Source organism: Klebsiella terrigena (assembly GCF_006539725.1).
GTDB classification, from domain to species: Bacteria; Pseudomonadota; Gammaproteobacteria; order Enterobacterales; family Enterobacteriaceae; genus Klebsiella; species Klebsiella terrigena.
In genome coordinates, this window is record NZ_BJNO01000030.1 from 1 (window position 1) to 49,373 (window position 49,373).

Annotated in this window: 50 protein-coding genes; 33 read left to right on the forward strand and 17 right to left on the reverse strand. The window is 56.9% G+C overall.

Features of this window, described 5'->3' with window-relative positions:
- Nucleotides 1–230: 230 nt before the first annotated feature.
- The 5 genes from pckA to RTE01_RS23680 all read right to left on the reverse strand — a co-directional run bounded on the left by pckA (nt 231) and on the right by RTE01_RS23680 (nt 6,410).
- Nucleotides 231–1,853, reverse strand: a complete 1,623-nt coding sequence (gene pckA, locus RTE01_RS23660) for a phosphoenolpyruvate carboxykinase (ATP) (RefSeq protein ID WP_141335414.1) — start codon at nt 1,851–1,853, stop codon at nt 231–233.
- A 359-nt stretch (nt 1,854–2,212) separates the two neighbouring features.
- Nucleotides 2,213–3,091, reverse strand: coding sequence for an Hsp33 family molecular chaperone HslO (gene hslO / locus RTE01_RS23665; protein ID WP_041143012.1), 879 nt, complete (start codon nt 3,089–3,091; stop codon nt 2,213–2,215).
- A 44-nt stretch (nt 3,092–3,135) separates the two neighbouring features.
- Nucleotides 3,136–3,537 (reverse strand): ribosome-associated heat shock protein Hsp15, encoded by a 402-nt coding sequence (gene hslR, locus RTE01_RS23670; RefSeq protein ID WP_041143011.1) that lies wholly within the window; start codon nt 3,535–3,537, stop codon nt 3,136–3,138.
- Nucleotides 3,538–3,546: 9 nt separating this feature from the next.
- Entirely contained in the window at nt 3,547–4,218 is a 672-nt protein-coding gene (gene yrfG / locus RTE01_RS23675; RefSeq protein ID WP_134527994.1) for a GMP/IMP nucleotidase, read from the reverse strand.
- 59 nt (nt 4,219–4,277) lie between these two features.
- Entirely contained in the window at nt 4,278–6,410 is a 2,133-nt protein-coding gene (locus RTE01_RS23680) for an intracellular growth attenuator family protein (protein WP_134527991.1), read from the reverse strand.
- Nucleotides 6,411–6,886: 476 nt separating this feature from the next.
- Between RTE01_RS23680 and nudE the strand changes: the two genes are divergently transcribed.
- Nucleotides 6,887–7,447, forward strand: a complete 561-nt coding sequence (gene nudE / locus RTE01_RS23685) for an ADP compounds hydrolase NudE (RefSeq protein ID WP_041147478.1) — start codon at nt 6,887–6,889, stop codon at nt 7,445–7,447.
- Nucleotides 7,448–7,531: 84 nt separating this feature from the next.
- Here nudE and mrcA read toward each other — a convergent pair whose 3' ends face one another.
- Nucleotides 7,532–10,090, reverse strand: coding sequence for a peptidoglycan glycosyltransferase/peptidoglycan DD-transpeptidase MrcA (gene mrcA / locus RTE01_RS23690; protein WP_041143008.1), 2,559 nt, complete (start codon nt 10,088–10,090; stop codon nt 7,532–7,534).
- Between the two features lie 117 nt (nt 10,091–10,207).
- Here mrcA and RTE01_RS23695 point away from each other — a divergent pair, with 117 nt between their 5' ends.
- From RTE01_RS23695 to trpS, 12 genes are all read left to right on the forward strand, one after another.
- The gene (locus tag RTE01_RS23695; RefSeq protein WP_134527988.1) at nt 10,208–10,993 is read left to right on the forward strand and encodes a type IV pilus biogenesis protein PilM; all 786 of its coding nucleotides are present in this window, start codon (nt 10,208–10,210) and stop codon (nt 10,991–10,993) included.
- 2 nt (nt 10,994–10,995) lie between these two features.
- The gene (locus RTE01_RS23700; protein WP_134527985.1) at nt 10,996–11,535 is read left to right on the forward strand and encodes a PilN domain-containing protein; all 540 of its coding nucleotides are present in this window, start codon (nt 10,996–10,998) and stop codon (nt 11,533–11,535) included.
- Nucleotides 11,519–11,968: a HofO family protein gene (locus RTE01_RS23705; RefSeq protein ID WP_255313553.1), complete on the forward strand. Its 450-nt coding sequence runs from the start codon at nt 11,519–11,521 to the stop codon at nt 11,966–11,968. Before RTE01_RS23700 ends, RTE01_RS23705 begins: the two co-directional genes overlap by 17 nt.
- Complete coding sequence (locus RTE01_RS23710; protein ID WP_134527982.1) at nt 11,958–12,368, forward strand: HofP DNA utilization family protein; 411 nt, start codon at nt 11,958–11,960, stop codon at nt 12,366–12,368. The genes RTE01_RS23705 and RTE01_RS23710 overlap by 11 nt, the downstream gene beginning before the upstream one ends.
- A complete protein-coding gene (gene hofQ / locus RTE01_RS23715; RefSeq protein WP_134527979.1) occupies nt 12,283–13,518 on the forward strand; it encodes a DNA uptake porin HofQ in 1,236 nt (411 codons plus the stop codon). The genes RTE01_RS23710 and hofQ overlap by 86 nt, the downstream gene beginning before the upstream one ends.
- Nucleotides 13,519–13,910: 392 nt before the next feature.
- Nucleotides 13,911–14,432, forward strand: a complete 522-nt coding sequence (aroK, locus tag RTE01_RS23720) for a shikimate kinase AroK (protein ID WP_004868452.1) — start codon at nt 13,911–13,913, stop codon at nt 14,430–14,432.
- A gap of 54 nt (nt 14,433–14,486) precedes the next feature.
- Nucleotides 14,487–15,581 carry a 3-dehydroquinate synthase gene (aroB, locus tag RTE01_RS23725; protein WP_041143002.1) on the forward strand — a complete coding sequence of 365 codons (1,095 nt, stop codon included), beginning with the start codon at nt 14,487–14,489 and terminating at the stop codon, nt 15,579–15,581.
- Nucleotides 15,582–15,665: 84 nt separating this feature from the next.
- Nucleotides 15,666–16,955: a cell division protein DamX gene (gene damX, locus RTE01_RS23730; RefSeq protein WP_134527976.1), complete on the forward strand. Its 1,290-nt coding sequence runs from the start codon at nt 15,666–15,668 to the stop codon at nt 16,953–16,955.
- 77 nt (nt 16,956–17,032) lie between these two features.
- Complete coding sequence (gene dam / locus RTE01_RS23735; RefSeq protein WP_041143000.1) at nt 17,033–17,857, forward strand: adenine-specific DNA-methyltransferase; 825 nt, start codon at nt 17,033–17,035, stop codon at nt 17,855–17,857.
- Nucleotides 17,858–17,874: 17 nt separating this feature from the next.
- A complete protein-coding gene (rpe, locus tag RTE01_RS23740) occupies nt 17,875–18,552 on the forward strand; it encodes a ribulose-phosphate 3-epimerase (RefSeq protein ID WP_041142999.1) in 678 nt (225 codons plus the stop codon).
- Nucleotides 18,545–19,306 (forward strand): phosphoglycolate phosphatase, encoded by a 762-nt coding sequence (gene gph / locus RTE01_RS23745; RefSeq protein ID WP_123552450.1) that lies wholly within the window; start codon nt 18,545–18,547, stop codon nt 19,304–19,306. Before rpe ends, gph begins: the two co-directional genes overlap by 8 nt.
- Nucleotides 19,299–20,303, forward strand: coding sequence for a tryptophan--tRNA ligase (trpS, locus tag RTE01_RS23750; RefSeq protein ID WP_076946137.1), 1,005 nt, complete (start codon nt 19,299–19,301; stop codon nt 20,301–20,303). The genes gph and trpS overlap by 8 nt, the downstream gene beginning before the upstream one ends.
- A 124-nt stretch (nt 20,304–20,427) precedes the next feature.
- On the opposite strand, the gene cysG is transcribed toward trpS, so the two are convergent.
- The 3 genes from cysG to nirB all read right to left on the reverse strand — a co-directional run bounded on the left by cysG (nt 20,428) and on the right by nirB (nt 24,823).
- Entirely contained in the window at nt 20,428–21,801 is a 1,374-nt protein-coding gene (gene cysG / locus RTE01_RS23755; RefSeq protein ID WP_134527973.1) for a siroheme synthase CysG, read from the reverse strand.
- A gap of 155 nt (nt 21,802–21,956) precedes the next feature.
- Entirely contained in the window at nt 21,957–22,283 is a 327-nt protein-coding gene (gene nirD / locus RTE01_RS23760; protein ID WP_134527970.1) for a nitrite reductase small subunit NirD, read from the reverse strand.
- Nucleotides 22,280–24,823, reverse strand: coding sequence for a nitrite reductase large subunit NirB (gene nirB, locus RTE01_RS23765; RefSeq protein ID WP_134527967.1), 2,544 nt, complete (start codon nt 24,821–24,823; stop codon nt 22,280–22,282). The genes nirD and nirB overlap by 4 nt, the downstream gene beginning before the upstream one ends.
- A 240-nt stretch (nt 24,824–25,063) precedes the next feature.
- Between nirB and RTE01_RS23775 the strand changes: the two genes are divergently transcribed.
- Nucleotides 25,064–26,386, forward strand: a complete 1,323-nt coding sequence (locus RTE01_RS23775) for a cytosine deaminase (protein WP_041142993.1) — start codon at nt 25,064–25,066, stop codon at nt 26,384–26,386.
- Between the two features lie 6 nt (nt 26,387–26,392).
- Here the strand turns inward: RTE01_RS23775 and tsgA are convergent, their stop codons facing one another.
- A complete protein-coding gene (tsgA, locus tag RTE01_RS23780) occupies nt 26,393–27,577 on the reverse strand; it encodes an MFS transporter TsgA (RefSeq protein ID WP_076946134.1) in 1,185 nt (394 codons plus the stop codon).
- A gap of 277 nt (nt 27,578–27,854) precedes the next feature.
- On the opposite strand from tsgA, the gene ppiA reads away from it, so the two are divergent.
- The 5 genes from ppiA (at nt 27,855) to argD (ending at nt 31,199) form a co-directional block, all read left to right on the forward strand.
- Entirely contained in the window at nt 27,855–28,424 is a 570-nt protein-coding gene (ppiA, locus tag RTE01_RS23785) for a peptidylprolyl isomerase A (protein ID WP_045854052.1), read from the forward strand.
- 109 nt (nt 28,425–28,533) lie between these two features.
- A complete protein-coding gene (locus RTE01_RS23790) occupies nt 28,534–28,701 on the forward strand; it encodes a YhfG family protein (protein WP_115191756.1) in 168 nt (55 codons plus the stop codon).
- Nucleotides 28,691–29,281 (forward strand): putative adenosine monophosphate-protein transferase Fic, encoded by a 591-nt coding sequence (locus RTE01_RS23795; protein ID WP_041142990.1) that lies wholly within the window; start codon nt 28,691–28,693, stop codon nt 29,279–29,281. Before RTE01_RS23790 ends, RTE01_RS23795 begins: the two co-directional genes overlap by 11 nt.
- A gap of 44 nt (nt 29,282–29,325) precedes the next feature.
- Nucleotides 29,326–29,889, forward strand: coding sequence for an aminodeoxychorismate synthase component 2 (gene pabA, locus RTE01_RS23800; protein ID WP_123552445.1), 564 nt, complete (start codon nt 29,326–29,328; stop codon nt 29,887–29,889).
- An 89-nt stretch (nt 29,890–29,978) separates the two neighbouring features.
- Nucleotides 29,979–31,199 carry a bifunctional acetylornithine/succinyldiaminopimelate transaminase gene (argD, locus tag RTE01_RS23805; protein ID WP_134527961.1) on the forward strand — a complete coding sequence of 407 codons (1,221 nt, stop codon included), beginning with the start codon at nt 29,979–29,981 and terminating at the stop codon, nt 31,197–31,199.
- Here argD and RTE01_RS23810 read toward each other — a convergent pair.
- Both RTE01_RS23810 and crp read right to left on the reverse strand, forming a co-directional pair.
- A complete protein-coding gene (locus tag RTE01_RS23810; protein WP_115191759.1) occupies nt 31,189–33,267 on the reverse strand; it encodes a YccS/YhfK family putative transporter in 2,079 nt (692 codons plus the stop codon). The genes argD and RTE01_RS23810 overlap by 11 nt on opposite strands.
- Before the next feature lie 52 nt (nt 33,268–33,319).
- Nucleotides 33,320–33,952 (reverse strand): cAMP-activated global transcriptional regulator CRP, encoded by a 633-nt coding sequence (crp, locus tag RTE01_RS23815; protein WP_000242758.1) that lies wholly within the window; start codon nt 33,950–33,952, stop codon nt 33,320–33,322.
- Between the two features lie 306 nt (nt 33,953–34,258).
- Here crp and RTE01_RS23820 point away from each other — a divergent pair, with 306 nt between their 5' ends.
- Nucleotides 34,259–34,663, forward strand: coding sequence for an OsmC family protein (locus RTE01_RS23820; RefSeq protein WP_041142986.1), 405 nt, complete (start codon nt 34,259–34,261; stop codon nt 34,661–34,663).
- 57 nt (nt 34,664–34,720) lie between these two features.
- Here the strand turns inward: RTE01_RS23820 and RTE01_RS23825 are convergent, their stop codons facing one another.
- From RTE01_RS23825 to RTE01_RS23840, 4 genes are all read right to left on the reverse strand, one after another.
- Nucleotides 34,721–35,590, reverse strand: coding sequence for a phosphoribulokinase (locus RTE01_RS23825; RefSeq protein ID WP_041142985.1), 870 nt, complete (start codon nt 35,588–35,590; stop codon nt 34,721–34,723).
- 36 nt (nt 35,591–35,626) lie between these two features.
- Nucleotides 35,627–35,845: a YheU family protein gene (locus RTE01_RS23830; protein ID WP_041142984.1), complete on the reverse strand. Its 219-nt coding sequence runs from the start codon at nt 35,843–35,845 to the stop codon at nt 35,627–35,629.
- On the reverse strand, nt 35,842–36,864 hold the full coding sequence (locus RTE01_RS23835; protein ID WP_134527958.1) for a hydrolase: 1,023 nt from the start codon (nt 36,862–36,864) through the stop codon (nt 35,842–35,844). The genes RTE01_RS23830 and RTE01_RS23835 overlap by 4 nt, the downstream gene beginning before the upstream one ends.
- Nucleotides 36,865–37,063: 199 nt before the next feature.
- Nucleotides 37,064–38,968 carry an ABC transporter ATP-binding protein gene (locus RTE01_RS23840; RefSeq protein WP_076946130.1) on the reverse strand — a complete coding sequence of 635 codons (1,905 nt, stop codon included), beginning with the start codon at nt 38,966–38,968 and terminating at the stop codon, nt 37,064–37,066.
- A 172-nt stretch (nt 38,969–39,140) separates the two neighbouring features.
- On the opposite strand from RTE01_RS23840, the gene kefG reads away from it, so the two are divergent.
- The 4 genes from kefG (at nt 39,141) to slyD (ending at nt 42,407) form a co-directional block, all read left to right on the forward strand.
- Nucleotides 39,141–39,707: a glutathione-regulated potassium-efflux system ancillary protein KefG gene (gene kefG, locus RTE01_RS23845; protein ID WP_134527955.1), complete on the forward strand. Its 567-nt coding sequence runs from the start codon at nt 39,141–39,143 to the stop codon at nt 39,705–39,707.
- Nucleotides 39,694–41,499 carry a glutathione-regulated potassium-efflux system protein KefB gene (kefB, locus tag RTE01_RS23850; protein WP_076946129.1) on the forward strand — a complete coding sequence of 602 codons (1,806 nt, stop codon included), beginning with the start codon at nt 39,694–39,696 and terminating at the stop codon, nt 41,497–41,499. The genes kefG and kefB overlap by 14 nt, the downstream gene beginning before the upstream one ends.
- A gap of 13 nt (nt 41,500–41,512) precedes the next feature.
- Complete coding sequence (locus RTE01_RS23855; RefSeq protein ID WP_013364433.1) at nt 41,513–41,713, forward strand: YheV family putative zinc ribbon protein; 201 nt, start codon at nt 41,513–41,515, stop codon at nt 41,711–41,713.
- A gap of 94 nt (nt 41,714–41,807) precedes the next feature.
- Nucleotides 41,808–42,407: a peptidylprolyl isomerase gene (gene slyD / locus RTE01_RS23860; RefSeq protein WP_041142979.1), complete on the forward strand. Its 600-nt coding sequence runs from the start codon at nt 41,808–41,810 to the stop codon at nt 42,405–42,407.
- Nucleotides 42,408–42,489: 82 nt separating this feature from the next.
- Here slyD and RTE01_RS23865 read toward each other — a convergent pair whose 3' ends face one another.
- Complete coding sequence (locus RTE01_RS23865; RefSeq protein WP_041142978.1) at nt 42,490–42,708, reverse strand: protein SlyX; 219 nt, start codon at nt 42,706–42,708, stop codon at nt 42,490–42,492.
- A 222-nt stretch (nt 42,709–42,930) separates the two neighbouring features.
- Between RTE01_RS23865 and fkpA the strand changes: the two genes are divergently transcribed.
- From fkpA to RTE01_RS23910, 9 genes are all read left to right on the forward strand, one after another.
- A complete protein-coding gene (gene fkpA / locus RTE01_RS23870; RefSeq protein WP_041142977.1) occupies nt 42,931–43,761 on the forward strand; it encodes an FKBP-type peptidyl-prolyl cis-trans isomerase in 831 nt (276 codons plus the stop codon).
- Nucleotides 43,762–44,129: 368 nt separating this feature from the next.
- Nucleotides 44,130–44,852 (forward strand): helix-turn-helix transcriptional regulator, encoded by a 723-nt coding sequence (locus tag RTE01_RS23875; protein ID WP_004868391.1) that lies wholly within the window; start codon nt 44,130–44,132, stop codon nt 44,850–44,852.
- Nucleotides 44,852–45,238 carry a sulfurtransferase complex subunit TusD gene (gene tusD, locus RTE01_RS23880; RefSeq protein ID WP_134527952.1) on the forward strand — a complete coding sequence of 129 codons (387 nt, stop codon included), beginning with the start codon at nt 44,852–44,854 and terminating at the stop codon, nt 45,236–45,238. The genes RTE01_RS23875 and tusD overlap by 1 nt, the downstream gene beginning before the upstream one ends.
- Complete coding sequence (gene tusC / locus RTE01_RS23885; protein WP_076946126.1) at nt 45,238–45,597, forward strand: sulfurtransferase complex subunit TusC; 360 nt, start codon at nt 45,238–45,240, stop codon at nt 45,595–45,597. Before tusD ends, tusC begins: the two co-directional genes overlap by 1 nt.
- A 7-nt stretch (nt 45,598–45,604) precedes the next feature.
- Nucleotides 45,605–45,892, forward strand: coding sequence for a sulfurtransferase complex subunit TusB (gene tusB / locus RTE01_RS23890; protein ID WP_041142974.1), 288 nt, complete (start codon nt 45,605–45,607; stop codon nt 45,890–45,892).
- 124 nt (nt 45,893–46,016) lie between these two features.
- Nucleotides 46,017–46,391 carry a 30S ribosomal protein S12 gene (gene rpsL, locus RTE01_RS23895; protein ID WP_045854063.1) on the forward strand — a complete coding sequence of 125 codons (375 nt, stop codon included), beginning with the start codon at nt 46,017–46,019 and terminating at the stop codon, nt 46,389–46,391.
- A 96-nt stretch (nt 46,392–46,487) separates the two neighbouring features.
- Complete coding sequence (rpsG, locus tag RTE01_RS23900) at nt 46,488–46,958, forward strand: 30S ribosomal protein S7 (protein WP_004106370.1); 471 nt, start codon at nt 46,488–46,490, stop codon at nt 46,956–46,958.
- A gap of 96 nt (nt 46,959–47,054) precedes the next feature.
- Nucleotides 47,055–49,169, forward strand: a complete 2,115-nt coding sequence (gene fusA / locus RTE01_RS23905) for an elongation factor G (RefSeq protein ID WP_041142973.1) — start codon at nt 47,055–47,057, stop codon at nt 49,167–49,169.
- A 69-nt stretch (nt 49,170–49,238) separates the two neighbouring features.
- Nucleotides 49,239–49,373 (forward strand): GTP-binding protein (locus tag RTE01_RS23910; protein WP_009484166.1); only part of this gene is annotated, 135 nt, incomplete at its 3' end.

A 49,373-nucleotide genomic window follows, 5' to 3' on the forward strand; every position in this document is an offset into this window, starting at 1 on the left:
ACGCAGCGGGTGTGAGAAAAACGTCGGATTCACCGTGAACGGAACATTCCACTGCACGGGCTAAGAAAACAGCTTTCGCTCAAACTACCGTAAAAAAGAAATCCCCCTGAAACCTGACTGCACAGCATAAAAAAAATCCGTAATCTCTGTGAAATTACGGATTCCTGTACAATCACCGAAGCGTTTAACCGCCCGGCATTACCCGGCTTTTTCTTAACGCGCGTTCATGCTTAGCGCTTCGGCCCTGCGGCAACCAGCGCCGCGCCCGCCGGCGTATCGGTATACTTCTCGAAGTTTTCCACAAACAGCTTCGCCAGCTGCTCGGCCTTTTCCTGCCACTGCTCCGGAGAACCGTAGGTGTTGCGCGGATCGAGGATATGGGTATCCACGCCCGGCAGCTCGGTTGGGATCTGCAGGTCGAACATCGGCAGCGTAAAGGTTTCCGCGTCATCCAGCGAGCCGTTAAGGATCGCATCGATGATCGCGCGGGTATCTTTAATCGAAATACGCTTGCCGGTGCCGTTCCAGCCGGTGTTCACCAGATAAGCCTGCGCGCCGGATGCCTGCATACGCTTGACCAGCACCTCCGCGTACTGCGTCGGGTGCAGAGACAGGAAGGCAGCACCGAAGCAGGCGGAGAAGGTCGGCGTCGGCTCCGTCACGCCGCGCTCGGTGCCCGCGAGCTTGGCGGTAAAGCCGGAGAGGAAGTGGTACTGCGTCTGATCGGCGGTCAGGCGCGATACCGGCGGCAGTACGCCAAAGGCATCGGCCGTCAGGAAGATAACCTTGGTGGCATGGCCCGCTTTAGAGACCGGCTTAACAATATTTTCGATGTGATTGATCGGGTAGGAGACGCGGGTGTTCTCGGTCTTTGAGCCGTCATCGAAATCGATGGTGCCGTCCGGGCGAACGACGACGTTTTCCAGCAGCGCGTCGCGGCGAATGGCGTGGTAGATATCAGGCTCGGCGGCTTCGGAAAGCTTAATGGTCTTCGCGTAGCAACCGCCTTCGAAGTTAAACACCCCGTCGTCGTCCCAGCCGTGTTCGTCATCGCCAATCAGGCGACGCTTTGGATCGGTGGAAAGGGTGGTTTTACCGGTGCCGGAGAGGCCGAAGAAGACGGCGACATCGCCTTTCTCACCGACGTTAGCCGAGCAGTGCATTGACGCGATGCCCTGCAGCGGCAGCAGGTAGTTCATGATCGAGAACATCCCTTTTTTCATTTCGCCGCCGTACCAGGTCCCGCCAATCAGCTGGATCCGCTCGGTCAGGTTGAAGGCGACGAAGTTCTCTGAGTTCAGTCCCTGCTCCTGCCACTGCGGGTTGGTGCATTTCGCGCCGTTCATCACGATGAAATCCGGCTCAAATACCGCCAGCTCTTCATCCGTCGGGCGGATAAACATGTTTTTGACGAAGTGCGCCTGCCAGGCCACCTCGGTAATAAAGCGTACGCTTAGGCGGGTGTCGGCATTGGCGCCGCAGAAGGCATCAACGATAAACAGACGCTTGCCGGAGAGTTGATGGGTAACCAGTCCCTTCAGGTGCTGCCAGGTCTCCTGTGAGAGCGGCTTGTTGTCATTCTTGCCCTTACCCTTATCAGACCACCAGACGGTGTCACGGGTCGTATCGTCACGAACGATATATTTATCTTTCGGCGAACGGCCGGTGAAAATACCGGTATCGACAGCGATAGCACCAAGATTGGTTAATACGCCACGCTCATACCCTTCCAGATTGGGGTCGAGCTCCTCCTTATACAGTGTGTCGTAGTCGGGATTGTGGACGATATCCTGGACGTTGTTGATACCATAAGCCTTGAGATCCTGCGGGGTTAAACCATTATTAACGCGCATGTCACTGCTCCTTAGCCAATATATACTGCTTTAAATTGTAGGGGTTATTGAGGGGTATAGACCGCGACCAGGCTCATAGATTTACGTATCTCGACAAACGCCTTGCTGACGGAAAACACGGTGACTCCTGTCACGAAACGGGTGGATTATCTCAGGAAATTGGCTATTGGTGGGGATAGATGTTTCTTAATGGTTAAAAAGTAATTAAAAAAACTGCCGAACTGTGAATGTAATCGCTTTCCTGAAAGAAAATTACGTAACCCTTTCAGTGGGAATCGATTCATCTCGCGCGTAAAAAAATTGACGCCAGGAGCGGCGGGGGAGAAAACCCCCGGCGAAGCGCCTGGCGGAGGGGACGATTAGTGAACCTGGGGATCGGCCGGGGAAGCGTTATTGCGGATTTCAGCAATGTCCATGGCGTTGAAGAGATAGTGATTGCCGCAGTAATCGCAGTGCATATCAATTTCGCCTTCGTCGGCCAGGATGCTATCAATTTCTTCATCCGGCAGGGTCTTCAGCGCACCCGCACAGCGTTCGCGGGAGCAGGTACATTTGAACTCCACGTTCTGCGGATCGTAAACCGTGACCTCTTCTTCATGATACAGGCGCCACAGGACATCGTTGGCCGGAAGGGTGAAAAGCTCCTCGGCCTTAATGGTCTCCGTCAGGGTCGCCAGGTGCTCGAAATCAGCGGCCTGAGCGTCCTGCGCCGGCATCACCTGCAGCAGCATGCCGCCGGCCATTGGTTTTCCGTCATGTTCGCCGGTGCGGATGATCAGGCGGGTCGGCAGCTGCTCCGAGCGCTGGAAGTAATCTTCCAGGCAGGCGGCCAGGGTATCACCTTCCAGACCGACGACGCCCTGATAGCGCTCGCCCTCATCCGGAGAGATGGTAATGACCAGATAACCGTTACCCACCAGCGTTTTCAGATCGGCATCTTCCGGGATCTCGCCCTGGATGCGCGCAACGCCGCGCAGCTGCTGCTGGTTAGTGCCGTTAATCACCGCCAGAGAGAGGGGACCGTCACCCTGCAGCTGCACGGTAATATCGCCGGCAAACTTCAGCGTTGCGGTCAGCAGACTGGTAGCAACCAGCAGCTCCGCCAGCACGGTTTTGACCGGCTGCGGGTAGCTATGGTTAGCCAGAATTTGTTCCAGCGTTTCTGAAACGGTTACCAGCTCGCCGCGCACGGCATAGTTTTCAAACAGGTAACGATGTAATTGATCGTGTTGAGTCATAATAGTCTCTCTTGCTGGCAACAGCGCTGCCTGGGTTCAGGCCGTTATTCACTATCGCCGTGTTTAAATCTCATCAGGTCGCGGCGCTCTTTCTTGTCCGGACGTCTGTCGGGATGCGGCATGGTTAGCGCGTTCATTTTGCGCGCCAGCGCCATTTTTTCGCGTTTCTCGATGCTCTCTACCGTCTCTTCGTACAGCGCGACGGCTTCGCTGGCGGGCCGGCGCTGTTCAGTAATACCTTTTACGACGACGGTGCGTTCGTCGTTGCCCTGGCGTAGCGTCAGGGTGGCGTCCAGCTCGACGATTTTTCCAGGCTTGCTGCGCTGTCCGTTATAGTGCACCTTGCCGCCTTCAATCATCTCGCGCGCCAGCGCACGGGTTTTATAGATGCGGGCTGCCCAAAGCCATTTGTCCAGCCTGATGGCGACGACGGGCTTCTCTTTCATGGCCTCTCCTTATTGCGTCAGCGAGGGGATCAGGCGCCGGTAATCATTCATGCCGGGATGGCGGGCGTAGCGCTTTTCCGCCAGCCCGGAATCAGGATTGGTCACCCCAAGACAGTAGCGAATGCCGTACTGCGCTGCCGCATCGAGGATCGCCTCGTTGTCATCAACAAACAGCGTTTTATGCGCATCGAAGCCGGTTTCCTCAGCCACCGCACGCCACAGGCGCTGATCCTCTTTCGGATAACCAAATGTGTGGGTGGAAAGCAATAAATCAAGGTGTGCATCAAGGCCGGTGTGCTTGAGCTTGACCGCCAGGTTGTGGGGATGGGCGTTGGTCAGCAGGATCCGCCGCTTGCCGCTGGCTTTGAGAGCATCAAGGAACGGCACGGTATCTTCGCGCAGGGCGGCCTTCGGCCCCTGCTCGCAGGTCATCGCACGAATATCCAAATTCAGGCGCTCGCTCCAGTAGTCAAGACAGTACCAGTTTAGCGTATGCTGCACCGCGTGATACTCCTGGTGCATTGCTTCTCTGGCCTCCTGCAGGCTAAGGCCGCGGGCGGCTCCCCAGGTTTCCGGAACCAGCTTTTGCCAGAAATAGTTGTCGAAGGCGAGGTCGAGCAGGGTGCCATCCATATCCAGCAGAACGGTATCAACCTCCTGCCAGGCGATATCAAAGTGCATGGTGAGTCTCCAGCGAGGGGAAATGCGCGACAGGTTAACACACCCCGTCGCGCAAAGGATTACTCGTGATGTTCCGGTGGGGAGATGAGTACCGGGTTCAGGCAGCTTTCATAATACTTCTCAATTTCTTCCATCCGCTGGCGATGGCGCTGGTAGCGGCGGATCGCCAGCACGCCGTGCCACGACATGCAGCCGAGCATCGCCAGCAGCAGCAGCGTCGTGCCAAGATAGCGCCACAGCCCTGAGCGATCGGGAATGCGGTGCAGATTGATATGCTGCGTGCCGTTGGCATCGGTATAGAGATTGGTGACGATGCCCTCGGCGTGGAAAGGCGTATGCATCAGCATTGCGGCCAGCCGCTGCAGCTCGCCCCACTGCTCGTGGGCAGGGTAATCATACAGGCTGACGGTTGGCCACGGCTGATTGACCAGATCGCTGCCCTCATCGCTGGCGATTAAAAAACCGCCGGGAGCCGGGCTGTTCAGCGCCTGCGCCGCGCGCGACGTTTCGCGGATCACGAACGGCGCCGTGGAGGTGGTCACCAGGTTTTCCAGCGACTCGGCGCTGACCGGGCGTAGCAGCACGTTGATGCCGTCCAGTTTGCCCGAGCTGGCGCGTTTGGTCAGGGCATCCCAGCTGCGCGTATTGCCAAGGTTGACCAGCGCATTCTTCAGGCGCGTGCAGTCATCTTGTGCCGAGCACAGGCTATTGGTTTTGATAACGATATCGCCAAAATCATCCAGCAGCACCATTCCCGATTTCTGAATGGCCGAGCGCAGCGCCGGGCTAACGCGTGAATCGTCGTCCGGGTCAGGATGCAGCTGGCGCTGGACGGACTGCATCAGCGCGGTGGCTTTGCCGACGATGTCGGACTCCGGCAGCGGCAGGGGAGGGGCATCGTTCCAGACGATTTGCGAGCAGTCAAACGGCATAAACGGCGAGTTCTCTTTTTTTGCCGTCCAGGTATCCGGGGTGTGGATATTGCACATGCCGGTGCCCTTCAGCCGCAGGGTATCGCCGATGCGGACCTGCGACTTCTCTAGCTGAGCGACGGTCGTCGCTTCTATGGTCTGCGCGCCCTTGAGCCACGAAAGCGTGAATTTAAACGGCATATTCAGCGGCACGCTGGCCCACAGCATCACCACCACCAGCAGGGCGCCGGCGGCGATAATGGCGCTGCGTAGCCAGTACTGGAGCGGGAAGTGCCTGACCTCATCGTGTAGCGACAGGAAGCGTCCCTGGCGCGCGACGTGACGGCTGAGGTAGATATCGACATCCGTTTGCTGGCCGAGATCCTGGGCAATCCAGGGCTGCCAGTGGCGGGGATAGATAAGGTCGATGATCCCGAGGGAGATATTATTGATGTGCTCCTGATCGTTTTCACCAAAAAGACCCCAGCGTTTTGGCATTCCCCGCAGGCAGTGGATCTCCCGCAGCGCGTTTTTACGCGGCGGAGCATAGATTCCCCACAGGCCAGCGAGCAGCAGCAGGAGCCCGCCGCCGAGCAGCCAGGGCGTGAAAACGTAGGGGCTGATCAGGCTGAAGTAAAACAGCAGGAACGCGGCCACTATCAGTACCGCCTCGCGCAGACCATCGGGGCGGCTAAGCGCGTGCTCTTCGGCGGTCTCCTGGCGAATATTCAGCAGCTCTACCTGCTCACTCTCTTCACCGCGGATGGAGGCCTGGGTAGCCGACGCCCTTTCAAGCGCGTAGCCGCGGGCCTCCTGCGGGTAGTCGCTGAGCGCGTGGCCGTTGAGGGCAATAACCAGCGGCAGGCTGTCGGTTGGGATCAGATCGACGCTATTTTCGTCGTTGATGTGCTGCTCCCAAAAAGGCGGCAGGTGAACCTCCACCGAATCAAGGAAGTAGCGCCATTTGTTCGGATCGTCGGTGGTGATGCCATAGCGGGTGATGGCCCGGGTTACCGTAATAACGGTCTCGCTCTGTGCGTTCAGCGTCAGAGAGACCGGCGCAACGCTGGCACCGGTGGCCGGTATCTTCTGCGCCTGGCTGAGCCCTTCGAGGTACTTTTCTACCGCCCGGCGCTCCTCGGCGGAGAGCTTGCGCGTAGCGGCATCGCTGAAGGCGTGCAGTAAAGGGAGGCGACGACGCCTGGCATGCGCGCGATACCACCACCCGATCAGCAGTGCGCAGAGCAGCAGTGCCGTGAAGAAAATCAGAAAGGTGCCCATGCCCATCCCATCATAGTTATTCTTTTCTTAGCGGTATCGTTGGCTGCCATTAACACTCAAAAGCCATCCTTCAGGATTATGTTACCTGCGATTATGGGCCTGGGAAGAGCGAGAAATCCTCGGGTACGCTGGGTACGCTTCGGTTTCTGCGCGCTATCCGCTCAGACTGCCGGCGACACTTACGCCCGACGGGAGAGGCTCGTCGCGTGAGCCTGCTGTTTGCTACCGGCAGATATTGTGTAAGTAAGGGAAAATTTATTGTGCGTTACAGCAGCATACAAGCTTATCAAAAACCTTAAAATGCAGGAATCGGTAAATTCTCAAATACATTTCAACCTATTGACTTTTTTATCTTTATGATTCTCTCATTGAGCGCTAATACGTTGCAACTATGTAAATTAGTGGCGAATTGAATTGCCGAAAGCGTGCTCCATATCGCACAATGACCTCTGTAATCACAGCATAGACCGATGACGATGAGCAAATCATTACAAAAACCCACCATTCTCAATGTTGAAACGGTAGCGCGTTCGCGTCTTTTTAACGTTGAAAGCGTGGATCTGGAATTCAGCAACGGCGTGCGCCGCGTTTATGAACGCATGCGGCCTTCTACGCGTGAAGCCGTGATGATTGTGCCGATTGTCGATGACCATATTATTCTGATTCGCGAATATGCGGTAGGAACGGAGTCCTACGAGTTAGGTTTCTCGAAAGGGCTGATCGATCCGGGTGAAAGCGTGCTGGAAGCGGCCAACCGCGAGCTGAAAGAAGAGGTTGGCTTCGGCGCGCAGAAGCTGACGTTTCTGAAAAAGCTGAGCATGGCGCCGTCCTACTTTTCCAGCAAAATGAATATTCTGGTTGCCGAAGATCTCTATCCTGAGTCGCTGCCTGGCGATGAGCCGGAACCTTTACCGCAGGTGCGCTGGCCGCTTTCCGAGCTGATGACGCTGCTGGACGAAGAAGATTTTAACGAAGCGCGAAACGTCAGCGCGCTGTTCCTGCTGCGCGAATGGCTGCAGGCGCAGGGGCGACTGTAGTCCGAAGACGCCCCTCGAGGCGATTCTGGGCATCGCCCGTACGAATGGATGAAAAAGAAAAAGCGCCCGCAGGCGCTTTTTTTGTCAGAACAGCTCGTGGGTCTCTCCCCCACCGTCGGTGAGGGTCGTCCCCACTTCATGAACCGCCTGCCGGGTGGGCTGCGTGCCGTCAATAAAGTACTCCGCACGACTATTGCCGCCGCTGGCCAGCTGGCCGGTGCTGCGATCGATATTCACCGTGACGATGCCAGACGGCGGCGTTAGCGGCTCTTCCGGCACGCCTTCAAGCACTCTCTTCATAAAGTCATCCCAGGCCGGCTGGGCGCTTTTTGCCCCGCCTTCGTAACCGGAGATCTGCTCTTTAATGGCGCCGGAAGCGGTTGTACGGCCCAGATCGCGTCGGTGGTCGTCAAAGCCAATCCATACTGACGTCACGACGCCTGGGCCATAGCCTGAGAACCACGCATCTTTCGAGCTGTTGGTGGTCCCCGTTTTGCCGCCGATATCGTGGCGCTGTAGATCGCGGCCGGCGCGCCAGCCGGTTCCCATCCAGCCCGGTTCGCCGAAGATGTTGCTGTTCAGCGCGCTTTTGATCAGGAAGGCCAGCGGCGTATTAATCACGTGCGGCGCGTACTCCGGCGCTCCGCTCTGGGCCACCAGGGCCTGGTTCGCCTGCTCAAGCTGCGGCTGCGGCGGCACTGCCGGGTTTTGCGGATCTTCCGAGGTCGCGACCTCTTCGACGTCTTTATTCTCCAGAACGTTGGACTTCGGCGTATCGCCGTAAATCACCGGGGAGTTGCACTGCGGGCAGGCAACTTTCGGCCGCTCTTCGAAGATGACGCCGCCCTGATCGTTTTCTATCTTGCTGATAAAGAACGGTGTAATCAGGAAACCGCCGTTAGCCATCACCGAGTAGCCGCGGGCAACCTGCAGCGGCGTGAAGGAGGCAGAGCCCAGCGCCAGCGATTCGGTATGCACGATGTTCTGCGCCGGGAAGCCGAAGCGCTGCAGATATTCCGCTGCGTAATCAACGCCCATCGCGCGCATCGCGCGAACCATCACCACGTTTTTCGACTGTCCCAGTCCCTGACGCAGACGAATGGGGCCCGCGTACTGCGGCGGGGAGTTTTTCGGCTGCCAGTCAGAACCCGCGCCGGCATCCCAGCGGGAAATGGGCACATCGTTGAGCATGCTCGCCAGGGTTAGGCCTTTATCCATCGCCGCGGTGTAGAGGAACGGCTTAATGTTCGACCCCACCTGACGCAAAGCCTGAGTGGCGCGGTTAAACTTGCTCTGGTTAAAGTCGAAGCCGCCGACCAGCGCGATAATGGCGCCATTTTGCGGGTTAATGGAGACCAGCGCCGAGTTCACGTCCGGTACCTGCGACAGCCACCAGCTGCTGCCCACCTGGCGGACCCAGATCTGTTGTCCCGTCTGCACTGCATCGGTCACTTTGCGCGGCGTAGCGCCCTGCTGAGTATCGGAGATAAAGCGACGAGCCCAGCGAACGCCCTCCATATTCAGCATCACCGAGGTGCCGTCGCCGAGCAGCGCAACGGCTTCCTGCGGATTAGCCGACGTCACGACCGCCGGAGAGAGCGGCCCGGAGCCGGGCTGATTTTTTAAGGTCGCGATGATTTTCTTGTTGTCCCACGGGGTTTCACCCACTTTCCACAGCACGGCTGACGGCCCGCGGTAGCCGTGGCGCATATCGTAGTCCAGCACGTTATTACGTACCGCCTGCTGGGCGGACTGCTGGTTTTTACGGGTGATCGTGGTGTAGACGCGATAGCCGTCTTCATAGGCCTTTTCGCCGTAGCGGTTAACCATCTCCTGACGCACCATCTCGCTGAGGTACGGCGAGGAGAAGGCGATTTCCGGCGCATGGTATCGGGCATCGATCGCTTCCCCGCGCGCCTGGTCGTACTGAGGCTGCGTGATATAGCCTTCGCTCAGCATACGCGCCAGCACCACGTTGCGGCGGGCGGTCGCGCGGTCGAGCGAGTACAGCGGGTTAAAGGTCGACGGCGCCTTCGGCAGACCGGCGATGACGGCCATTTCGCTCAGGCTGAGCTGGTCGACCGATTTACCAAAATAGACCTGCGCCGCGGCGCCAACGCCGTAGGCGCGATAGCCGAGGTAGATTTTATTGACGTACAGCTCAAGGATTTCATCTTTGCTCAGCAGCTGCTCGATGCGGATCGCGAGGAAGGCCTCTTTGATCTTACGCATCAGCGTCTTCTCCGGGCTCAGGAAGAAGTTACGCGCCAGCTGCTGGGTGATGGTGCTGGCGCCCTGCGACGCATGGCCAGAGAACATGGCGACGCTGGCCGCACGGAAAATACCGACCGGGTCGACGCCATGATGCTCGTAAAAACGGCTGTCTTCGGTGGCAATAAACGCTTTGAGCAGCTCAGGCGGCATTTGTTGCAGGGTTACGGGAATACGGCGCTTCTCGCCATATTGCGCAATAAGCTCGCCATCCGCGCTGTAGACCTGCATCGGGATCTGCAGGCGCACATCCTTCAGGGTCGCGACGTCGGGGAGCTGTGGCTCAATATATTTATAAAGGCCAAAAATCGAGCCTGCACCCAGCAGAACGCAACAGACTGCAAGGATGAATAGATACTTTACGAACTTCACCGGAGATTTCCCATTTAGTTTTATTTGGGCAGTTTATAAACAAACGCGCGGTAGTATAAAGGCAAGCCTGGTGCATTGATAGAGCTCAACCGTAACGGCGGATAAGGAGATATCACCATGGCTTTCAGGAACTGGCGAATAGGGATGCACATCCAGCAGGATAAGATAGCGATCGTGGCGCTGCGGTTTGAGCGCTCCCGCTGGGCGCTGTGTCGCTGGTGGCATATCGCGCTGGCACCCGGCATCGTCCGGAATGGACAGGTGGCTGACGGCATAGCGCTGGCCGAGCGGCTGCGCGGCTGGCGACGAGAGCTGCCGTTACAGCATCAGGTGAGTATCGCGTTTCCGGCCAGCCGAACGCTGCAAAAAAGAGTCCCGTCTCCCCAGCTCTCTCTGCGTGAAAGCGAGCAGGCGATGTGGGCGGCCAGCGCCATGGCGCAGCAGCTGGAAATGCCCGTATCTTCGTTATGCGTCGATTATAGCGCATCCCCGGACGCCAGCGAGTGGCGGGTCACCGCCGCTCAGCGACTCGATATCGACGCGCTGCGCCAGCTTGCCGCCCGGCTAAAGCTCAGGGTGAGCGCCATTGTCCCCGATGCCAGCGCGCTGAGCGCCTTTTTCCCCTGGCTACCGGCGGAACTCTCAGGCCTGGCGTGGCACGATGAAATGCACTGGATATGGGCTTTGCCGGATAGCTGGGGCAGCTGCCCGCGGGCTGAAGTGGCCGCATTTGCTCAGCTCTCTGCGCGATTAAACGCCCGGCAGCTCGGGCTTTGTTCGACCCGGCCTGCCGACGAATGTCGCTTTGATCCGTGGAGCGTGATACATCGCCTGCAGCCTCCGCTCCCCGCCTGCGGCGACAGCTTCGCCGTGGCGCTGGGCCTCGCGCTGGGAGTGCACTGAGCGTGGCGCAGGCTATCAATCTTCTTCCCTGGCGAGCAGCCCGTCGGCGGCAGCGGCTGCGACTTTGGCTACTCTCCGCCGGCGGGCTGCTGCTGGGTCTGCTGCTGGCGCTGTCGGTTTCCCGGGCGTCGCGCGAGGCTGACGACAGGCTCACAGCGGTGAGATCAGCTGCCGAAAATCAGCTTTATGCGGCGCTCCAGCAGCGTCAACGCCTGATGCAGGAGCAGCTCCAGCAGCATGAAAAGCAGCGCTTGCGCCACCAGCAGCGGGAGCTGACCCGAGCCTGGCAGCCGCGGCTTCGCAGGATTGCGTCGCTGATGCCGGAACAGGCTTGGCTAACCCGACTGGAGTATCAGCAAAACACCCTGACCCTCAGCGGCCTGACTCTACGGCTGAACGCCTTATCGGCGCTGGAAACCGCGCTGAAGACGGTCGATGGATTTCGGCCGGCCAAAACCGGTGAAACCCGGCGTGATACCGGTGGCCGCTGGCTGTTTAGTTTTTCCCTTGCAGGAGAAAGCCATTATGCTGGCACTTATTGAGCGCGGGATGGCATCACTTTTCCGCCTGCGCGGCGGCTGGCTAACGCTGGCAGTCGCCTTGCCGCTCACCCTCGCCGCCGGTTTATGGCTGATATCTCCGCCGCCGGCGCAGGAAAGCGTTCGCTCGGATCGTCTGCGCCAGCAGTGGCTGAAGCTGCTCCCGCTGCGGGTAGCCCTTGGCCGGGAGGAGGTCGCCGGGCCCGCGGAGCGGGTTTTTTCCCCGCTTCATCTGCCGGTCGATGGGGCGGCGCTAATTGCCTGGAAGCCCGCAGGAAGAGGCGGGGAGATGGTGCTTGAGCTTCGCTGGCCGTCGGTACCGGCGCTGTTTTCCTGGCTGGCAGACTGCGGGATGCGGGTTGCCGCGTTTTCGCTACAGCCGCAGAAGCGGGTGCTGCGGCTGAGCCTGCAGCTGGAGGCCGAAGATGCGGAGTAAATGGTGGCGCCTGGCGCTGCTGCTGTCTGTGCCTCTGCCGCTGGCCGGCGAGGCGCGTGACCCCTTCCAGCCGGCGGAAGATCGCTGTCAGGTGGCGGCGTTGACGCAGTGGCGCTACGGCGGGGCGATAGGCTCCCCGCAGCTGTGGATCGGAATCCTGCAGGACAGCGCGGGAAAGTGGCGTCGGGTGAGGGTAAACGACACCCTCGTGGCCGGCTGGAAGATAAGCCTGCTGACGGCGGAAAAAATCGAAATAACGACAGGGCCGGGATGCGACCCTCTGCACTGGCGCTGGCTGCGTGAGGAAAAAAAAGATGCGATGGATAAGCCTGTTATTTCTGCTGCCGCTGGCGGCAGCAGCGGCCAGGAAAGAGCCGCCGATCTCTCTGGTGGTCGATGAGGCCCCGGTGGTTCAGGTGCTACAAACGCTGGCAGCGCTGCGGCAGCAGAATCTGGTGGTCGCTTCCGACGTGAGCGGGACGCTCTCGCTGCAGCTGCACAACGTTCCCTGGCAGCAGGCCCTGCGGTCAGTCGTCGATAGCGCCGGGCTGACGTTCAGCCAGCAGGGAACGATTCTGTACGTGCATACTTTGGCGTGGAAAAAAGCACAGCAGGCGCAGCTTGAATCCGATCGCGCAAAGCGAAAACAGAATCTCCCTCTGCAGCGGCATAGCATCGTGCTGCGCTATGCCGATGCGGGCGAGCTGGCGAAGGATGGCGACAGGCTGCTCAGCCTGCGCGGTAGCCTGACCGTCGATAAGCGCACCAACCGGCTGCTGATTCGGGATGACGCTGAGCATCTGACCGCGCTGAAGGCCTGGGCTCTGGAGATGGACCTGCCCGTCGGTCAGGTAGAGCTGGCGGCGCATATTGTCTCAATGAGTGAAACCAGCCTGCGCGAGCTGGGGGTAAAATGGAGCCTGGCTGAAGCCAGCAGCGTGCCGGGTTCAGGCAAGTTCACTGCGCTGGGCAGCCAGCTGGCGGTAGGCAATGCCAGTACGCGCACGGGCTTTAATATCGGGCGCATCAACGGGCGCCTGCTGGCGCTGGAGCTGTCGGCGCTGGAGCAAAAGCAGCAGGTCGACATCATCGCCAGCCCGCGGCTGCTGGCTTCCCATATGCAGCCCGCCAGCATCAAGCAGGGGAGCGAGATACCCTATCAGGTTTCCCGGGGAGAGAACGGCGCAACGTCGGTCGAGTTCAAAGAGGCCGTGCTGGGAATGGAGGTCACGCCAACGGTGCTGCAGCAGAACCGCGTGCGCCTGAAGCTGCGAATCAGTGAAAATACGCCGGGTCAGGTGCTGCAGCAGGAAAATGGCGAGGTGCTGGCGATCGATAAGCAGGAAATTGAAACCCAGGTTGAGGTGAACAGCGGTGAAACCCTGGCGCTGGGAGGGATTTTTTCACAAAAAAACAAATCTGCCCGCGACAGTATTCCGCTACTCGGCGATATTCCTCTGCTGGGTCATCTGTTTCGCCGGGACGGGAAAGATAATGAGCGACGCGAACTGGTTGTCTTCATTACCCCACGGATTCTGGCAGTGCATTAGGCGTTTTTCTTGCTAAACACGTTTCAGGTGTTTGACGTGAGGACGGATTTAGCATACAAGGGGTACCGATTTGAGAGTCGGGTTCGGCATCAATCCTCCCTTTTTGTCCGGTGATTTATTCTCATAATCGTTCAAGACGTATTGAGGCGGTAAGCAAGTTCACCCCCAGAAACATAGCTAGCTATGCACCTGGAGGCGAATAAGTGCAGCCAACGGTGAGGTAGTTTGAATAATGAAGCGTATATTCAGTTGCCAAACCTGCCGGAGTATTGAGATAATTTTTAGTCTGACTCTCGCTCTATTGCATATGAGGTTTCAGTTCATGTCCTGCTGCGCTGGGTATTCGCGAAGCGGGTTTATCATTAACGAATAGTCTTAGTAGTACCGAAAAAATGGCAGAGAAACGCAATATCTTTCTGGTTGGGCCTATGGGTGCCGGCAAAAGCACTATTGGGCGCCAGTTAGCCCAACAGCTCAACATGGAATTTTACGATTCCGATCAAGAGATTGAGAAACGCACCGGCGCTGACGTTGGCTGGGTCTTCGATGTTGAAGGCGAAGACGGCTTCCGCGATCGTGAAGAAAAAATCATCAATGAATTGACGGAAAAACAGGGAATTGTGCTGGCAACAGGCGGCGGCTCTGTAAAATCCCGTGAAACGCGTAACCGTCTCTCCGCCCGCGGCGTGGTGGTCTACCTGGAAACAACGATCGAAAAACAGCTTGCCCGTACGCAGCGCGATAAAAAGCGTCCTCTATTACAGGTTGAAGCGCCGCCTCGCGAAGTGCTTGAAGCGTTGGCAGACGAGCGCAACCCGCTGTATGAAGAGATTGCTGACGTCACTATTCGTACTGACGATCAGAGTGCGAAAGTGGTGGCAAACCAGATTATTCATATGCTGGAAAGCAATTGATTCTGGCTTAATAAAGTGCGTCAGAGTAAAAGCAACTGAGGTGGACGTCGCGTTATGGAGAGGCTTACTGTAACTCTCGGGGAACGTAGTTACCCGATTACCATCGCGGCTGGTTTGTTTAACGATCCAGCTTCCTTTCAGCCACTGCAATCAGGCGACCAGGTTATGCTGGTCACCAATGAAACGCTGGCGCCGCTTTATCTGGATAACGTTCGTTCCGTTCTGGAGCAGGCGGGTGTTAAGGTAGACAGTGTTATTTTACCCGACGGCGAGCAGTACAAAAGCCTGACGGTGATGGATACGGTCTTCACCGCTTTGTTGCAAAAACCGCACGGCCGTGACACCACACTGGTAGCACTCGGCGGCGGCGTGGTCGGTGATTTAACCGGCTTTGCTGCGGCTAGCTATCAGCGCGGTGTGCGTTTTATTCAGGTTCCAACCACCCTGCTGTCGCAGGTGGATTCTTCGGTCGGTGGTAAAACTGCCGTCAATCATCCTCTCGGTAAAAATATGATTGGTGCCTTCTGGCAGCCAGTTTCTGTCGTTGTCGATCTCAACTGTCTTAAGACGTTGCCGGCGCGCGAACTGTCTTCCGGCCTGGCTGAAGTCATTAAGTACGGCGTCATCCTTGACGGTGAATTCTTCGACTGGCTGGAAAACAACATCGATGCGCTGATGGCGCTGGATGAAAAAGCAATGGCGTACTGTATTCGCCGCTGCTGTGAGCTGAAAGCCGAAGTTGTTGCCGCCGACGAGCGTGAAACCGGGTTACGTGCTTTACTGAATCTTGGACATACTTTTGGTCATGCTATCGAGGCCGAAATGGGCTACGGTAACTGGCTGCACGGCGAGGCTGTCGCTGCCGGTATGGTCATGGCTGCGCGTACGTCCGAACGATTAGGGCAGTTCAGCGCGCAGGATACGCAGCGTCTTATTACGCTGCTGCAGCGTGCGGGTCTGCCGGTCAGTGGGCCGCAGGAGATGACCGCGCAGGCGTATCTGCCCCACATGATGCGTGATAAAAAGGTGCTGGCAGGCGAAATGCGGCTGGTGCTACCGCTCGCTATAGGGAAAAGCGAGGTTCGCGGCGGAGTGTCGCACGATGTAGTTCTTGGCGCGATTGCTGATACTGAGCAGGCGCAACAATAAGAAGGTCTAGCCGCGTCCGCGCGGCGTTATCATTTCAGGTGACATGCAATAGTCGTGAGCATAAGCCTTTTAGTGGGGTGTTAAATGGATGAATTAAAACCAGAAGACGATTTGAAAGCCGATCGCAACGATCGTCGTGCTGGTCGTTCCCGTCAGTCTTCCGAGCGCGAAAGCGATCCGCAGATCAATTTTGATGATGTCGATCTTGATGCGGACGAGAGCCGTCCGACGCGCGCCAGTAAAGCACGCCGTGAGCGCGATGAAGAAGAGTATGAAGAAGACCTGGAGTCTGAAGAAGACGAGGTCGAAGAGCAGCAGGTTGAGCGCCGTCCGCGTAAGCGTAAGAAAGCGCCAGCGAAGCCTGCCTCTCGCCAGTACATTATGATGGGGGTGGGGATCCTCGTGCTGCTGCTGCTGATTGTCGGCATCGGTTCTGCACTGAAGTCACCATCTTCCTCGAACGAACAAGCGGCGACAGGTGAGAAGAGTATCAATCTGTCAGACGCGCAGGACAACAGCGCTCAGCCTGCCACGCAGGACCAGACCGCGGGTAACGCCCAGCAGCAGGACGTTTCTCTGCCGCCAATTGCGTCTAACCCAACCCAGGGCCAGACTACCGCTGAGCCGCAGGGACAGCAGCGCGTCGAGGTTCAGGGCGATCTGAACAACGCGCTGACTCAGCAGCAGGGCCAGATTGACAGCGCCGTGGCAAGCTCGACGTTACCGACCGAACCTGCAACCGTCGCCCCGATGCGCAATGGTACGGCTCCGCGTCAGGCAACCACCGAGCGCCAGACGCAGACCGCAGCCGCCGCCGCACCGCGTCCGGTCGAGCGTAAGCACACCGTTATTGAGCCGAAGCCGATGGCTACCGCGAAAGCACCGGTTGAGTCGAAGCCGGCACAGCCGAAGCGTGTTGAAAGCACTGCCGCTGCGGCACCGGTGAAAACGCCTGCCGTCGAGCCAGCTAAGCCTGCCGCTACTGCCCAGGCTAAGCCGACTCCGGCCGCCGCGCCAGCTGCAACCGCTACTGCTGCAGCGACCGCTGCTCCGGCGGCGACAGCGGCCGCTTCTGCTGGCAAAACTGCCGGTGACGTAGGCTCGATGAAAGCCGCTCCGTCCGGCAACTACACCCTGCAGCTCAGCTCTTCCTCCAACTACAACAATCTGAGTAGCTGGGCGAAGAAAGAGAAGCTGGATAAGTACGTCGTCTATGAGACTACCCGTAACGGTCAGCCCTGGTATGTGCTGGTCAGCGGCATTTACGCTTCGAAAGATGAAGCTAAACGCGCTGTAGCGACTCTGCCAGCGGACGTGCAGGCGAAAAACCCGTGGGCAAAACCGCTGCATCAGGTCCAGGCTGACCTGAAGTAAGCTGCGGCGTAGTCTTAAGCGCAGGGTGCTGTCGGAGCTTTCTCCACAGCCGGAGAATGTGTAATTATTTAGGCAGCATGAAAAAGAATCGCGCTTTTCTGAAATGGGCGGGGGGGAAATACCCCCTGCTTGACGATATAAAAAAACATTTGCCGCAGGGCGACTGTCTGATTGAGCCCTTTGTGGGCGCCGGGTCGGTATTTCTTAATACCGACTTTTCTCGTTATATCCTCGCGGACATCAACAGCGATCTGATTAGCCTTTACAACATCGTCAAATCGCAGACGGATGATTATGTTGCCGCGGCGCAGGAGATGTTTACGCCTGAGAATAACGTGGCGGAGAGATACTACCAGTTCCGGGCTGAATTCAATCAAAGCCAGGACCCACTTCGTCGTGCGGTGCTGTTCCTGTATCTGAATCGCCATGGCTACAACGGTCTGTGTCGCTACAACCTGCGCGGTGAGTTCAACGTGCCTTTTGGCCGCTATAAGAAGCCCTACTTCCCCGAAGCTGAACTGTATCATTTTGCGCAGAAGGCGCAGAATGCCTACTTCTACTGCGAGTCGTACGCCGACAGCATGGCGCGAGCCGACGGGACTTCAGTGGTCTACTGCGACCCGCCGTACGCGCCTTTGTCTGCTACCGCGAACTTTACGGCGTACCATACGAGCAGCTTTAATTCCGAACAGCAGGCCCATCTGGCGCAGCTGGCGGAGAATCTGTTCGAGCAGCGGGTTCCGGTTCTGATTTCTAACCACGATACCGCGCTTACCCGCGAATGGTATCGTCTGGCTAAACTGCACGTCGTCAAAGTTCGACGCAGTATCAGCAGCAACGGTGGTACCCGAAAGAAGGTGGACGAGCTTCTTGCTCTTTACCGTCCGCCGAAGACTAAATAATTTTCAAGGAGATGCGGATGAAGCAGTATTTGATTGCCCCTTCGATTCTGTCGGCTGATTTTGCCCGTTTGGGTGAAGATACCGCCAAAGCGTTGGCTGCAGGTGCAGACGTTGTGCACTTTGACGTAATGGACAACCACTACGTGCCGAATCTGACTATCGGCCCAATGGTGCTGAAAGCGCTGCGCGGCTATGGCATCACTGCGCCTATCGACGTGCACCTGATGGTTAAGCCGGTCGACCGCATCATTCCTGATTTTGCCGCCGCGGGCGCCAGCATCATCACCTTCCATCCGGAGGCGTCAGAGCACGTCGATCGCAGCCTGCAGCTCATCAAAGAGCACGGCTGTAAGGCCGGCCTGGTATTCAACCCTGCGACCCCGCTGAGCTACCTTGATTACGTGATGGATAAGCTGGATGTGATCCTGCTGATGTCCGTCAACCCGGGATTCGGCGGCCAGTCTTTCATTCCGCAGACTCTCGACAAACTCCGTGAAGTTCGCCAGCGCATTGATGCCTCCGGCTACGATATTCGCCTCGAAGTCGACGGCGGCGTAAAAGTTAGCAATATCGCGGATATTGCGGCCGCAGGGGCGGACATGTTCGTTGCCGGCTCGGCCATTTTCGACCAGCCGGACTATAAAACAGTCATCGATCAAATGCGCAGTGAATTAGCGAAGGTTAGTCATGGATAAGTTACAGGCTATTCGCGGTATCGCGTTTGACCTCGACGGCACGCTGGTGGACAGCGCGCCGGGTCTGACGGCGGCCGTTGATAGCGCGCTTTACGCTTTAGAACTCCCGATGGCGGGAGAGGATCGCGTTGTCACCTGGATTGGCAACGGCGCGGACGTTCTGATGGAGCGCGCCCTTACCTGGGCACGCCAGGAGCGCGCGACGCTGCGCGCGGCCGGGGGGAAACCTTCCGCCGATCGCGATGATATCCCGCAGGCCGAGCAGCTGGCGCTGCTGCGCAAGCTGTTTGACCGCTACTACGCTGAAGCCGCGGAAGAGGGCAGCTTCCTGTTCCCGGCGGTTGCCGATACGCTGGGCGCTCTGCACGCCAAAGGGCTGCCGCTGGCGCTGGTCACCAACAAGCCGACGCCGTTCGTTGCGCCGATACTGGCCGCGCTGGATATCGCTAAATATTTTACCGTGGTTATCGGCGGTGACGATGTACAGAACAAGAAGCCGCATCCCGAACCGCTGCTGCGGGTTGCGGAAAAGCTGGGGCTGGCTCCCGCTGAGCTGCTGTTTGTCGGCGATTCGCGTAACGATGTCATGGCGGCGAAAGCGGCCGGCTTTGGCTCAGTTGGCCTGACCTACGGCTACAACTACGGTGAGCCGATCGCGCTCAGCGAGCCGGATTACGTCTTTGATCAATTTAACGAACTCTTACCCGCTCTCGGGTTACCGTACAGTGAAACTCAGGAATTAAAAAATGACTAAGCCCATCGTTTTTAGTGGCGCACAGCCCTCAGGTGAATTGACCATTGGCAACTACATGGGTGCGCTGCGTCAGTGGGTGGGCATGCAGGATGACTATCACTGCATCTACTGCATCGTCGATTTGCACGCCATCACCGCGCGTCAGGATCCTGAGAAACTGCGTAAGGCCACGCTGGATACGCTGGCGCTTTACCTTGCATGCGGTATCGATCCTGCGAAAAGCACCATCTTCGTTCAGTCGCACGTGCCGGAGCATGCGCAGCTGGGCTGGGCGCTGAACTGCTACACCTATTTTGGTGAGCTGAGCCGCATGACCCAGTTCAAGGACAAGTCCGCGCGCTACTCGGAAAACATTAACGCCGGCCTGTTTGATTATCCGGTGCTGATGGCGGCAGACATCCTGCTTTATCAGACCAACCAGGTGCCGGTGGGCGAAGACCAGAAGCAGCACCTGGAGCTGAGCCGCGATATCGCGCAGCGCTTCAACGCAATCTACGGCGAAGTGTTCAAGGTTCCTGAGCCGTTTATTCCGAAATCCGGCGCTCGCGTCATGTCGCTGCTTGAGCCGACGAAAAAGATGTCCAAGTCGGACGACAACCGCAACAACGTGATTGGCCTGCTGGAAGACCCGAAATCGGTCGTCAAAAAGATCAAGCGTGCGGTTACGGATTCCGACGAGCCGCCGGTAGTGCGCTACGACCAGCAGAACAAAGCTGGCGTATCTAACCTGCTGGATATTCTCTCCGGCGTGACCGGCCAGAGCATTGCGGAGCTGGAGCAGCACTTCGACGGGAAAATGTACGGTCATCTGAAGGGCGAAGTAGCCGATGCGGTGTCCGGCATGCTGGTTGAGCTGCAGGAGCGCTATAACCGCTTCCGTAACGATGAAGCCTTCCTCAATCAGGTGATGAGAGACGGGGCAGACAAAGCCAGCGCTCGCGCTTCACAAACGCTGAAAGCGGTATACGAAGCCATTGGTTTTGTTGCGAAGCCGTAAGCGGCGGCGATAAAGACCGCACGCATAAAGCCGAAAAAAAGGGCGGGTTAATCCCGCCCTTTTGTTTTCTGTCGTTGTCGCTACTCGCCCGTTCAGCACGCTGCGGGCAGAGGCGCGGCGAATCTTAGTGGTTAGAGAACCAGTTGAGCCTGTCGCGAAGGCTCACCACGCGGCCGACGATAATCAGCGCCGGGCTCGCCATCTGCTGCGCCAGCACGTCCAGCTGATCCAGGGTGCCGGTCACCACCTTCTGGCTGACCGCCGTACCGTTTTCAACAATAGCCGCCGGCATATCTGCCGCCATGCCGTGGGCAATAAGCTTCTCTCTGATCGCTGGCGCCTGGTTTAAGCCCATATAAAACACCAGCGTCTGCTTTTCTACCGCCAGGTTTTGCCAGTCCAGTTCGGCCCCGGTTTTCAGATGCCCGGTGACCAGGCGTACGCCCTGGGCGAAGTCGCGGTGGGTCAGCGGAATACCCGAATAGGCGGAGCAGCCGGAGGCGGCGGTGATCCCCGGAACTACCGAGAAGGGAATACCTGCATTACACAGGGTTTCGAGCTCTTCGCCACCGCGGCCGAAAATGAACGGATCGCCGCCCTTCAGACGCACAACGCGGCGGCCGTTCTGCGCTTCCCGCAGCAGGATCTGGTTAATCTCATCCTGCGGTACGCAGTGGTATCCCGCCCGCTTGCCGACGAATACCCGGTCGGCGTCGCGGCGAACCAGATTCATAATATCGTCTGAGACCAGACGATCGTAAACCACGACGTCCGCCTGCTGGATCTGCTGCAGCCCTTTCAGGGTCAGCAGGCCGGCATCACCCGGTCCGGCGCCGACCAGCACGACTTCACCGCGGTGATCCAGCGGTTCGTTCAGCAGCTGCTCGGTGGTATCCGCCACCGCCTGCCGGTCTTCGTTGGCTAACGACTGCGCCAGGCGGTCGTTCATAAACAGCTTTTCCCAGAAGCGTCGACGCTCGGCCACCGTGGCAAACTGTTTTTTAACCCGCGCCCGCAGCTGGCCGGCATAGTGCGCCAGCTGGCCTAAATGCAGCGGCAGAACCGACTCCAGCTTTTCGCGCAGCAGCCGCGCCAGCACCGGCGACGTCCCGCCGGAGGAGACGGCGACCATCAGCGGCGAGCGGTCGATAATCGAGGGCATAATAAAGCTGGCCTGCTGCGGCGAATCCACGACGTTGCAGAAGATGCGTCGCGCTTCCGCCGCCTGGCTAACCTGCTGGTTAACGTCGTTGTCGTCAGTAGCGGCGATCGCCAGCCAGCAGCAGTCGAGCAGTGCGGGATTAAAGCTCTCTTTTACCAGCGTCAGCATCTGCTCATCCGCCCACACCTGAAACTGTGGCGAGAATTCGAGGGCGTTAACCGTTAATTTGGCTCCGGCATCGAGCAGCAGCCGCGCCTTACGTTCGGCAACATCCCCGCCGCCGACCAGCAGACAGTCGCGATCGCGCAACTGGCAAAAAATGGGTAAGTGATCCACGGAATATCCTCGCAGCAGGGCAATGAGAGATTGTGAGCCGTCGTAGCATAGCAGCGGAGGAGCGACAAAATATACGACTTTTCCGGTGCTTACCGCTTAGTGGGCATAAGCAGAATGTATGGTTCCCTCTGAGGACCAGAGGGAACCTCGGGACGTCAGGCTTTAAGCTGAACTTTTCCGTCTTTTACCCGCGCGTCAAAATGGGCGATGGAGTGGCTCTCATCTTCCATACAGACGCCGTCACGCAGACGGAAGCGCTGCTTTTTCAACGGGCTGGCGACCCACAGATCGCCTTCGTGTTCGGCAATGATGCCGCGCGAGAGGGCGCTGGCGTTAAAGAACGGATCGATGTTGCTGAGCGCAAAAACCCGCTCGTCATGATAAGGGCGGAAGACGGCAACCTGCTGCTGGCCAAGCAGGGCGCAGACGCCGGTTGCCGGCAGGATTTCGTCAATCTTGCAGATGTTTATCCACTGGCTCATACGTTTTCCTCCACCAGAGTCACCGGAATACGCTCATACGGCGTAGCCGGGCGATGCTGTTCACGTTCCGGCACAACCTGAACGTTCGGGTCACGCTGGCTGCTGTTGATAAAGTGCCTGAATCGGGTCTGCGCTGCCGGGCTGTTGACGGTTTCAGCCCACTCGCAGGCGAAGGCTGCACGCAGGCGGGCCAGCTCCTCTTCCAGGTGTTCGTTCAGACCAAGCTTGTCGTCGATGATGACGCGCTTCAGATAATCGATGCCGCCTTCCATGTTATCCAGCCATGGCGCGGTACGCGTCAGCTTATCGGCGGTGCGGATGTAGAACATCATAAAGCGGTCGAGATACTTAAGCAGCGTTTCACGGTCAAGGTCGGCGGCCAGCAGATCCGCGTGACGAGGCTTCATCCCGCCGTTGCCGCACACGTAGAGGTTCCAGCCTTTTTCGGTGGCGATGATGCCGACGTCTTTACCCTGCGCTTCCGCGCATTCACGCGTACAGCCGGACACGCCAAACTTCATCTTATGCGGCGTACGGATGCCTTTATAGCGGTTCTCCAGTTCGACGCCGAAGCCTACGCTGTCGCCCACGCCGTAGCGGCACCAGGTGCTGCCGACGCAGGTTTTGGCCATACGCAGAGCTTTGGCGTACGCGTGGCCGGTTTCAAAGCCCGCTTCAATCAGCTGACGCCAGATTTCCGGCAGATCGTCTTTCTGAGCGCCAAACATGCCGATACGCTGCGAGCCGGTGATTTTGGTGTAGAGGTTATATTCGCGCGCGATGCGGCCGACGGCCACCAGCCCTTCCGGCGTGATTTCGCCGCCTGCGGAGCGCGGGATAATCGAGTAGGTCCCGTCTTTCTGGATATTGGCGAGGAAGCTATCGTTGGTCTCCTGCAGCGGCGTATGCTCAGGTTTGAGGATGTACTCATTCCAGCAGGAGGCCAGCAGTGAGCCAACGGTAGGTTTACATACTTCGCAGCCGTAGCCCTTGCCGTGTTTTTCCAGCAGCTCATCGAAGGTTTTGATGCCTTCGACGCGGATCAGGTGGAACAGCTCCTGACGCGAGTAGGCGAAGTGCTCGCACAGGTTATGGTTAACTTCGATACCCTGTTTTGCCAGCTCGGCGTTCAGTACCTGGGTCACCAGCGGAATACAGCCGCCGCAGCCGGTACCGGCTTTGGTTTCAGCTTTCAGCGCGGCGACGGTATGGCAGCCCTTATTGATGGCGGAGATCAGCATGCCTTTGGTCACGTCGAAGCAGGAGCAAATTTGCGCGCTGTCCGGCAGCTTATCGACGCCGATAGAAGGCTTGCCGCTGCCGGCATGGGACGGCAGGATCAGCGCGTCCGGGTTTTCCGGCAGTTCGATAGCGTTGAGCACCAGCTGCAGCAGGTTGCCGTAGTCGCTGGTATCGCCGACCAGCACCGCGCCGAGCAGGGTTTTGTTATCTGCGCTGACGATCAGGCGTTTGTAGACTTCTTTGCTCTCATCGAGATAGACGTAGCTGCGTGCGCCAGGCGTGCGGCCATGCGCATCGCCGATGCCGCCAACGTCAACGCCGAGCAGCTTCAGCTTGGCGCTGAGGTCGGCGCCGGTGAAGGCGTTGTCCGTGCCGAGGATATGGTCGACGGTCACCTGGGCCATTTTGTAGCCCGGCGCGACCAGACCATAGACGCGGTTGTTCCAGCTGGCGCATTCGCCGATGGCGTAGATATCCGGATCGGAGGTCTGGCAGGTATCATTCACGACGATGCCGCCGCGCTGTGCCACCGCCAGACCGCATTGGGTCGCCAGCTTGTCGCGCGGGCGGATACCGGTGGAGAACACGATGAAATCGACCTGCAGCTCGCTACCGTCGGCAAATTGCATAGTTTTCCGCGCTTCGGTGCCCTGCTGGACGATCTCTTTGGTATTTTTGCTGGTATGAACCTTCACGCCCATACTTTCAATTTTGCGCTTCAGCTGCTCGCCGCCCATATTATCAAGCTGCTCGGCCATCAGCATTGGCGCAAACTCGATAACGTGGGTTTCAACGCCGAGGTTTTTCAGCGCGCCTGCGGCTTCGAGGCCCAGCAGGCCGCCGCCGACGACGGCGCCGCGTTTGCTGCGGCGGGCGCAGGATTCGATAGCGTTGAGATCTTCAATCGTGCGGTAAACGAAGCAGTCCTGAGTTTCCGCGCCTTTAATCGGCGGGATCCACGGATAGGAGCCGGTTGCCATCACCAGTTTGTCGTAAAATACGGTGCGTCCCGCGCTGGAGTGAATGACCTTCTCCTGGCGGTTAATCGTAATCGCGCGCTCGCCGATAAGGACGTTAACGCCGTGCTTCTCGTAAAATCCTTCACGAACCAGCGAAAGTTCTTCCGCGGTATGATGGGAGAAGTAAGATGACAGGTGGACGCGGTCGTAAGCGATACGGGGTTCTTCGCAGAACACGGTAATGTCAAACTCTCCGGCAGGCGCCTTATCAAGAAGCTCTTCGATAAAGCGATGGCCAACCATGCCGTTACCGATAATAGCGATTCTGACTTTGCTCATTTTTGCCTCGATTTCTTTTCTAATACCGCCTACCTTAACGATTCAGCCGGTACACTTATTGATGCAAATCAAATTCAATCCTGCCTACCCCTTAATGGGTATTATCATGATTTATTTAGGTTTTTCTAAGTTGTGGAAAACTCAGGCTTTTCCTTTTTGTTGCTTTTATGTACAAAAATGGCAGGGGAACGCGGGGGCGGGTTGGATGAAAATTAAGCAATTTTAACGGGAGCCATCAAGATGACAGCAGCACCACTTTGGTTGATTCAGAACGTGCGCCTGCCCGGCCGCGACGGGCTATGGCAGATAGCAATAGATAAAGGCTGCTTTGGCGATATTACCCCGATGGGCGACGCGCGCGGCGAGAGTCTTGAAGTGCTCAACGCCCGCGGTGGGCTGGCCATTCCACCGTTTATTGAACCGCATATTCATCTGGATACGACGCAAACTGCCGGTGAGCCGAGCTGGAATCAATCCGGGACGCTGTTCGAGGGTATCGAGCGTTGGGCGGAGCGCAAGGCGTTGCTGAGCCATGAGGATGTCAAAGCCCGGGCGTGGAAAACCCTGAAGTGGCAAATTGCCAACGGCATCCAGTTTGTGCGCACGCATGTCGATGTTTCAGATCCGACGCTGACCGCCTTAAAAGCGATGCTGGAAGTGAAGCAGGAGGTAGCCCCGTGGGTAGATTTGCAGATAGTTGCCTTCCCACAGGAGGGGATTTTATCCTACCCCAATGGGGAGGCCCTGCTGGAAGAGGCGCTGCGCCTTGGCGCCGACGTGGTGGGAGCTATTCCTCACTTCGAGTTTACCCGCGAGTACGGCGTTGAGTCCCTGCATATCGCCTTTCGCCTGGCGCAGAAATATCAGCGTCCGCTGGATATCCACTGCGATGAAATCGATGATGAGCAGTCGCGGTTTGTCGAAACGGTCGCGGCCCTGGCGTTAAAAGAGGGGATTGGCCCGCGGGTTACGGCCAGCCATACCACCGCCATGCACTCCTATAACGGCGCCTATACCTCACGGCTGTTTCGCCTGCTGAAGCTCTCGGGGATCAACTTTGTCGCTAACCCGCTGGTGAATATCCACCTGCAGGGACGCTTCGATGATTACCCCAAGCGGCGCGGTATTACCCGGGTAAAAGAGCTGATGGCCGCAGGGATTAACGTGTGCTTTGGTCACGACGACGTTTTCGACCCGTGGTATCCGCTGGGCACCGGCAATATGCTGCAGGTACTGCATATGGGTCTGCACGTTTGTCAGCTGATGGGCTATCAGCAGATTAACGACGGCCTGAAGCTGATTACCGACAACAGCGCCCGCACCTTTGGTCTGAGCGACTACGGCATCAGCACGGGTAATACCGCCAACCTGATTATTCTGCCTGCGGAAAACGGTTTTGAAGCCGTGCGCTGCCAGGTGCCGGTACGCTGGTCGATTCGTCAGGGACGGGTTATTGCCACCACGCAGCTGGCGCAGACCTGGATACAGACCGATAGAGGCGGGGAGGAGCTGTTCTTTACTCGCAATAGCCCCTCTGCGGATGCAAAGGGGCCAAAGGGCTAGCGTGGCTTAGTGTGACCCTGCCTGCGCGCCGTGCTGGCGGTGGCGGGAGACGAAGCCGAGGATAATGCACATCACGAATACCACGGCATAGAGGCCGTTAGCGGTTTGCAGCGCTGCCAGCGGGCCGCTGGCGGCAACGATAGGACCGGTGACCACGAAGGTCAGCATCGTCCCGATGGTGCCGCAGGTGAGCACAAAGTTAACCAGCTTCGGTGAGGAGACTTTGGTCTGCTGCGAACCCAGGGTAATCAGCGAGGTGTAGATAGCGCTGGAGAAGAAGCCAAGGGTCAGGATAAACCACGGCATATGTTCCGGCGAACCGTTAATAAACAGGTACATCAGCACCGTTGCCAGGCCCGCAAGAACGGTAAGAATGCGCTGCAGGTCGAAGAAACGCAGGATGAAGCTGAATGACCACATACCGATCATGTACGACATCCAGAAATCGCTCACCAGCTTACCCGCGTCGCCAAGGCTCATGCCCAGGCCCTTGGCATATTCCGGCACCCAGGAGATAAAGCCCAGCTGGCCAAGGATATAGCACAGCGCGGCGATGGACAGAAACAGTACGCCGATACCCCATTTCTCTTTGACGACCGGCTGGCTGTCCTGCTGCGCTTTTTGACCCAGCACCGGGAATTCACAGCCGAAGGTCAGAACGAAGATGGCGACGTAAACCAGACCAATACAGACATACACCCAGTACCACTCGATGCTGCGCGCCAGCAGATAGGCGGCAACCATCGGGAAAATCATTCCCGCCATGCTGAAGAAGGAGTCGGTAAACAGCAGGCGCGCACCGCGCTGGCGGCCTTCATACATATGGGTTATCAGGAAGGTGCCGATCGACATGGTGATCCCGCTGACCAGACCCAGCACGAACATCGACGCGGAGAACAGCGTCAGGCTGTGGCCAAAGATCAGCCCGATGACCGCTAGTACCATCAGGATAAAGCCAAACCGCAGCTGCGTTTTCAGCGGTACGATTTCCATCAGCCAGGCGTTGAGGAAGATAGAGATCAGGATCCCGGCATTGAGGAAAGTGAAGGTGTTGCTCATACTCGAAACGGGCACATGGAAGTAATCGGCGATATTGCCCATCACCATCCCGGTGACGATCACCAGCGCGCCGGTCAGGGCGTAGGAGAAGAAGCTGATCCATGTGAGCTTGATACGATTGCTGTTAGTCATGACTGGCCTGTGAATAGAAATGTAAAGCGCGTTGACTCTGCGCCAGGGCGGACAGATTTTATTCGTTCGAGTGATGTAAGCAAACGTTTATTATGAAATGTAGATCTTTTTGCACGGATTAGTGTGATGTGGATCTCTTTTATAGATTCAGCCGATCGAAGTGCGCCTCGTTACAACTGTTTCAGCTACGTAAAATTAGGTAAAAGGCTGGCCCAGGATGCAAAGGCTCTTTAGAATCAATGCACTTGCTTTTTTTCTGCTCCGTTAAGGAATCTCGATGCTCAAATCAACTCTGGCGGCGGTGGTTGCCGTTTTCGCTATTTCCGCTTTCTCCCCGGCCATGGCAGCAAAGGGCGATCCTCATGTCTTGCTGACGACTTCTGCGGGAAATATTGAGCTGGAGTTAAATAGCCAGAAAGCACCGATTTCCGTCGATAACTTCCTGAAGTACGTGAACAGCGGCTTCTATAACAACACCACTTTTCACCGCGTGATCCCCGGCTTTATGGTGCAGGGCGGCGGCTTCAGCGAACAGATGCAGCAAAAGCAGCCGAACCCGCCAATCAAGAACGAAGCGGATAACGGCCTGCGTAACACCCGCGGCACCATCGCGATGGCGCGCACCGCCGATCAGGACAGCGCGACCAGCCAGTTCTTCATCAACATCGCCGACAACGCCTTCCTCGATCACGGACAGCGCGATTTTGGCTACGCGGTATTCGGTAAAGTTGTCAAAGGAATGGACGTCGCCGACAAGATTTCCCAGGTCCAGACGCATAACGTTGGGCCGTACCAGAATGTACCGTCCAAACCCGTTGTGATCCTCTCCGCGAAGGTTCTGCCTTAAGCTCTTCCGCGCGCGGGCGGCCCACGCTCGCGCCGTTGTTTCGGCCTTTCTGCGTGACCCGAAATTGCTGCTTATACTTGTGGCACAGGGGACGACAAGAGAGGCGATCATGCGTTCACTCACCGATAAGCAAAAATCCCGGCTCTGGGAACAGACTCGTAGCGTGAATTTTCAGGCCAGCCGTCGGCTGGAAGGCGCCGCTGTGCCTTTGGTGACGCTAAGCGCCGATGAAGCGCTGGCACGCCTTGCTGAGCTAAGGAGGCGTCATGAGCAGTAAATTTGGCGATGGCCGCGATCCCTATCTCTACCCCGTACTCGACGTATTGCGCAATCTTCCCGGTATTCGCCAGGCCCGGCGGCTCGAGCAGGTCATGCTGGAGATAACCTCCCTACGTGCGGCGACGATTCCCCTGGGGCCGCGCGGGCGCGGGCTACCCTATCTCTGCGCGATTCACCATCAGCTCTACCAGGATATTTTTGCCTGGGCCGGACGGTTCAGGGAGATTGATATCTATCAGGGAGATACGCCTTTTTGTCATTTCGCATGGATTGAAAAGGAAGGTAACGCGCTGATGCGGGCTCTGGAAGAGGAGAACTATCTTAGCGGCCTCGACCGCAGCGCTTTTATTACGCGCCTGAGCTGGTACTACGGTGAAATCAATGTGCTACACCCTTTTCGCCTCGGCAGCGGGCTGGCGCAGCGCATTTTCTTTGAGCAGCTGGCCATTCATGCCGGCTTTATTCTCGACTGGCGCGATATCGATCCTGAGGCGTGGAGCCGGGCTAATCAGCTGGGGGCCATGGGCGATCCGCAGCCGCTGGAAGCGATCTTTGCCAAAGTGGTAAGCGAAGCGTGAGAATCTGAGTAGAATAGCCCGGTTTTGTTTTTTCCGGAGCCGCTATGATCCTGCTTATCGACAACTATGATTCTTTCACCTGGAATTTGTACCAGTATTTTTGCGAGCTGGGGGCCGAGGTGTTGGTTAAGCGTAACGATGAGCTGACGCTGGAGGAGATCGCGACGCTGGCGCCGGAGAAAATCGTTATCTCACCCGGGCCCTGCACGCCGGATGAGTCGGGGATCTCCCTGGCCGTCATCGGGCATTATGCCGGGAAGGTGCCGCTGCTGGGCGTCTGCCTGGGGCATCAGGCTATCGCCCAGGTCTTCGGGGCGACCATCGTCCGTGCCGCCAAAGTCATGCACGGAAAAACCTCCCCCATCAGCCACGACGGACGCGGCGTGTTTCAGGGATTAAACAATCCCCTCACCGTGACCCGCTACCACTCTCTGGTCATTGACCCGGATACCCTGCCTGAGTGCTTCGACGTGACGGCCCGCAGCGAGAGCGGAGAGATTATGGCCATTCGCCATCGTGAGTGGGATCTCGAAGGGGTGCAGTTTCACCCGGAAAGCATTCTCAGCGAGCAGGGGCATCAGCTGCTGGCAAACTTCCTCAAGCGTTGATTTGTAGTTGCCATTGACTGATTTTTTATGCATATTTTGTGATTATAATATCATAATCATTTTTGCATAACGAAGAAGGATGGCATCACATGGCAACTGAGCAACCGGCAATTACCCGCGCCACGTTCGATGAGGTTATTTTGCCGATTTATGCACCGGCAGAATTTATTCCGGTAAAAGGTAAAGGTAGCCGCGTATGGGATCAGCAGGGCAAAGAGTACGTTGATTTTGCGGGCGGTATTGCCGTCACGGCGCTCGGTCATTGCCATCCGGCGCTGGTTGCGGCGCTGCATGAGCAGGGGGAAACGCTGTGGCATACCAGCAACGTTTTCACCAACGAACCGGCGCTGCGCCTGGGCCGAAAGCTGGTCGATGCCACCTTCGCCGACCGCGTGGTGTTTATGAACTCCGGCACTGAAGCTAACGAAACGGCATTCAAGCTGGCGCGCAACTACACGATCACCCGCCATAGCCCCTATAAAACCAAAATCATCGCCTTCCATAACGCTTTCCACGGTCGTTCGCTGTTTACGGTCTCCGTTGGCGGGCAGCCGAAATATTCTGACGGCTTCGGGCCGAAGCCGGCGGATATCATTCACGTACCGTTCAACGACCTGCACGCGGTGAAGGCGGTCATGGACGATCACACCTGCGCAGTGGTGGTTGAGCCGATTCAGGGCGAAGGCGGCGTGATGGCTGCGACCCCGGAGTTCCTCAAAGGGCTGCGTGAGCTTTGCGATCGGCATCAGGCGCTGCTGGTGTTTGATGAAGTGCAGTGCGGAATGGGGCGTACCGGTTCGCTGTTCGCCTATATGCATTACGGCGTGACGCCGGATATCCTGACCAGCGCGAAAGCGCTCGGCGGCGGTTTCCCGATTAGCGCCATGCTGACCACCCACGATATCGCCAGCGCGTTCCATGCCGGCTCCCACGGTTCAACCTACGGGGGTAATCCGCTCGCCTGCGCCGTCGCCGGTGCGGCGTTTGATTTGATTAATACGCCTGAGGTACTGGACGGCGTCAATGCGAAGCGCGAACGCTTTGTGCAGCATCTGCAGCAGATTGACGCCCACTTCGATCTGTTTAGCGATATTCGCGGTATGGGGCTGCTGATCGGTGCGGAGCTGAAGCCGCAGCATCACGGCCGGGCGCGTGATTTCCTGTATGCCGCGGCGGAAGCGGGGGTTATGGTGCTCAATGCCGGGCCTGACGTGATGCGCTTTGTGCCTTCGCTGGTCATTGACGATAGCGATATTGACGAAGGAATGGCGCGCTTTGCACAGGCGGTACAGCGCGTACTTAGCGCTTAGTTGCGCGTAGCCAGATGCCGTGATGCGGGCGCTGACGCCATGCCACCGATGAGATGGTGTGCATGGTGTTCAGATGATCGAGGATCCGCTGCAGGTGCTGCTCCATAGTGCTCAGCGGGCCGCGGGGCACGTCCGCATCCTGCGACTCCATAATATTCACCTCGCCGGCGCTACCCGGCCCGTCGGTATCCAGCCGCTGCTGGCAGCGCTGCAGCGCAATCTCACAGGATTCAAGATAGCGCCGGGCCAGATCCGGCGTCAGCATATTGTGCTCGCGGGCCAGGGTGGTCATGGCGTTGATATGCTCGACAATAAACTGGCTATGGGTGACCCATAGCTTCATATCGTCAAGATATTGCGAGTTAAAGCCGGGCTCCTGCATCGCCTGATTCAGCGAGTTATACAGCGAGTTGTGCGCCTGGTTGACGCGCATCCGCCGATAGGCCAGCGCCGGCGCCTGGTGATCGTCGCTGAGAATAAGGCGGATGGCCTCCTGGTCCGCCTCCAGTGCGTCGTGGGCGTTTTTACGCAGCAGGCCGCTTTGCCACTGTGGCCACAGCCATACCATCCCGCCGAAGGCAATCAGACACCCGATAAGCGTATCGATAAGCCTGGCGACAATAAACTGCTCGCCGTTAAGCGTCAGCAGCTGCAGGGTATAAACCGCCGTGACGGTAAAGCCCACCATCGCCCAGCCGTAGCTCTTGCGAATAATCAGATAGCTCAACAGCGTGATAATCAGCATCGCGGTCAGCGTATAGCCCTCCGGGACGTGAAAGTGCAGCGTCAGTCCGGCAATCACCAGGCCGGCGAGGGTCCCTGCCGCCCGGTGGACGATGCGGACCCGCGTTGCGCCGTAGCCGTTCTGGGTGACGAAAAGCACCGTCATCAGGATCCAGTAGGGTTTGGGCAGGTTTAGCGCACTGCCCATCAGGCTCGCGGCGGTGAGCATCACGCAGATCCGGGCGGCGTTGCGTAAAGCTGGCGATTTGTAAGAGAGATAGTTTTTCAGCGCAGGCAGCAGCGGCAGGCGCCGTTCCTTATCGGCCATCAGGTTACGTGGGTACAGCGGACGCTGGGTGCGCAGCACCCGGGCAAGGCGGCTGAAGTGCCATGCGCAGAATTGCCCGACCGGGTTGTCGGGGTGCTGAGAGGCAATCTTCTCCAGGGCGCCGATCTGCTTATCCATGTTAAAGCGCTGCGGATAGCGGTGGTACAGGATGTCATCCGCCAGCACCCTTAGCCGCGCGGCGACGGTTTGCGCATTCCAGCGGATTACCGCCTCCGCGTGGCTGCGTTCGACCAGCTTCTGCACCTCTTCCGGCTGATGCAGGCTGACGGAAATATGTTCCTGCAGATCGAGGGCAACCTGAAACGCCCGCAGCAGGCGCTTATGGTCGCTACGCTGATTGGCCGCCAGCATATGCATCTGCTGGTAGCACTGGGTGATCAGGTCGACGACCTTTTGCTGACGGGTCAGCAGCGGAGGCAGCGAGGTTGCCGGGTCGATATGCTGGGTCAGCAGGCTGTATTTGGCTTCACAATAGTTGGCCAGCTCCCGGTAGAGCAGGCTTAGCGATTCGCGCAGCGGCTGCTCGCGCCACAGCCAAAACCAGAACCAGTTGAATAGCCCGTACCACAGCGTGCCAAGCGCGTAGATCAGCAGCGGTTCCCAGACCGGCATATTGCCGGCGAGGCTCAGAGTAAAGATGGCGGCAATCAGCGAGGCGGGCAGCAGCCTCGCGTGCAGCGAGCTGATTTCTGCCGTGACGCCAAGGAGCAGGGTCAGGCCGCTGAGAATTAAAGGGAGCGGGATATCGTGCTGGAGAAGGAGCTGAACGATCAGGCTGCAGCCGGCAAAGAGCGAGCCGCCAATAATCAGGCGTTTAAAGAAGCGCTTATGCGGTGTATCAAGACCGGCGACGTTGCAGCATGCGGGAACCAGCGAGAACAGCAGACCCTGCTGCAGATGGCCGAGAAGGAGGCCTATTGCGACCGGCAAACACAGCACCAGCGTTTGCCGCAGTGCGTAGTTGACTTCCGGGTGGTAAATCAGCCTGCGCCACATAGAGGGAAAACAAAAACGGCGTATTGCAGGAGCAACACGCCGTTTTATCAGCTTAACGCGTGCCGTAGACGACGATAGTTTTACCGTGTGCGGAGATCAGATTTTGATCTTCCAGCATCTTCAGAATACGGCCAACGGTTTCACGTGAACAGCCGACGATCTGACCGATTTCCTGACGGGTAATTTTGATTTGCATACCGTCCGGGTGGGTCATAGCGTCAGGTTGTTTTGCCAGGTTCAGCAACGTCTGGGCGATACGGCCGGTGACGTCGAGGAAGGCAAGGTTACCGACTTTCTCAGAGGTAACCTGCAGACGGCGGGCCATCTGCGACGAGAGACGCATCAGAATATCCGGGTTAACCTGGATCAGCTGACGGAATTTTTTATAGGAGATTTCGGCCACTTCACATGCGGTTTTCGCACGTACCCAGGCGCTACGCTCCTGGCCTTCTTCGAACAAGCCTAATTCACCGATGAAATCGCCCTGGTTGAGGTAAGAGAGAATCATCTCTTTACCTTCTTCATCCTTGATGAGCACAGCCACAGAGCCTTTGACGATGTAGTACAACGTTTCTGCTTTTTCACCCTGGTGGATCAGCGTGCTTTTAGATGGGTACTTATGAATGTGGCAATGAGACAAGAACCATTCGAGGGTAGGGTCTGTTTGCGGTTTGCCAAGCACCATGCGCGGTTATCCTCTGTTATAAGCTATCTCCGGGTGCCGACACTACACGGCATCCGGGCATGCAATCGTATTGTTTCCCTATGCCTGGGAAGCTGGCTGGTGATTTTTCTTCAGCCTGTAATGTGAATTCCTCTGCATACATGCAGTACATCAATGTAATACTGTAGCATCCTGACTGTTTTAGCATAGCTTTTGCCGCGTGTCTCCTGGTGTCTCGCTTCAGCATGATGCAGGTCGCCTTCCGTTGCGAGATTTGTTATGTACGCGTAATCTGTCAGGAAAATTGCAACCTTGGAGTTAAATTTTATGCAAGCTCGTGTGAAATGGGTGGAAGGGTTAACCTTCATCGGTGAGTCGGCTTCCGGCCACCAGATTTTGATGGACGGTAACTCCGGGGATAAAGCGCCGAGCCCGATGGAAATGGTGCTGATGGCCGCCGGCGGCTGTAGCGCCATCGACGTGGTCTCAATTTTGCAGAAAGGACGTCACGATGTGACCAACTGTGAGGTGAAGCTGACCTCAGAGCGTCGGGAAGAGGCGCCGCGCCTGTTTACCCACATCAACCTGCACTTTATCGTGACCGGCCGCGAGCTGAAGGATGCGGTCGTTTCGCGAGCGGTAGACCTGTCGGCGGAGAAATACTGCTCGGTGGCGCTGATGCTGCAAAAAGCGGTAAATATCACGCATTCGTACGAAGTTATCGAGGGCTAAGCCGAAAGGCCAGCCCGTGGCCCCGGTTTGCGTCGTGCAGCCGGGGTGTTTACCGGCTTAACCGATCTTTTTCCCCGCCATCAGCCGTTCAACCAGCGGCGCCATGATCAGCTCCATCGCCAGCCCCATTTTGCCGCCCGGTACCACCAGCGTATTGATATGCGAGATAAACGACCCTTGCAGCATCGCCAGCAGCCACGGGAAGTCGATATCCTGCAGGTTGCGGAAGTGGATCACCACAAAGCTTTCATCCAGCGAGGGAATACCTTTAGCGGCGAAGGGGTTCGACGTATCAACGGTGGGAACCCGCTGGAAGTTGATATGGGTACGCGAGAACTGCGGGGTAATGAAGTTAATATAATCTTCCATTGAGCGGACGACCGAATCCATCACCGCTTCGCGAGAGTGCCCGCGCTCGCTGGTATCGCGGATGAGCTTCTGGATCCACTCCAGGTTGACGATGGGCACGACGCCCACCAGCAGGTCAACATTGTGCGCCACGTTGTGCTGCGGGGTGACAACGCCGCCGTGTAGCCCTTCGTAAAACAGGACGTCGGTCGGCTCCGGCAGCGGCTGCCAGGGCGTGAAGGTGCCCGGTACCTGATTCCACGGCACGGCCTCGTCATAGGTATGCAGATATTTTCTCGACTGGCCGGTTCCGCTGCGTCCGTACTCGAGGAAGGTGTTTTCCAGCAGGCCGAAGTCGTTTGCTTCCGGGCCAAAATAGCTGATGTGTTTCCCCTGATCCCGCGCTTTGCGGATCGCCATGTCCATTTCCGGGCGGGTGTAGCGATGGAAGCTATCGCCCTCGACTTCGGCGGCACGCAGGTTCAGCTGGGCGAAGATTTTGCGAAAGGCGAGGCTGGTGGTGGTGGTTCCCGCGCCGCTGGAGCCCGTGACGGCAATCACCGGATGTTTGGCAGACATATCAACTCCCAGATTAAACGATGGTGTGGCGCCGCCTTAGCCGTGGAACTGCTTGCGGGGCATGATGTTGACCGTCTCGTGCAGCTCTGACCACACCAGTACGGCTTCTCCGCTTTTCAGCTGCTGTTTTACATCGGCGACCTTATCGGCCAGCGAGCGTTCATGTTCACCATAATCGGTGCCTTCGCGCAACACAAAGGTTTCAATTAGGTTATCCAGCGTTTCGGGATCCAGATCCTGCCAGGGAATAATCATTTTTTTCCTTCCAGCCAGCGCGTTAGCCAGTCCGGGATCCGTCTTTCCAGCCACATCTCAGGCCTGCGCAACGTGCCGCCGACAAACCCGACGTGCCCGCCCTGTTCGGTCAGCTGGTACTCGACGTTTGCCGGTAGCTGCTCCTGCGGCGGAATAGAATGATGGTCCATGAACGGATCGTCTTTCGCGTGAATGATCAGCGTGGGTTTCGTGATATCGCTCAGACGCGGCATCGCGCTGCACTGGCGATAGTAGTCCAGCGCATCGGCAAAGCCGTGAATTTTGGCGGTGATGGTATCGTCAAACTCGCGAATGCGCCGCATGCCTTTGAGCTGGCGTAAATCAACCGGCAGAGAGCCCGGGTAGGCTTTCAGCTTGCGAGCGGCGTTCGCTTTTAACAGGTTCAGCAGATAGCGCTGGTAGACGCGAGAGAAGCCTTTATCCATATGGTAGCTGCAGGCCTCCAGCATGAACGGGGCCGACACGATGACCGCCGCGTCGAGCGGGACGCTGTCGCCCTCGTTTGCCAGCAGGCAGCCGAGCATATTGCCGCCCAGCGAATAGCCGACGGCGGCCGTGGGCGCGGGACCAAATTCGCGCTGCAGCCAGCGCAGGAACCAGGTGCCGTCTTCCGTCTCTCCGGAGTGGTAGATGCGGTTATTACGGTTAGGCTCGCCGCTACAGCCGCGGAAATGCATCACCACGCCGAGCCAGCCGCGCTGCATTGCCGCGTGGATCAGACCGTGAGCGTAAGGGCTGTGCAGGCTTCCTTCCAGACCGTGAAATACCACCAGCCGCGGCTTATGGCGGACTGATTCGGGATCTTCGCTCCAGGCCAAATCGATAAAATCACCGTCGGGGAGTTCAAGGCGCTGCCAGTGTGGAGTAAAGCCCAGTTTGCGGCGGATCAGTCGCGGCAGCATGGTTTGCAGATGACGATTGCCCACGCCGCGCATTGGGTGAAACTCGCGCGAGTCGTCTTCGGGGGGCGTCATTTCTGTAGGGGTGATTTCAACCATAGCACCAGAGCAATTAATAAACTTATAAACACTATACCGCGCATGAAGTGCGCAGGTTAGCCAATATGTGATCTTATGGCCAGCTGGTGGAGATTACGCGAAAAAGAGCGGGCGCTATAGGGCCTTTTGTGGCATGAAGAGTGGCCCCGAAAGCTCATTGCCAGTGAACCGTCGAGGCCGCGCGCTCGGCCCGCAGGGCTTAGCCTTCCTGCAGCATCTGCTCCAGCTGTTCCTGCGCCTCCAGCCAGGCCATTTCGCACTCTTCCAGGCCCGATTTGGCACTGGCCTGCTGCTGCAGGCAGGCGGTCAGGTCCGCTTTGCGGGATGCGTCATACAGGCCGCTGTCGCCCAGTTTCTCTTCCGCCTGCGCGAGCTGGGCGTTGAGTTTATCCATCTCTTTCTCAAGACGGGTAATCTCTTTACGCAATGGCTGAGTCAGGGTGCGCAGCTCCGCTTCCCGCCGCTTTTGGTCTTTGCGGGACTGGGCGCTGTTGCCGTTATCTTTGATTGCGTCAGACGACTGGCTCTCCTGTTTCTGCGAGTCGCTCAGCCACTGCTGGTAATCTTCGAGATCGCCGTCGAACTGCTCAACCTTGCCGTCGTGGACCAGATAGAGATCGTCGGTGGTCGAACGGATCAGGTGGCGATCGTGCGAGACCACCACCAGCGCGCCTTCGAAATCAATCAGCGCTTCGGTTAAAGCCTGGCGCATATCGAGGTCAAGGTGGTTAGTCGGTTCATCGAGCAGCAGAAGATTAGGGCGCTGCCAGACGATCAGCGCCAGCACCAGGCGCGCTTTTTCGCCGCCGGAGAAGCGCTGGGTTGCTTCGTTGACCTTATCGCTCTGGAAACCGAAGCCGCCGAGATAGTCGCGCAGCTTCTGCTCCAGCTCCTGCGGCGCCAGGCGAGCCAGGTGCTGCAGCGGTGATTCATCCGCCCGCAGGAACTCCAGCTGATGCTGAGCGAAGTAGCCCAGCTTAATCCCTTTTGCCAGCCCCACTTCGCCCTGCAGCGGCTGCAGCTCGCCGGCCAGGAGCTTGATGAGCGTCGATTTACCGGCGCCGTTGCGTCCCAGCAGGCCGATGCGTGAGCCGGGAACCAAATTCAGCTTGATCGAGTCGAGGATAATGCGTTCACCGTAGCCGGCGCTGACTTTTTCCATCTTCAGCAGCGGGTTGGGCAGGCTTTCCGGCGCGCGGAAGCTAAAGTGGAACGGGTTATCGACGTGGGCCGGGGCGATAAGCTCCATACGCTCCAGCATTTTAATGCGGCTCTGGGCCTGCTTCGCCTTGGTGGCCTTGGCGCGGAAGCGATCGATATAGCTTTGCAGATGGGCGACGCGCAGCTGCTGGCTTTCATACATCGACTGCTGCTGCGACAGACGGGTGGCGCGCTGTATTTCGAACGAGCTGTAGTTGCCGGTGTACTCGAACATGTTTTGCTGTTCGATATGCATAATTTTATCGACGATCGGATCGAGAAAATCGCGATCGTGCGAGATAAGGATCAGCGTGCCGGTATAGCTTTTGAGCCACTTTTCCAGCCAGATCACCGCATCGAGATCGAGGTGGTTAGTCGGTTCATCCAGCAGCAGCAGGTCAGAGCGACAAATCAGCGCCTGCGCCAGGTTCAGGCGCATACGCCAGCCGCCGGAGAAGTCGCTCACCGGGCGCTCCAGCTGTTCGTTGCTGAAGCCCAGGCCGTGCAGCAGGCTCGAGGCGCGTGAGCGGATCGTCCAGGCGTCAATGGCATCCAGCTTGCCGTGAACCGTCGCAATGGCGTGACCGTCATTGCGCTCGTTGGCCTGATTTAAATCGGCCTCGAGCTGGCGATATTCCCGATCGCCGTCAATAACATAATCAATGGCCGGCTGCGCTAGCGCAGGGGTTTCCTGATTAACCCACGCCAGCTGCCAGTTGCCCGGAAAGGTCATACTGCCGCCGTCGGCGCTAATCTCGTTTTTCAAAAGCGATAGCAGCGTGGATTTACCGCAGCCGTTTTTGCCCACCAGACCGACCTTCTGGCCAGGGTTGATGGTAGCGGTGGCGTTGTCCAGCAGGACGCGTACGCCGCGACGAATTTGTAACGAGGAGAAAACAATCATAAGGCGCCGTATGTTCAGACTATGTTAATTTGTCATTATGATAATGTAATGTGGTAGCAAATAGCTCCACCGGGCCGCAATGGTAGCCCAAAATGAAGACGATACACAAAGTCATTCTGGTTGCGTTGAGGCGCAGCCGTTGTTCAGGCCACTACAAGACGTTGGGAGGGGAATGATGTCTCAGACAGCGAAGGTTTTGCTGCTGTATGCCCACCCAGAATCTCAGGATTCCGTGGCTAACCGGGTTTTGCTTGAACCGGCCTTACAGCTGCCGAACGTCACCGTGCACGATCTTTACGCACACTATCCCGATTTTTTTATCGATATTGCCTGGGAGCAGGATCTCCTGCGTCAGCATGAGGTGATTGTTTTCCAGCATCCGCTCTATACGTGGAGCTGCCCGGCGCTGCTAAAAGAGTGGCTGGACAGAGTGCTGAGCCGCGGTTTTGCCAGCGGTGCCGGGGGGAATCAGCTGGCGGGAAAGTACTGGCGTAGCGTGATCACCACCGGCGAGCCGGAAAGCGCCTACCGTCGCGACGCTAACCGCTATCCAATGAACGATATTCTCCGACCTTTCGAACTGACCGCCGGCATGTGCCGGATGCACTGGATGAGCCCGATTATTGTCTACTGGGCCCGTCGGCAATCGCCCGCCGATCTGAAAAGCCATGCGCGCGCTTATCGTGACTGGTTGGCCAACCCCATCGCGTCAGGAGGAATCATAAATGGAGGGAGCTGATCTGCTTTTGGCTGGCGTGCTGTTTCTGTTCGCCGCCGTTGTCGCGGTACCGCTGGCCGCCCGGCTGGGCATTGGTGCGGTACTCGGCTATCTGCTCGCCGGGATCGCCATTGGCCCGTGGGGGCTGGGGTTCATCAGCGACGTCGATGAAATCCTTCATTTCTCCGAGCTGGGCGTGGTGTTCCTGATGTTTATCATCGGGCTCGAGCTCAACCCGTCGAAGCTCTGGCGCCTGAGAAGCTCCATCTTTGGCGTTGGGGCGGCCCAGGTTTTATGCAGCGCGGCAATCCTCGGCGGCCTGCTGATGGTCACCGGATTCACGTGGCAGGCGGCGGTTGTCGGCGGGATTGGCTTAGCGATGTCCTCTACGGCGATGGCGTTGCAGCTGATGCGCGAGAAGGGGATGAGCCGCAGTGAGTCCGGCCAGCTGGGATTCTCCGTTCTGCTGTTTCAGGATTTGGCGGTGATCCCCGCGCTGGCGCTGGTACCGCTGCTGGCCGGCTCCGGCGACGATCGCTTTGATTGGGTGACGATAGGGATGAAGGTGCTGGCCTTTGCCGGCATGCTGATCGGCGGCCGCTTTTTACTGCGGCCGGTGTTCCGTTTTATCGCGGCCTCCGGCGTGCGGGAGGTTTTTACCGCCGCGACGCTGCTGCTGGTGTTGGGTTCGGCGCTGTTTATGGATGCGCTCGGCCTGTCGATGGCGCTGGGAACCTTCATCGCCGGGGTACTGCTGGCTGAAAGCGAATATCGCCACGAGCTGGAAATCGCCATTGAGCCTTTTAAAGGTCTTCTGCTCGGCCTGTTCTTTATCTCCGTTGGCATGGCGCTGAATCTGGGCGTTCTCTACACCCATCTGCTGTGGGTCGCCGCCAGCGTCGCGGCGCTGGTGATGGTGAAAGCGCTCGTGCTGTACGTTCTGGCGCGGGTGTACGGCCTTCGCAGCTCGGAGCGGATGCAGTTTGCCGGAGTCCTGAGCCAGGGCGGGGAGTTTGCCTTTGTGCTGTTCTCGTTACCGGCTTCGCTGCGGCTGTTCGAAAATGACCAGATGGCGCTGCTGCTGGTCACGGTTACGCTGTCGATGATGACCACGCCGCTGCTGATGACCCTGATAGATTACGTGCTCTCCCGACGCTTTAACCAGCCGGAGGAAGAGGACGAAGCGCCGTGGGTTGAGGATGATAAACCGCAGGTGATTATCGTCGGCTTCGGCCGCTTTGGGCAGGTCATTGGCCGTCTGCTGATGGCCAACAAAATGCGCATTACCGTGCTTGAGCGCGATATCAGCGCGGTGAACCTGATGCGTAAATATGGCTATAAGGTTTACTTCGGCGATGCGACGCAGCTGGAGCTACTGCGCTCGGCGGGAGCGGAGGACGCGCAGTCAATCGTGATTACCTGCAACGAGCCGGAAGATACCATGAAGCTGGTTGAGATGTGTCAGCAGCACTTTCCGCATCTGCACATTCTGGCGCGAGCGCGGGGCCGCGTTGAAGCCCATGAGCTGCTGCAGGCCGGGGTGGCGCAGTTCTCGCGCGAAACCTTCTCCAGCGCGCTGGAGCTGGGGCGCAAGGCGCTGGTCAGCGTCGGAATGCATCCGCATCAGGCGCAGCGCGCGCAGCTGCACTTCCGTCGTCTGGATATGCGAATGCTGCGAGAGTTAATGCCGGTACATACTGATACTCTGCAGATATCGCGCGTGCGGGAAGCGCGGCGGGAGCTGGAGGAGATTTTTCAGCGTGAAATGCAGAAAGAGAGCAGGCAGCTTGACGGCTGGGATGAGTTTGAATAAAGGGTAAATCATTATGGCAGTGCGTAAACGTTTTATCGCCGGGGCAAAATGCCCGGCGTGCCAGGCCCAGGATTCTCTGGCAATGTGGCGGGAAAATAATGTCGATATTGTTGAGTGTGTTAAGTGCGGACACCAGATGCGCGAGGCGGATAAAGAGGCCCGCGAGCACGTACGTAAAGACGAACAAGTGATCGGCATTTTTCATCCGGACTAGCGTTATCTGTCGCCTTTTTTTAAGCTAGAGGGTACACGGCTGCAGAATTCCGCTACAATCTGCGCCACTATTCTTCCCATGCTCAGGAGATATCATGAAAGTAGCAAAAGACCTGGTGGTCAGCCTGGCCTATCAGGTACGTACAGAAGACGGTGTGTTGGTTGATGAGTCTCCGGTAAGCGCGCCGCTGGACTACCTGCATGGTCACGGCTCCCTGATTTCCGGCCTGGAAACTGCGCTGGATGGTCATGAAGTGGGCGACAAATTTGATGTTGCTGTCGGCGCGAACGATGCGTACGGCCAGTACGACGAAAACCTGGTTCAGCGCGTTCCTAAAGACGTCTTCATGGGCGTTGATGAGCTGCAGGTTGGCATGCGTTTCCTGGCGGAAACCGATCAGGGTCCGGTACCGGTTGAAATTACCGAAGTTGACGACGAGCACGTAGTTGTTGACGGTAACCACATGCTGGCTGGCCAAAACCTGAAGTTCAACGTTGAAGTTGTGGCGATTCGTGAAGCAACGGCTGAAGAGCTGGAGCACGGTCATGTACACGGCGCGAATGGTCACGATCACGACCATGACCACGATCATGACGGATGCTGCGGTGGCCACGGTCACAGCCATGACCACGACCACGGTCACGAACATGGCAAAGGCGGCTGTGGCGGTAACGGCGGCTGCGGCTGTCACTAAGACCTGTCGTCTTACAAGCCGCAGGCGCGTTGGCTAGCGCTGCCGGCTATAAAAAAGCGGGGAAACCCGCTTTTTTTACGCCTCAATAATGTGGAGGCGGCGTCTCTTCAGACTGCGATGCGATATACGATGACTGCGTCGCCTTCAGCTTTTCTACCATCAGACGCATATGTTCACGCATCTTTGCCATTTCGATCTCATGGGCGGTAACGGTCTTGTTGAGGTCTTCAATGGTGATTTCCTGATACGCCAGCCGGCTTTCCAGCTCCGCCAGGCGAGTCTCCAGTTTGCTATCGTGCATGAGTAACCTCTTCTGTCTTATCTCGCGGGCGGATTCTACTGAATTTTCAGCATTCGTGCAGCATCGTAACGCCCGACAGGAAACTAATTCATACAAAAATAGTCTGAAAAGAGGCGATATTCAGGTACGTCCGTATGTAGATTTGTCCTGCAACGTTCTATAGTACATTTTTTGCTTTTTACGCTAACCCTGGGGTGAGATGCCCCGGCCCTGGAGAAATGGATGAAATCACTGTTTAAAGTAACGCTGCTGGCGACCACGATGGCCGTCGCGCTGAATGCACCGCTGACCTTTGCTGCGGATACCGCTGCAAAGACGGCACCTGCAACGGAAAGCAAATCGGCATTTAAGAATGACGATCAGAAATCTGCTTATGCGCTGGGTGCATCGCTGGGACGTTACATGGAAAACTCCCTGAAAGAACAAGAAAAACTGGGCATTAAACTGGATAAAGATCAGCTGATCGCTGGCGTGCAGGACGCGTTTGCCGATAAGAGCAAACTCTCCGATCAGGAAATCGAACAGACTCTGCAAGCGTTTGAAACTCGTGTGAAAACCGCTGCTCAGCAAAAAATGGAAAAAGATGCATCTGAGAACGATGCTAAAGGTAAAGCCTATCGCGACACCTTCGCTAAAGAGAAGGGCGTGAAAACCTCTAAATCCGGCCTGCTGTATAAAGTCGAGAAAGCCGGTACCGGTGACGCACCGAAAGACAGCGATACCGTGGTTGTGAACTACAAAGGGACGCTGATCGACGGTAAAGAGTTCGATAACTCCTATACCCGCGGCGAGCCGCTCTCTTTCCGTCTGGACGGCGTGATCCCGGGCTGGACTGAAGGCCTGAAGAACATTAAGAAAGGCGGTAAAATCCAGCTGGTCATCCCACCGGATCTGGCATACGGCAAAACCGGCGTTCCGGGTATCCCGGCTAACTCTACTCTGGTCTTCGACGTAGAGCTGCTGGATATCAAACCGGCTCCGAAAGCGGATGCGAAGCCTGAAGCTGCCGCTGACGCAAAAGCGGATGCAGCAAGCGCAGACGCTAAGAAGTAATGGAATTGACGCCGCCGCCCTCAAAGGCGGCGGCTTTTTTATTTGGGGCAGATATAATTAAAACTGGAAAGTGCCTCAAGCGCTGTATTACTTTAGATAGCTTAATCTTATTAATGACGATGAGCCTGCCCTGACAAGCTACACCTCATCCTTCAAGCTGCCTCTGAGCTGGCTGCATTTGCTGACTCCAGCCTCTTACTGGATTCGGTCCTGGGTATCGATAGGAGACAACCTTGTCTCTTACAAGAGCCAGCCTTCGGCTGGTCAAATTCGCTGTTGACGAATTTGTCTCAGATTTGCCGCCGCGGCGTACCTTGAACGGTTTTGTGTAAAAAATGACAGGCTCCTGAAAAGGAGTGCTTTTTTTCATGTCCAGGTCGCTTTTAACCAACGAAACCAGCGAGCTTGACCTGCTGGATCAACGTCCTTTCGACCAGACCGACTTCGATATCCTAAAATCCTATGAAGCGGTGGTGGACGGGTTAGCGATGCTCATTGGTTCCCACTGTGAAATCGTGCTGCATTCTTTACAGGATCTGAAATGTTCCGCCATTCGCATCGCCAACGGTGAACATACCGGTCGTCAAATCGGCTCGCCAATCACTGACCTGGCGCTGCGTATGCTGCACGATATGACTGGAGCTGATAGCAGCGTTTCCAAATGCTATTTTACTCGTGCTAAAAGCGGAGTGCTGATGAAGTCGGTGACGATTGCGATACGCAACCGCGAGCACCGGGTGATCGGCCTTTTGTGCATTAACATGAACCTCGATGTCCCGTTCTCCCAGATTATGAGTACTTTTATTCCGCCGGAAACGCCGGAAGTGAACTCGCAGGTCAACTTTGCCTCATCGGTTGACGATCTGGTCGCGCAAACCCTCGAGTTTACGATTGAAGAAGTGAACGCCGATCGCAACGTTTCCAATAACGCCAAAAATCGTCAGATCGTCCTGAATCTTTACGAGAAAGGGATCTTTGATATCAAGGATGCTATCAACCAGGTTGCCGATCGCCTGAATATCTCGAAGCACACGGTGTATCTCTATATCCGCCAGTTCAAAAGCGGTGATTTCCAGGGGCTGGATAAGTAATGCGTTTTGCCATTACGGTGACGGGCCCGGCCTACGGTACGCAGCAGGCCAGCAGCGCCTGGCAGTTTGCGCAGGCCGTGCTGGAGGAGGGGCATGAGCTGATTTGCGTCTTTTTCTATCGCGAAGGCGTCTATAACGCGAACCAGCTGACCGCTCCCGCCAGCGATGAGTTTGACCTCGTGCGGGCATGGCAAACATTACACGAAGCGCATGCAGTCTCGCTGCATATCTGCGTTGCGGCGGCGCTGCGACGCGGAGTGACGGACGAACATGAAGCGCAGCAGCTTGGTTTGTCTGCGTCTAATCTGCAACCTGGATTCACGCTCAGCGGCCTTGGGGCGCTGGCGGAAGCTGCATTAACCTGCGATCGGATGGTGCAGTTCTGATGAAACGCGTTGCCTTTGTTTTTTCCTCCGCGCCTCATGGCTCCGCGTCCGGCCGGGAAGGCCTGGATGCGCTGCTGGCTACCTCAGCGCTGACCGATGAGCTCGGCGTTTTCTTTATCGGCGACGGCGTGTTTCAGCTGCTGCCGGAGCAGCGGCCAGGCGCCATTCTGGCTCGCGACTATATCGCAACCTTTAAGCTCCTCTCCCTGTACGATATCGAACAGTGCTGGATGTGCGCCGCTTCTGCCCGCGAGCGCGGCCTGTCGCCCTCCACGCGGTGGGTCATAGATGGCGAGTGGCTGGAGCCAGAGGCGCTACGTGCCCGACTCGATGATTTCAACGTGATACTGCGCTTCTGAGGCCACTATGCTCCACACTCTCAGCGTTTCCCCATGGCATACCGATCTGGCAGCGATGCTGCGTCTGGTAAAGGATGGCGACGATCTGCTGCTGCTTTCCGATGGCGTCATCGCGGCAGCCGACGGCGGGCGCTACCTTGAAATCCTGCTTTCCGCCCCCATAACCATCCATGCGCTGCAGGATGATATTGAAGCCCGCGGCCTGACCGGGCAAATTGCGGGCAGTGTCATCAGGGTTGGCTATACTGACTTCGTCAGACTTGTGCTCAAACACCCTGGACAGTTGGCCTGGTAATGGCAGGATTGTTGTATATTTCTTGACACCTTTTCGGCACCGCCCTAGAATTCTGCGTCCTCATATTATCTGAGGCGATTTATTACATGTTTACGAAGCAAAAGCTAAAACCAGGAGCTATTTAATGGCAACAATTAACCAGCTGGTACGCAAACCACGCGCACGCAAAGTTGCAAAGAGCAACGTGCCTGCACTGGAAGCCTGCCCGCAGAAACGTGGCGTATGTACTCGCGTATATACTACCACTCCTAAAAAACCAAACTCCGCACTGCGTAAAGTATGCCGTGTGCGTTTGACCAACGGTTTTGAAGTGACTTCCTACATCGGTGGTGAAGGTCACAACCTGCAGGAACACTCCGTGATCCTGATCCGTGGCGGTCGTGTAAAAGACCTTCCGGGTGTTCGTTACCACACCGTTCGTGGTGCGCTTGACTGCTCCGGCGTTAAAGACCGTAAGCAATCTCGCTCCAAATATGGCGTGAAACGTCCTAAGGCTTAATGGTTCTCCGTTAAGTAAGGCCAAACTGTTTTACCTTAATGTCAAACTAAACTCTTAGAGTTTTGGACAATCCTGAATTAACAACGGAGTATTCCCATGCCACGTCGTCGCGTCATTGGTCAGCGTAAAATTCTTCCGGATCCTAAGTTCGGATCAGAACTGCTGGCAAAATTTGTAAATATCCTGATGGTAGATGGTAAAAAATCTACTGCAGAAGCTATCGTATACAGCGCGCTGGAGACCCTGGCTCAGCGTTCTGGTAAAAATGAACTGGAAGCTTTCGAAGTCGCTCTCGACAACGTTCGCCCGACTGTAGAAGTTAAGTCCCGCCGCGTTGGTGGTTCTACTTATCAGGTTCCAGTTGAAGTCCGTCCGGTTCGTCGTAATGCCCTGGCAATGCGTTGGATCGTTGAAGCTGCTCGTAAACGTGGTGATAAATCCATGGCTCTGCGTCTGGCGAACGAACTTTCTGATGCTGCAGACAACAAAGGTACTGCAGTTAAGAAACGTGAAGACGTACACCGCATGGCAGAAGCCAACAAGGCGTTCGCTCACTACCGTTGGTAATCCCTTCGGAGTCATAGTCACCAGACGGGCGCTTCAGGTAAGTCGCCCGTTTTGGATAACTTAACTGAACGCCTAAAGAAACAAACGAGGAATCAAATGGCTCGTAAAACACCCATTGAGCGCTACCGTAACATTGGTATCAGCGCTCATATCGACGCCGGTAAGACAACAACTACCGAACGTGTTCTGTTCTACACTGGTGTAAACCACAAAATCGGTGAAGTTCATGATGGCGCAGCCACCATGGACTGGATGGAGCAGGAGCAGGAACGTGGTATTACCATCACGTCCGCTGCGACTACCTGTTTCTGGTCAGGAATGGCTAAACAGTTCGAACCACACCACATCAACATCATCGACACCCCAGGGCACGTTGACTTCACTATCGAAGTAGAACGTTCCATGCGTGTTCTTGATGGTGCGGTAATGGTTTACTGTGCTGTTGGTGGTGTTCAGCCACAGTCTGAAACCGTATGGCGTCAGGCAAACAAATATAAAGTTCCACGTATCGCGTTCGTTAACAAAATGGACCGTATGGGTGCTAACTTCCTGAAAGTTGTTGATCAGATTGAAAAGCGTCTGGGCGCGAACCCGGTCCCTCTGCAGCTGGCTATCGGCGCAGAAGAGAAATTCACCGGTGTTGTTGACCTGGTGAAAATGAAAGCTATCAACTGGAACGAAGCCGATCAGGGCGTGACCTTCGAATACGAAGAGATCCCAGCTGATATGCAGGAACTGGCTGAAGAATGGCGCCAGAAACTGGTTGAAGCCGCTGCTGAAGGTTCTGACGAACTGATGGAGAAATTCTTTGGTGGCGAAGAGCTGACTGAAGAAGAGATCAAAACTTCTCTGCGTAAGCGCGTACTTAACAACGAAATTATCCTGGTTACCTGTGGTTCTGCATTTAAGAACAAAGGTGTTCAGGCGATGCTGGATGCGGTTGTTGAATACCTGCCAGCGCCGACTGATGTTACTGCGATTAACGGTATCCTGGACGACGGTAAAGACACTCCGGCAGTTCGTCACTCTGATGACAACGAGCCGTTTGCTGCGCTGGCGTTCAAAATTGCTACCGACCCGTTTGTTGGTAACCTGACCTTCTTCCGCGTTTACTCTGGCGTTGTTAACTCTGGCGACACCGTGTTCAACCCGGTGAAATCAGCACGTGAGCGTCTGGGCCGTATCGTACAGATGCACGCCAACAAACGTGAAGAGATCAAAGAAGTTCGTGCGGGCGACATCGCTGCAGCGATTGGTCTGAAAGAAGTGACTACCGGTGACACCCTGTGTGACCAGGATAATGTAATTATCCTGGAGCGTATGGAGTTCCCGGAGCCGGTAATCTCGATCGCCGTTGAACCAAAAACCAAAGCTGACCAGGAAAAAATGGGTCTGGCTCTGGGCCGTCTGGCTAAAGAAGACCCGTCATTCCGCGTATGGACTGACGAAGAAACTAACCAGACTATTATCGCCGGTATGGGTGAGCTGCACCTCGACATCATCGTTGACCGTATGAAGCGTGAATTCAACGTTGAAGCGAACGTCGGTAAACCTCAGGTTGCTTACCGCGAAGCGATTCGCTCTAAAGTTACCGATATCGAAGGTAAACATGCTAAGCAGTCTGGTGGTCGCGGTCAGTATGGTCACGTTGTGATCGACATGTACCCACTGGAGCCGGGCTCAAATCCGAAAGGATACGAGTTCATCAACGACATCAAAGGTGGTGTAATTCCTGGTGAATACATCCCTGCCGTTGATAAAGGTATTCAGGAACAGCTGAAAGCTGGTCCGCTGGCAGGTTACCCGGTAGTTGATCTCGGCGTGCGTCTGCACTTCGGTTCTTACCATGACGTTGACTCCTCCGAGCTGGCGTTTAAACTGGCCGCTTCTATTGCCTTCAAAGATGGCTTTAAGAAAGCGAAACCAGTTCTGCTTGAGCCGATCATGAAGGTTGAAGTAGAGACTCCGGAAGAGAACACTGGTGACGTCATCGGTGACCTTAGCCGTCGTCGTGGTATGCTGCGTGGTCAAGAATCCAACGTTACTGGCGTTGTGATTCACGCTGAAGTTCCGCTGTCTGAAATGTTCGGATATGCAACTCAGCTGCGTTCTCTGACCAAAGGTCGTGCTTCTTACTCCATGGAGTTCCTGAAGTATGATGACGCACCGAACAACGTTGCTCAGGCCGTAATCGAAGCCCGTGGTAAATAAGCCGTAGGGTTAAACCAAAATCCCGTGCTCTCTCCTGAAGGGGAGAGCGCTATAGTAAGGAATATAGCCGTGTCTAAAGAAAAATTTGAACGTACAAAACCGCACGTCAACGTCGGTACTATCGGCCACGTTGACCATGGTAAAACTACTCTGACCGCTGCAATCACTACCGTTCTGGCTAAAACCTACGGTGGTTCTGCTCGT

Excerpts from the sequence above, each read along its gene's own strand:
- pckA (WP_141335414.1), bottom strand. The coding sequence starts at position 1,853 with ATGCGCGTTAATAATGGTTTAACCCCGCAGGATCTCAAGGCTTATGGT.
- hslO (WP_041143012.1), bottom strand. The coding sequence starts at position 3,091 with ATGACTCAACACGATCAATTACATCGTTACCTGTTTGAAAACTATGCC.
- hslR (WP_041143011.1), bottom strand. The coding sequence starts at position 3,537 with ATGAAAGAGAAGCCCGTCGTCGCCATCAGGCTGGACAAATGGCTTTGG.
- yrfG (WP_134527994.1), bottom strand. The coding sequence starts at position 4,218 with ATGCACTTTGATATCGCCTGGCAGGAGGTTGATACCGTTCTGCTGGAT.
- RTE01_RS23680 (WP_134527991.1), bottom strand. The coding sequence starts at position 6,410 with ATGGGCACCTTTCTGATTTTCTTCACGGCACTGCTGCTCTGCGCACTG.
- nudE (WP_041147478.1), top strand. The coding sequence starts at position 6,887 with ATGAGCAAATCATTACAAAAACCCACCATTCTCAATGTTGAAACGGTA.
- RTE01_RS23695 (WP_134527988.1), top strand. The coding sequence starts at position 10,208 with ATGGCTTTCAGGAACTGGCGAATAGGGATGCACATCCAGCAGGATAAG.
- RTE01_RS23705 (WP_255313553.1), top strand. The coding sequence starts at position 11,519 with ATGCTGGCACTTATTGAGCGCGGGATGGCATCACTTTTCCGCCTGCGC.
- RTE01_RS23710 (WP_134527982.1), top strand. The coding sequence starts at position 11,958 with ATGCGGAGTAAATGGTGGCGCCTGGCGCTGCTGCTGTCTGTGCCTCTG.
- hofQ (WP_134527979.1), top strand. The coding sequence starts at position 12,283 with ATGCGATGGATAAGCCTGTTATTTCTGCTGCCGCTGGCGGCAGCAGCG.
- aroK (WP_004868452.1), top strand. The coding sequence starts at position 13,911 with ATGGCAGAGAAACGCAATATCTTTCTGGTTGGGCCTATGGGTGCCGGC.
- aroB (WP_041143002.1), top strand. The coding sequence starts at position 14,487 with ATGGAGAGGCTTACTGTAACTCTCGGGGAACGTAGTTACCCGATTACC.
- damX (WP_134527976.1), top strand. The coding sequence starts at position 15,666 with ATGGATGAATTAAAACCAGAAGACGATTTGAAAGCCGATCGCAACGAT.
- dam (WP_041143000.1), top strand. The coding sequence starts at position 17,033 with ATGAAAAAGAATCGCGCTTTTCTGAAATGGGCGGGGGGGAAATACCCC.
- rpe (WP_041142999.1), top strand. The coding sequence starts at position 17,875 with ATGAAGCAGTATTTGATTGCCCCTTCGATTCTGTCGGCTGATTTTGCC.
- gph (WP_123552450.1), top strand. The coding sequence starts at position 18,545 with ATGGATAAGTTACAGGCTATTCGCGGTATCGCGTTTGACCTCGACGGC.
- trpS (WP_076946137.1), top strand. The coding sequence starts at position 19,299 with ATGACTAAGCCCATCGTTTTTAGTGGCGCACAGCCCTCAGGTGAATTG.
- nirD (WP_134527970.1), bottom strand. The coding sequence starts at position 22,283 with ATGAGCCAGTGGATAAACATCTGCAAGATTGACGAAATCCTGCCGGCA.
- nirB (WP_134527967.1), bottom strand. The coding sequence starts at position 24,823 with ATGAGCAAAGTCAGAATCGCTATTATCGGTAACGGCATGGTTGGCCAT.
- RTE01_RS23775 (WP_041142993.1), top strand. The coding sequence starts at position 25,064 with ATGACAGCAGCACCACTTTGGTTGATTCAGAACGTGCGCCTGCCCGGC.
- tsgA (WP_076946134.1), bottom strand. The coding sequence starts at position 27,577 with ATGACTAACAGCAATCGTATCAAGCTCACATGGATCAGCTTCTTCTCC.
- ppiA (WP_045854052.1), top strand. The coding sequence starts at position 27,855 with ATGCTCAAATCAACTCTGGCGGCGGTGGTTGCCGTTTTCGCTATTTCC.
- RTE01_RS23790 (WP_115191756.1), top strand. The coding sequence starts at position 28,534 with ATGCGTTCACTCACCGATAAGCAAAAATCCCGGCTCTGGGAACAGACT.
- RTE01_RS23795 (WP_041142990.1), top strand. The coding sequence starts at position 28,691 with ATGAGCAGTAAATTTGGCGATGGCCGCGATCCCTATCTCTACCCCGTA.
- pabA (WP_123552445.1), top strand. The coding sequence starts at position 29,326 with ATGATCCTGCTTATCGACAACTATGATTCTTTCACCTGGAATTTGTAC.
- argD (WP_134527961.1), top strand. The coding sequence starts at position 29,979 with ATGGCAACTGAGCAACCGGCAATTACCCGCGCCACGTTCGATGAGGTT.
- RTE01_RS23810 (WP_115191759.1), bottom strand. The coding sequence starts at position 33,267 with ATGTGGCGCAGGCTGATTTACCACCCGGAAGTCAACTACGCACTGCGG.
- crp (WP_000242758.1), bottom strand. The coding sequence starts at position 33,952 with ATGGTGCTTGGCAAACCGCAAACAGACCCTACCCTCGAATGGTTCTTG.
- RTE01_RS23820 (WP_041142986.1), top strand. The coding sequence starts at position 34,259 with ATGCAAGCTCGTGTGAAATGGGTGGAAGGGTTAACCTTCATCGGTGAG.
- RTE01_RS23825 (WP_041142985.1), bottom strand. The coding sequence starts at position 35,590 with ATGTCTGCCAAACATCCGGTGATTGCCGTCACGGGCTCCAGCGGCGCG.
- RTE01_RS23830 (WP_041142984.1), bottom strand. The coding sequence starts at position 35,845 with ATGATTATTCCCTGGCAGGATCTGGATCCCGAAACGCTGGATAACCTA.
- RTE01_RS23835 (WP_134527958.1), bottom strand. The coding sequence starts at position 36,864 with ATGGTTGAAATCACCCCTACAGAAATGACGCCCCCCGAAGACGACTCG.
- RTE01_RS23840 (WP_076946130.1), bottom strand. The coding sequence starts at position 38,968 with ATGATTGTTTTCTCCTCGTTACAAATTCGTCGCGGCGTACGCGTCCTG.
- kefG (WP_134527955.1), top strand. The coding sequence starts at position 39,141 with ATGATGTCTCAGACAGCGAAGGTTTTGCTGCTGTATGCCCACCCAGAA.
- kefB (WP_076946129.1), top strand. The coding sequence starts at position 39,694 with ATGGAGGGAGCTGATCTGCTTTTGGCTGGCGTGCTGTTTCTGTTCGCC.
- RTE01_RS23855 (WP_013364433.1), top strand. The coding sequence starts at position 41,513 with ATGGCAGTGCGTAAACGTTTTATCGCCGGGGCAAAATGCCCGGCGTGC.
- slyD (WP_041142979.1), top strand. The coding sequence starts at position 41,808 with ATGAAAGTAGCAAAAGACCTGGTGGTCAGCCTGGCCTATCAGGTACGT.
- RTE01_RS23865 (WP_041142978.1), bottom strand. The coding sequence starts at position 42,708 with ATGCACGATAGCAAACTGGAGACTCGCCTGGCGGAGCTGGAAAGCCGG.
- fkpA (WP_041142977.1), top strand. The coding sequence starts at position 42,931 with ATGAAATCACTGTTTAAAGTAACGCTGCTGGCGACCACGATGGCCGTC.
- RTE01_RS23875 (WP_004868391.1), top strand. The coding sequence starts at position 44,130 with ATGTCCAGGTCGCTTTTAACCAACGAAACCAGCGAGCTTGACCTGCTG.
- tusD (WP_134527952.1), top strand. The coding sequence starts at position 44,852 with ATGCGTTTTGCCATTACGGTGACGGGCCCGGCCTACGGTACGCAGCAG.
- tusC (WP_076946126.1), top strand. The coding sequence starts at position 45,238 with ATGAAACGCGTTGCCTTTGTTTTTTCCTCCGCGCCTCATGGCTCCGCG.
- tusB (WP_041142974.1), top strand. The coding sequence starts at position 45,605 with ATGCTCCACACTCTCAGCGTTTCCCCATGGCATACCGATCTGGCAGCG.
- rpsL (WP_045854063.1), top strand. The coding sequence starts at position 46,017 with ATGGCAACAATTAACCAGCTGGTACGCAAACCACGCGCACGCAAAGTT.
- rpsG (WP_004106370.1), top strand. The coding sequence starts at position 46,488 with ATGCCACGTCGTCGCGTCATTGGTCAGCGTAAAATTCTTCCGGATCCT.
- fusA (WP_041142973.1), top strand. The coding sequence starts at position 47,055 with ATGGCTCGTAAAACACCCATTGAGCGCTACCGTAACATTGGTATCAGC.